Raw genomic sequence first — 56,664 nt, 5'->3', positions numbered from 1 at the left:
GTCAGACAGCGTATAGGCGGCCTTTTGGGTGACGGCGTGCTGGCGGTACGCATCAAAGATCGCGAACAACGAGACATAGCCCCAGAAAAGTACCGGCAGGATGAGGACTGTTTCGACAGCGATGGTGCCGTCCTCTTTCCGGCAAAAACCGTTGAGATAGTGGTACAGACGTTTCATGCTCCTGGCTCCTGTACGAATGCGGAGAGGGATATCATTCTGGCCATTCCGGAGCCATCTTTGGTGAATCCGTATCCGAGTCCGGTGGACGGGAAAATCGGGTCGAACTTGTAACAGGCACGCAGCAGCATCAGCTCATGTTCCGAGCCGTGTACAAAGACGCGGGACGGGGTCACAGGCTGCGACCGGTCGGTGCAATCCGCGGTTCCGGCGAAACCGGTAAAGGTGCGGGGCGATACGGGCGTCATCTCAAGCTTGAGGGACGTGTCGCAGTCATCAAGGAAGCCGGCATAGGTGCAGACCATCTGCTTGATATCGCTGTGCGAGTAATTCGCACCGGTGTTCAGGCGGACATTACGCACGGCCATATCCAGTCCACGGTCCAGAAAGCTCTGGCGAAGGGAATAGATGCCCATCTCGACCGAGGTCAGGAAGAGGGTAAAGACCAGTGGAACCGCGAGGGCGAATTCGATTGTCATGGACCCGTGGTCGTCGGCACGGAAACGGCGCAGGAAGCTTGTGAAGTTGCGTATCATTGTGTCAGCCTCAACTGGTTGATTTGTTTGGCAATGGCTTCGAAGGCTTCGCCGATCTCGACACCTTCCACTCGGAAGAAGTGGCTTGGCGAGGATGCGCAGTCTTCCATCACACCGGCGGCGTAGTTGGTGACTTCGAACCCGACGGACCAGACAACGATGCCTTGTTCCTTGGCGGCGTCACAGATCCGGCCCAGCATCGTGTCGGCCTGTCCGGATGTGTATTTGGTGTAGCGCCAGTCGTTCCAGCTGCCCCGCACATAGTTCTGGAGGTACCAGTACAGGGGGTAGCGCGACCAGTGCACATAGTGGCTTGGCTGGGCGTAGTACCATGGCTGGATGCGCACCGTGTCCACGTTTTCCCCGTCGGTCATCAGGATGATGGTCTTGAGGGTTTCCACGTCGTCATACGCGGCAGGGCGGGCGGCGAATTCACTGTCCACGCGGCTGTCGGCTGCCAGTTCCTGCGTGATCGGGCGGAAGCTGGGGTCAAGCAGGGCAACGCCCCATTTCATGCCCAGATGGATCGCCGTGTTGGCACGGGCACGGTACTGGCCGATGCGTGTCTTGAGGGCACTGGCGTTCTGGCTGAACGGCAGGATCTCTTCATAGCTTTGCTGTGGGCAGCCAGGATTGCCGATCGGGTTGTCATAGTAGTAACCCGCCTCGAAGTGCTGCATGTGTTCGTAGGTCTTGTCGTAATCCAGCGCGGTCACGTTGAAGTCGGACTGGTCGAAGTCGATGCAATACGAGAAATCGTGCAGGTGGTTGGTCTTCAGCTCGTCAAAGATTTTCTCACCGGCGTTCACTTGCGCGGTATAGGGGATCAGCGACAGCGAAATCAGGTCTTCGGTCTCTTCGCGGATAACGGTGTCAACAAAGGTTTTGGCCGCGTTTTGCAGGTTGGCCATCTTGTTGTTGCGCCCCATCGAACCCGAGATATCGAGAACCATCGAGATTTCAACGTTGGAAATCCGCTCTTCAGCCTGTCCGACGGCGGGGGCAGTCAATTCGCCGACGCCCATCATACGCATGAACTGCGTCGGTGATGTGGTGCGCGCCTTGGCCGTGACCGTGCGGTAGTTCAGCCCGTTGTCGACTTCGACCGAGGTAAGGAAATTGGCCATCCCCGCCTTGTCGAAATAGTCGTTCACGACGGCCTTGGGGTCCAGCGTCTGGTCAAGGTCGGCTGCGGCGAGAATGGCGCGGTCGAGCGTGCCTTGAAGCTTGGTGCGCTCCATCTCGTTGCGCATGAGGTCAACCCCGATCCCACCGACAAGAAGCATCATCATAAGGATCATAAGGGCGAAGATCGTCATCGTACCGGATTCATCCTGTACGAAGCGGGACACGTGGTTTTTGTACGTGGCCTGACGGGGCGGTTCTGCGGCTTTGTGCGTCTTCATGATACACCTTGTCTCTGGGCGGGGTTGGGGCATGAGTGCCTTTTTCTCCGACCGTGTTTATGCAGGGCGAATATGTCCTAAATCGGGCGCAAAACCGCGTTTCTAAGGGCTTTTGAGGCGCAAACGCGGCCATTCCGGCCATATTACACGTACTGTTTTCATTTGGTTGACCCAACAATCGCATGGGTTGAATCGGGGGAATCAACAAAATGCGCTACAAACTGTTGGCGGTTTGAATCGGAACCATCGTAGTCTGGCCGCAGTGTGAAGCGATCTTTGGACATATCGCACAACAAGGAGCCCCCGCATGAATACCCCGAACGAGCCGAGCTTTCGCGAAAGCGTGGACATTATGTTTAACCGCGCGGTTGCGCTGATGGACCTGACACCGGGGCTGGAAGAAAAGATACGTGTCTGCAATGCGACCTACACGGTGCGCTTTGGCGTGCGGCTGCGCGGACAGATCCAGACATTCACCGGTTACAGGTCCGTGCATTCCGAACATATGGAACCGGTCAAGGGCGGCATCCGCTATTCCCTTGGGGTGAACCAGAACGAGGTCGAAGCGCTTGCGGCCCTGATGACCTATAAATGCGCGCTGGTCGAAGCACCCTTTGGCGGATCGAAGGGCGGTCTGTGCATCGACCCGCGCCAATATGACGAACACGAGCTGGAACTGATCACGCGCCGTTTTGCATACGAGTTGATCAAACGTGACATGATCAACCCCGCGCAAAACGTTCCCGCCCCCGATATGGGCACCGGCGAGCGCGAGATGGCGTGGATCGCGGACCAGTACAAGCGGATGAACACCACCGACATCAACGGGACCGCCTGTGTAACGGGTAAGCCAACCAATGCAGGTGGCATACAGGGCCGTACGGAGGCGACGGGCCGTGGTGTGCAATATGCGCTTCAGGAATTCTTCCGCGACAGCGAGGGCCTGCGCAAAGCAGGTATGTCCGGCACCCTTGATGGCAAATCGGTCGTCGTGCAAGGGCTTGGCAATGTGGGCTATCACGCCGCCAAGTTCCTCAGCGAGGAAGACGGTTGCAAAATCGTGGGGATCATCGAACATGACGGCGCGCTGGTCGATGCCAAAGGGCTGGACGTCGAGGCGATCCGCAACTGGATTATGCGCCATGGTGGCGTCGCCGATTACCCGAGCGCCACGCATATCGAAGATGGCGCGACGGTACTGGAAACCGAATGTGACATCCTGATTCCGGCCGCCCTTGAGGGGGTGATCAACCTTGGCAATGCGGAGCGGATCAAAGCGCCCCTGATCATCGAGGCGGCCAACGGCCCCGTTACGGCGGGCGCGGACGAGGTGTTGCGCGGCAAAGGCACAGTGATCATTCCCGATATGTATGCCAACGCGGGCGGCGTGACCGTGTCCTATTTTGAGTGGGTCAAGAACCTGAGCCACATCCGCTTTGGCCGGATGCAGCGCCGTCAGGAAGAAGCGCGCCACCAGTTGATCATCGACGAGTTGGAACGCCTTAGCAGCGATACCGGCATCGGGTGGGAGCTGAGCCCGAACTTCAAACAGAAATACCTGCGCGGTGCTGGCGAGTTGGAGCTTGTCCGCTCGGGCCTCGATGACACGATGCGCACCGCCTATCAGTCGATGGCGTCAGTCTGGCACGAGCGGGGCGACGTGGATGACCTGCGCACGGCGGCCTATCTGGTTGCGATCAGCAAGGTCGCGGACAGTTATCGCGCCAAGGGGCTGTAGGTGCCTGTGGCCGCCCTTCGAGAATTGAGGCGCTGGCGCGCCACGTGATGTTTTGCCCCTGGCTCCGGCAGGGGCGTTTTTCGCTCCGCGGGGGATTTTTTTGAACAGAGAAGCAGGGGCCGTTGAGCTCTGCGAGAGGCATTTTGCCTTGCGGGTCGGGATTGCCTGCCTGCCTTAAACGGTGGCGCGATGGTCGTTGGCGTGCTGCGTGATGTCGAAAAGACGGCAGGGATCGCTGGCGTGGCTTGATACATCTGGCGGGATGATGATGGTATAGACCTTGTCGGAGCGCGGGAGATCACGATGCGGTTTTCAGGACTGAAGGTTCTTGCCGAGGGGCTGACGGGTAACAAGGGCTGGGGGCCGCACTGGCGCAGCCCTGCGCCCAAGTCCGAATATGACATTGTACTGATCGGGGGCGGCGGGCATGGCCTTGCGACCGCGCATTATCTTGCCAAGGAGCATGGTCTGACCAATGTGGCTGTCCTCGAAAAAGGGTATCTTGGTGGTGGGAATGTGGGGCGCAATACGACAATCGTGCGCGCCAACTATATGTTGCCGGGAAATTCCGAGTTCTATTCCCATTCGCTGAAGCTGTGGGAGGGGCTGGAAGAGGATCTTAACTACAACGTCATGCATTCGCAGCGGGGTATCATCAATCTGGTGCATTCGGACGGGCAGCGGGATGCGTTCGTGCGCCGTGGCAACATGATGGTCGGGCAGGGCGATGATGCCGAGATGCTGGACCCTGCCGGCGTGCGCAAGCTGTTGCCGATGATTGATTTTGAACAGACGCGGTTTCCGGTGTTTGGCGGTCTTTATCACCGCCGTGGCGGGACGGCGCGCCATGATGCGGTTGCGTGGGGCTTTGCGCGGTCGGCCAGTGATCGTGGCGTGGATCTGATCCAGCAATGCGAAGTCACTGGCATTGATGTCGAAAATGGTGCGGTGAAAGGGGTGCAAACCACCCGCGGGCCGATCCGTGCCAAGGTTGTCGGAATGGTCGCGGCGGGGCGCTCCGGTCAGGTGGCGGCGATGGCGGGCATGCGCCTGCCGATTGAGAGCCATGTGTTGCAGGCCTTTGTGACCGAGGGGTTGAAGCCCTGTCTGGATCATGTGGTGACCTACGGGATGGGGCATTTCTATATCAGCCAGTCGGATAAGGGCGGCCTCGTCTTTGGCGGGGATCTGGATATGTATGCCAGCTATGCCGCGCGCGGGAACCTGCCTTTGGTCGAGCATGTGGCCGAGGCGGCGATGACCCTGATGCCGCAGATCGGCAAGGCGCGGATGTTGCGCAGTTGGGGCGGGATCATGGATATGACGCCGGACGGGTCGTTCATCATGGATCGCACCGATATTGACGGTTTGTTTGTGAATGCGGGCTGGTGCTATGGCGGGTTCAAGGCGACGCCTGCGTCGGGGCATTGCTTTGCCCATCTGCTGGCCACTGGCAGGCCGCACCCTACCACCGTGCATCATCGGTTGGACCGGTTCCGCACCGGTTTCGGGCTAATGGACGAGGAGGCCACAGGTGCACAGCACAATCTGCATTAAAGGGTGGAGATGATGGATTTGCATATTTCCGGAACAATGATGCAGGGCGGTTGTGCCTTGCGGGGAGGGCGTTGATGCGAATGCCATGTCCGATCTGTGGTGCGCGGGATCTACGCGAGTTCTATTATCAGGGGGCGGCGGTTATGCTGGAGCGTCCGGCACCGGATGCCGGTGCGGCGGCGTGGGATGCGTATTTGCATTTGCGCGACAATCCGGCGGGCGATCATGCCGAGTTGTGGAGTCATGAGGCGGGCTGTGGCGCGTGGTTGAAAGTGGTGCGCAATACGCTGACCCATGAGGTGAGATCGGCGGCATTGGTGTCGGAGGCGGCGCAATGAGGGTGAGCGGGAAGGGCTTGATCGACCGGTCCGCGCCGGTGTCTTTCCGGTTTGATGGAACCACCTATCGCGGATTTGCGGGGGATACTGTCGCCTCTGCCCTATTGGCGAATGATGTGCGCATGGTGGCGCGGTCCTTCAAGTACCATCGCCCGCGCGGGGTTTTGACGGCGGGGTCGGAGGAGCCCAACGCGCTGGTCACGGTATATCGTGGGGGCGAGCAGGATCCCAATGTGCGCGCCACGGTACAGGAAGTTTATGACGGGCTGGAGGTGCGCAGCCAGAACAGGTGGCCCACCCTCGGGTGCGATCTGATGGCAGTGAACGATCTGGCGGCTCCGTTTCTGGGGGCTGGGTTCTATTACAAGACGTTCATGTGGCCGCGTGCATTTTGGGAACGGCTGTACGAACCTGTGATCCGCCGTGCCGCCGGTCTGGGGGCGTTGGGGACGCGCATGGATGCGCAACCTTACGAGAAGGCATTTGCGTTTTGTGATCTGCTGGTGATCGGGGCGGGACCTGCGGGATTGATGGCGGCGCTGGTGGCTGCGCAGTCGGGCGCGCAGGTCATTCTGGCGGATGAGGACAGCTTGCTCGGCGGGCGGTTGAATGCCGAGAGCTTGTCGGTGGACGGGATCGCAGGCGCGGAGTGGGCGGCGCAGGTGGTGGCGCAATTGTCGACCATGGACAATGTCCGCCTGATGCCGCGCACCACGGTGACGGGGGCCTATGACGGCGGCACCTATGGCGCGCTGGAACGGGTGGCGCAGCATTGCGGTGATCTGCCCGAAGGCGGTGTCAGGGAAACCTTCTGGCGCATTGTCGCGAAACGCGCGGTGCTGTCGGCGGGCGCGATCGAGCGGCATATCGCATTCCAGAACAACGACCGTCCGGGTGTGATGGCGGCAGGTGCCGTGCGCGCCTATCTCAACCGCTGGGGTGTCTCACCAGGACAGGCCGTCACGGTCTTTGCCAATAATGACGGGGCACATCAGACGGCACTTGATATGATCGAGGCGGGTGTGCATGTGGCCGCGGTGATCGACAGCCGCGCCGAGGCGAGGGCGCAGGGCGATTATCGTGTGATCGCGGGCGGTGTGGTGTCGAACTCGACGGGTCGCACGGGGTTGGATGCGATCACGGTGCGCACCGCCAGCGGAGAAGAAAAGATTGCAACCGACTGCCTTGCTGTTTCGGGCGGCTGGAACCCTACGGTGCATCTGACCTGTCACATGAACGGGCGGCCTAAATGGAATGCGGGCATCGCGAGCTTTGTCCCCACGGCGGGTGCCGTTCCGGGGTTGGAGGCGGCGGGGGCTTGCAATGGCCTGTTCGCCACGCAGGACTGTTTGGCCGATGGCGCGCGTGCGGCGCGTGTGAGTCTTAAGGCGATGGGTATGACAGTCGCGGACGTCGAGATGCCAGTGGCTGAGGATACACCTTACAACCTGACGCCCTTGTGGGCTGTGGCGGGCAAGGGGCGTGCATGGCTGGATTTCCAGAATGATGTGAGCGTGAAGGATATCAAGCAGGCTGCGGCGGAGAACTTTACCTCGGTCGAGCATATGAAACGCTATACCACGCAAGGGATGGCGACCGATCAGGGGAAATCATCAAATGTGACGGCCCTTGCGGTGCTGGCCGATGCGACGGGGCGTGGCATTCCCGAAACCGGCACGACGACCTTTCGCCCACCTTATACACCCGTGGCGCTGGCGGCCTTGGGTGCGGGCGCGCAGGGCAGCGGATTTGCCCCCGAGCGCAAGACGACAAGCCACACGGCCTCGGTCGGCATGGGCGCGCCGATGATCGCGGCGGGGCTGTGGTATCGCCCCTCGTACTTCCCGCTACATAACGAGAAATACTGGCGGCAATCCTGCGACCGCGAGGTCGGGTATGTGCGCAATGCGGTCGGGGTCTGCGATGTGTCGACGCTGGGCAAGATCGACATTCAGGGGCCGGATGCGGCGCAGTTGCTCGACTTTGTCTACACCAACCTGTTTTCCACGCTGGCCGTGGGGCGCGTGCGCTATGGGCTGATGCTGCGCGAGGACGGGCATGTCATGGATGACGGCACCACGGCGCGGCTGGGGCAGAACCACTATGTGATGACCACGACCACCGCCGCCGCTGGACAAGTGATGCGCCATCTGGAGTTTGTGACGCAGGCGCTGCACCCTGAATGGGACGTGCGCCTGATGTCGGTGACAGAGCAGTGGGCGCAATTCGCCGTTGCGGGGCCGCAGGCGCGGGAGTTGCTGAACGGTGTGTTGGATGAGCGGATCGACGATACCGCGTGGCCCTTCATGGCCTGCGGGCACGTGGCCGTGCAGGGGGTGGATGCCCGCCTGTTCCGCATCTCGTTTTCGGGCGAACATGCCTATGAGATCGCCGTGCCGTCGCGCTATGGCGATGCGCTGTTTCGGGTGCTGGTCGCACGGGCCGAAGCCTTGGGCGGCGGTGCCTACGGGATGGAGGCATTGAACGTCTTGCGCCTTGAAAAAGGGTTCATCACCCATGCGGAAATCCACGGACGTGTCACGGCGCAGGATATCGGCATGGACCGTATGCTGTCGCGCAAGAAAGATTTCATCGGCAAGACCGTGGCCCACCGTCCCGGCCTGATGGCCGAGGGCCGCGAGCAGTTGGTGGGGCTGAAACCTGTGGGGCCGGTCAAGCAACTGACGGCAGGCGCGCATATTTACAGTTCGGGCGCGGAACCGGTGCGCGCGCACGATCAGGGCTATATCACCTCGGCAGCGTTTTCACCGACTGTTAGGCATTTTCTGGCGCTGGCCTTTGTGCGCGACGGGCTGTCGCGGCATGGCGAAGTGCTGACCATGGTTGATCATCTGCGCGGTCTGCAAACGCAGGTGGAACTGTGTGATCCTGTTGTCTTTGATCCCGAAGGGGGGCGTGCCCGTGGCTGATTTGATTGCGAAAACCCCGCTGGACGGGGCTGCGCCGCGCACGATCGGCACCGTGACGATGGCCGAGGTGGATCTTGGCACGCTGACCTCCATCGCGCCGTATAAGGGGCAGGGCGACGCCGCCCGCGCCGCCTTCGAGATCGCGCAAGGTATGAATTGGCCCACGCCCCTGCGCGCTACTGCGCAGGCAGGCGCGCGCGCTTTCTGGTTTGGCCGCGAGGTGGTGATGCTGGCAGGCCCCGCGCCAGATCCTGTTCTGGCCGAACATGCGGCGCTGACTGATCAAAGCGATGCGTGGGCCTGTGTGCAACTGTCCGGCGCGGATGTCGAGGCAGTGCTGGCGCGCATTGTGCCGGTGGACGTGTCATTGACCGCCTTTCCCGAAGGACACAGTGCGCGCACCATGATCCAGCATATGAACGGATCAATGACGCGGATCGGAGCGGATGCGTTGCTTGTGCTTGTCTTTCGGTCCATGGCGGGCACGTTGGTTCACGATTTGGAAAGGGCCATGGCAAGCGTCGCCGCACGCGGATAAAACAACGCGGATGATTCTTGTTCATATACCGGAGCTTGCCATGACCCGTTTTGCCTTGATCCTGTCCGCCGTTGCCCTCGCGACACCCGCCGTGGCGCAGGACAAAAAGACCGACTGCGGCTATCAGGCGCAAGTCGTGGCCGCCGTTCAGGCCGCCCGTCAGGACCGCGTTGCCGAACGCGACGTGCAGGAACACATCCTTGCCCAATCGCCTGCATGGCCTGAGAAATACAACAACGCCATTCCGCTGGTTGCCCCGTGGATCTACGAACAAAAGCGCAAGGTGATCCGCGAGGAAGACCTGAGTGCCGCATGGAACGAGCTTTGCCTCCAGCAATAACGCGGGCGGTTTGCTCTCGACTCTGGCCCTGCGCATCCCAATATTAGCGCCATGAGCCTACCCCACGGATTTCTGGACGAATTGCGCTCCCGACTGTCGCTTGCACAGGTTGTCGGGCGCAAAGTTATGTGGGATGCGCGCAAGTCCAATCAGGGCAAGGGCGACATGTGGGCGCCATGCCCGTTCCATCACGAAAAAACGGCCAGTTTTCACGTCGATGACCAAAAGGGCTTCTATTACTGTTTCGGGTGCCACGCCAAAGGCGACGCGATCGGGTTTGTCTGCGAAACAGAAAACGTGAGTTTTATGGAGGCGGTCGAGATTCTAGCCGCTGAGGCGGGGATGCCGATGCCCGCCCGTGATCCGCGTGCGCAGGAAAAAACCGACCGTCGCACACGTTTGGCCGAGGTGATGGAACTGGCCGTTCAGCATTTCCGCCTACAACTCAAGACGGCACAGGCCACGCAGGCGCGGGATTATCTGTCGCGGCGCGGTCTGGATGTAGCGGCACAGGGCCGCTGGGAAATCGGTTTTGCGCCGGATGCGTGGCAGGGGCTTTGGGATGCTCTCAAGGCCAAGGGGGTCGAGGATGACTTGATCCTTGGCGCCGGACTGGCCAAGCCGAGCCAGAAGGGCGGCAAACCCTATGATACGTTCCGCGGGCGCATCATGTTCCCGATCCGCGATGCGCGCGGGCGCTGCACTGCTTTTGGCGGGCGCGCGATGGATCCAAATGACAACGCGAAATACCTGAACTCGCCCGAAACGGAATTGTTCGACAAGGGGCGCAGCCTGTACAACCACGGGCCTGCACGGACGGCGGCGGGCAAGGGCCAGCCCCTGATCGTGGCCGAAGGGTACATGGACGTGATCGCGCTGTCCGAACACGGGTTCGGCGCGGCTGTGGCACCGTTGGGTACGGCGATCACGGAAAACCAGTTGGCTTTGCTGTGGCGGATCGCGAATGAGCCTGTGATCGCGCTTGATGGTGACACTGCCGGTCTGCGCGCTGCCATGCGGCTGATCGACATTGCGCTCCCTGCGCTTGAGGCCGGTAAATCGCTGCGTTTCGCGCTAATGCCCGAGGGGCAGGATCCCGACGATCTGCTCAAGGCGCACGGGGCGGGGGCGCTGCAAAAGCTGTTGGATGACGCGATGCCCATGGTGCGCCTGCTGTGGCAACGCGAGACTGAGGGCAAGGTTTTCGACAGTCCCGAACGCAAGGCGGCGCTGGACAAAAGCCTGCGCGAGAAGATCAAGCTGATCAAGGATCCGTCAATCCGCGCCCATTATGGGCAAGAGATCAAGGAACTCCGCTGGGAGCTATTCCGCAACAAACGCCCGTCGACCCCGCGCATGGGCGGCGGACAGCGCAGCCCTCAACGTGGCGGCGCACGCGGATGGCAGGCTCCGCCGGTGCCGATGCCCACCACGAAATCCTCGGCCCTTGTGGCAGGGGGGGAACAGATCGCGGTGCATCTGCGTGAATCCGTCATTCTGGCCGTGCTGGTAAACACGCCGGAAGTGGCCGAAGAATTCGAAAGCGGGCTGGAAGGGCTGGTCTGTGAAGACCAAGATCACCGCGAGGTGCGAGACCTGATTCTTCGCCATGCGCACGCAGGAAAGGACGCGTTGCGCGAAAAGATTTTCGACGCACTTGGCCCCGAGGCCCTTGATAACCTGATGGGTTCGCGCCATGTGGCATTGGTACCTTGCATCCGCACACCCGGCGACGTTGATATGGCCCGCATGACCGTGGCCGAAGAACTCGCAAAACTCAGCGCGGCCAAGGGACTGGACGCAGAGATCGCCGACGCCATGCAAGACTTGGAAGGCGTCGCCGACGAGGGAGTGACGTGGCGATTGGGACAGGCCGCAGCCGCAGCCAACGATGCCACACGCACCGGACAAGAGGACAACGCAGAATACGACACAGGCGCCAACGGCGCCCGAATCAGCCGCAGTGAACGGAACGCGTTTGCAACGCTGATGGATCAGATAAGGTTCTCCAAACCAAAGCAGTGATGCGTTTTGGCCGCGATTCCTTAGGAAAATGACGCTAATAGGGTGGCCGAATCACCCAGACCACGAAATGATTCTTTTACGCGAATCAGTTAACCGATTCGCTTTTGAGCCCCGATAAAGGAGCCCAGCATGGCCGCGAAAGACACGAACGAAGACGCCAAGACGGAAGACCAGGACAACGGGCATTCGCTCGATATGAGCCAGGCCGCCGTCAAGAAGATGATCGGCGAGGCCCGCGAAAAGGGCTATATTACCTATGACCAGCTGAACACGGTTCTGCCGCCCGATCAGGTCAGCTCCGAACAGATCGAAGACGTGATGTCGATGCTGTCGGAAATGGGCATTAACATTATCGAGGACGAAGAGGCCGAAGAGGAAGAGCAAAAAGGCTCGACCGATGTGACCACGACCGAAGGCACTCGCGATCTGACGCTGGGTTCTACAGGTCAGGAAAAACTCGACCGGACGGACGACCCTGTGCGCATGTACCTGCGCGAAATGGGCAGCGTCGAACTGCTGAGCCGCGAGGGCGAGATCGCCATCGCCAAGCGGATCGAAGCCGGTCGCAACACCATGATTGCAGGGCTGTGCGAAAGCCCGCTGACCTTTCAGGCGATCACCATCTGGCGCGACGAACTTCTGACCGAAGAAATTCTGCTGCGCGATGTGATCGACCTTGAGGCGACATTCGGCAACCAGATGGGCGAAGAGGGCGAAGGCGTTTCCGAACCTGTTGTCGGGGCGGCCGCCACGTCGGACACGAAATCCGACAACGGCCCCGAACTGGACGCCGACGGTAACCCGATTGCCAAAGACGATGACGACGACGAGGACGAACAGGCCAACATGTCGCTTGCCGCGATGGAGGCCGCGCTGAAGCCACAGGTGCTTGAGGCGCTCGACATCATCGCCAACGACTACGCCATGCTGTCGGAAATGCAGGACAGCCGGATTTCCGCGACCCTGAACGAGGATGACTCTTTCTCTAAAGGGGACGAGGAAACCTATCAGAAGCTGCGCGCTGAAATCGTGTTGCTGGTGAACGAACTGCACCTGCACAACAACCGTATCGAAGCGCTGATTGACCAGCTCTATGGCATCAACCGCCGTATCATGCAGATCGACTCCGCCATCGTGAAACTGGCCGATCAGGCCCGCATCAACCGCAAGGAGTTCGTGGATTCCTATCGTGGCCGCGAACTCGATCCCGGCTGGCTGGAAGAAATGGGCGAAAAGTCCGGTCGTGGCTGGCAGATGTTCATCGAACGCTCGGCAGACAAGGTCGAAGAGTTGCGCAGCGACATGGCGCAGGTCGGCCAGTATGTCGGTCTGGATATCTCTGAATTCCGCCGCATCGTGCAGCAGGTCCAGAAGGGCGAGAAAGAAGCCCGTCAGGCGAAAAAGGAAATGGTCGAAGCCAACCTGCGCCTCGTCATCTCGATCGCCAAGAAATACACCAACCGGGGCCTGCAATTCCTTGACCTGATCCAAGAGGGCAACATCGGCCTGATGAAGGCCGTGGATAAGTTCGAATACCGCCGCGGTTACAAGTTCAGCACCTATGCGACGTGGTGGATCCGTCAGGCGATCACGCGGTCCATCGCTGATCAGGCGCGCACCATCCGTATCCCTGTGCACATGATCGAAACGATCAACAAACTGGTCCGCACAGGTCGCCAGATGCTGCACGAGATCGGTCGCGAGCCGACGCCGGAAGAACTGGCCGAAAAGCTGCAAATGCCGCTGGAAAAAGTGCGCAAGGTGATGAAAATCGCCAAAGAGCCGATCAGCCTCGAAACCCCCATCGGGGACGAGGAAGACAGCCAACTGGGCGATTTCATCGAGGACAAGAATGCCGTGCTGCCGCTGGACAGCGCCATTCAGGAAAACCTCAAGGAAACCACAACCCGCGTGCTGGCATCACTAACGCCGCGTGAGGAACGCGTGCTGCGTATGCGTTTTGGGATCGGCATGAACACCGATCACACACTCGAAGAAGTGGGCCAACAGTTCAGCGTGACCCGCGAACGTATCCGCCAGATCGAGGCGAAGGCGCTGCGCAAGCTCAAGCACCCGAGCCGGAGCCGCAAGCTGCGCTCCTTCCTCGACCAGTAAGAATTGAGAGAGCCTGTGCGGACCACGCGCAGGCTCTTTTTCATTTCCGCCGCTGCACGACCCGCGCCAGCGCCAACCTACCCACTGTTCCGATCCAATGAGGCCCTTTATGTCCTTCCTGAAAAAGCTGTTCGGCAGCGCCCCGACGCCGCCGCAGGACATGCCGAGCGAAGAGTACAAAGGGTTCAGCATCACCCCGACACCGCAGCAGGATGGCAATCAGTTCCGTCTATGCGCACGGATCGAGAAAGCGATCGACGGCGAGGTGAAAACCCACACCCTGATCCGCGCCGACACAATGGCAGACCGTGAAGAGGTCGCCGCCATCTCGCTGCAAAAGGCCAAGCAGGTGATCGACGAACAAGGCGACAAACTGTTCCGCACCCGTGGCTAGCCCATGAAGCAGACCTGCTTTTCCATCCAGACCCGTGGCCCCGGCCTGTACGAATTCACCCGCGATGTTGCGGCGTGGGCCTCTGGCAGCGGTCTGCTGACACTGTTTGTGCAGCACACATCTTGTTCGCTGCTTATTCAGGAAAACGCCGACCCCGAGGTGCAGACCGACCTTGCCGCCTTCTTCGCGCGCCTTGTGCCGCCGACCACCGATCCGTCGATGTCCTATCTGACCCATACCTATGAGGGGCCGGATGATATGCCCGCGCATATCAAGGCATCATTGTTGCCGGTCAGCTTGCAAATTCCCGTCACATCGGGGCGACTTGCCCTTGGCACGTGGCAGGGGATTTACCTGTTCGAACACCGCGACGCGCCAAAGACACGGCAGGTTGTCGCGCATCTGGCCTAAGAACGCGCAAAGTTTATTTCGCATCCCGCGTGCGGGGCGTTACCTGTATGGCGAACAGGAGAAACCTCATGACTTTTCGCATCCTGCCGTTGATCGCGGCCCTGAGCATGGCGTTGCCCACTTCGGTGCTGGCGCAACGTGCGTTTTACAAACAAACCTTCGAACTGCCCGTGCGGGCCATCGACGCCAACACGTTCGAAGTGGTCGAGGCCGATGGCGCTGGGGGCGCGCAAATCTGGTGCGCGGCGGGCAAGTTCACGCGGGACGAACTGGGCCAGCGCGGTGGCGATCTGACCGTAGTGCAAGCCCGCGGCCCTTCGGAGGTGTTTGCTGGACGCAAAAGCGTCATCTTTTCGACCGCGCAGGTGGCCGATCCGGTAACGTCCTATTCGGCCAGCATCCGCAAACCGGGGCTGAGCTTTTCCATGGCCCATGCCTATGCAATGTGCAAATCGCACCCCGATTATGCGATCAAATACCGTCTGGTAACGCCCTGACCCCGCTAGGCACCCGTTTTGCGTCTAGATAACGATACCGCCTATCTAGGGGTGTCATTTCTGCACTACCCAAAACCTAGTCGAGCCCCTATAGTTTCGTGTAAATGGGGGTAAACCCCACTACAGGCGGGATTTTCAGAGGGGGATGGGCGATGCGCTGTCCGTTTTGCGGGAATATAGACACTCAGGTCAAAGACAGTCGGCCAGCCGAGGATCATGTTTCGATCAGGCGGCGGCGGTTCTGTCCGGCTTGTGGCGGTCGGTTCACCACGTATGAACGGGTGCAATTGCGTGATCTCGTCGTCGTTAAGACCAACGGCAAACGCGAAGACTTTGATCGGGACAAGCTGGAGCGGTCGATCCGCATTTCCATGCAGAAACGCCCCATCGACCCCGAGCGTATCGACCAGATGATTTCCGGCATAGTGCGCCGACTTGAGTCCATGGGCGAGACGGACATCCCGTCCAAGACCATCGGCGAGATCGTGATGGAAGCGCTGCATCGGATCGACACGGTTGCCTATGTGCGCTTTGCTAGCGTGTACAAGAATTTCCAAGCGGCCGATGACTTCGATAAGTTCGTGCAGGAACTGCGGCCCGGCGCGTCCCCTGACGACGATTAAGCGTGGCTTCTGACACCCGTTACATGCGCCTTGCCCTGAGTTTGGGCAGGCGCGGACAGGGCAGTGCCGCGCCCAATCCTGCCGTGGGCTGTGTGATCGTGTACGACGACCGGATCATCGGGCGGGGCTGGACGCAGCCGGGCGGTCGCCCCCATGCCGAAACCGTGGCGCTTGCGCAGGCGGGCGCTCTGACACGCGGCGCGACGGCCTATGTCACCTTGGAACCCTGTGCCCATCACGGACAAACCCCGCCCTGCGCCGATGCGCTGGTCAAGGCGGGCATTGCCCGTGTGGTTGTCGCCGCCCAAGACCCCGATGCCCGTGTCGACGGCGCAGGGCTGAAGCGGCTACGCGATGCGGGGATCGAGGTTACGTTGGACGTATGCCGCGCCGAGGCGCAGGCGGACCTTGCTGGTTTTTTCCTGAACGTCGAACAGGGGCGTCCGCTGGTCACGTTGAAACTCGCGGGCAGCTTTGATGGCCGGATCGCGACCGGATCGGGCGAAAGCCAGTGGATCACAGGGCCGGATGCGCGTCGCCACGTACATGGAATGCGCGCGCGCCATGATGCGGTGATGGTCGGCGGCGGCACGGCGCGGCAGGACGATCCGTCCCTGACCGTGCGCGACCTCGGCATCGACAGGCAGCCCGCGCGCATTGTGATTTCGCGCCGTCTTGACCTGCCCCTGTTGGGTACGCTGGCGCGCACGGCCAAGGATGTGCCGGTTATCATCTGCCACGGGCGCGACGCCGATCCGATGCTTCAGGACACATGGCGCGACCTTGGCGCGACGCTGTTGACCTGCGCAGCGCGGGGCAGCCAGCTTGACCCGCGTGACGTGCTGCAACGCCTTGGTGCGCACGGGCTGACGCGGGTGTTCTGCGAAGGCGGCAGCGCCTTGGCCGCCGCCTTGATCGAAGCGGATCTGGTAGACCGGCTGGTTGGCTATACTGCGGGACTGGCCATCGGGGCCGAGGGTCTGCCGAATATCGGCGCGCTAGGTGTCGGCAAACTGGCCGAGGCGGCGCGGTTCGATCTGGCCTCGGTCGAGCGGATCGGCGCAGACATCTGCCACATCTGGCAGCGCGCCCTTTAGCGCCACAAATGGGCGCGGCTGGCCAGCAATCCTTGCAGCTTTGACAATGTGCGGTTGCCCCATCCGGGGTGCGGGACATCCCCGCTCGCAAGCCGTTCGACCACCACTTCGACGGGGCAGGGCAGGCCGGTTTTTGGATCGAAATAGCGCGGATAGTCGATCAGCGTCGCATGGACCAATCCCAGAAGGGAAATATCCTCGCGCCGTCGCGGCGGCACGTCCCCGCGATCATCGCTAAGCCCCCAACCCGCATAGAACGGGGCCCCTGTGGTGACCACGTGGACACCGCGCAACAGCGCCTCGAACCCAGCAAGCGAGGTCATCGTCCACAAGGTATCGACCGATTTGATCAGCGCGGTAATGTCGCTGCGGGTGGCGATCACGTCCGCGATGTCGCTGGCGTCAAAGGCGCCGCTGCGCAATCCGGCCTCGACGTCGGGATGGGGTTTGTAGATCAGCGTGGCGTCGGGATGCGCGGCGCGTGCGGCTTCCAAGAGCGCAAGGTTGGTTTTGATGCTGCTGGCACCGGTGAGGATCGACGCATCGTCCTCGACTTGCCCAACCACCAGAACACGCGGGCCGTCCGGCAGGTCCGGCAGCGTACCCACCAGATTGTACTTGCTGACGTCGGCGCGGGTCAGGGCAGTGATCAACGCCTCGGCCCGCAGCGCCTGATCGGGGCGCAAGTTGCGGCGGGACTGGATCAGCGCCTCCAGACGGCTGGGGCGGGACGGGTCGTAGTAGATGCCAAGGTCGTCCGTCACCAGTGACAGCGGCGGCACCAGTTCCGCCCCCAACCCGCGTGAGCGCAGGAAACCGTCCTCGACCCGCACGGCCATTTCATGCCCGACCTCTGCCTTGCCTGCCCAGACCATCCACGGCTTGCCGGTGGCACGGGCACGGGCAGGGTCATCTTCGAACACCATCGCCTTGTGACGGCCAAAGACCTTTTGCAGCGGCTTGCGCTTCCACATCCGCATCCCGCTTGCGACCCAGCCGCGATGATCGGCGCGCCACGCACGAGTGTCAGCAGCCAGCGTCTCAATCGCCGTTTCCACGCTGCACAGCCTGTCGCGAAACGGGTCGTACCACTTGGGGTACAGCATCATTGCGCCTGCAAATAACTGCGCGCGGGTCAGTTTGCGTTGGCGACGCTGGACGGGGAACTCATCGGAGCTGAGGCCCCAACCGGCATAGAAAGGCTGGCCGAAAACGCGGGGTTTATGCCCCGCGAGGATGGCCTCGAACCCCATGCCCGAAGACACGGTATAGACCGCAATCGCACCCTCCATCAGGGTCCAAGGGCTGACCGCCTGTTCGAACAGTTCGACGCGGTCATTGCAGTCGGCAGCGGTGAAATAGCCTTGCCGGAACCCCTGCGCGGTTTCGGGGTGGGTCTTGATGATAATGCGCGCGGCGGGGTGTTCCTCTTGCGCGACGAACAGCATTTCCAGAAACCTGTTACGGTCCGCGCCGGAGGCCCAAACTGATGCGTCCCCGCGTGTCTGGTCAATAACCAGCACATAGCCGGGATCGGGGACGGGGGCGTCGACCTCGAATGCGGTGTATTTGGTCAGGTGCGCCTCAACCATGCGGGCCATGGCACCGCGCGCGCGGTTCAGAAGGGCGGTGTCATCCAAGGGATGGTTGGCAAGGATATCCTCAAGCTCGCTCGGGCGGGTGGGATCGAAATGCGCGCCTTTGCGGTCAAGCAGCAGACCCAGAGGCGCGCCCCCCGCCGTGCCCGCCCGTCCGGGGAAGAGCGAGCGCAGGAAGGCATCCTCGACCCGCAGCACTGGCACTTTGCGCCGTTCGGCCACGGCCCGCCCGCGATGGGCGGTAGGCGAATTGCCCCAGATGCCCACCAGATCATCCGCCTGCGGCAGTCCAAGGGAAATGCGGTAGCCCGACAGCGCCAGAATGCGCCGCACACGGGTTTGGGTTAGGAAACCACCGTTGTAAACGTAAAGCCGCCGGTCCTTTTCAGGTCCGGCGGCATGATTGGGCAGGGAGGTCACGAGGTCTGCCCTTTTGTGGTTTAGTCGCTGCCTGACAAGCTGCTCAGCGAGCTGACCGATCCGGCCGCGCCTGTCAGGGCAGAGATGATCTTGATAAACTGTGTATATGGCGCTTCGGTCACATAGATTGTGTCGCCATCGCGGATCACGAAATCGCGGGCCTGAAACATGCCGTTGGGCTGTGTGAGGTCCAGCACATAGACCAGACGCTGCGCACCGCGCAGATCGTCACGGCCCAGTACCACATTGGCGACTTCGGACGGTTCGTTGCGGAACACGAAGATGCCGGTGGGGTCGGCTGTGGCCGATTGCAGGCCGCCGACTTGGGCAATCGCCTCAAGCGCGCTCAGGTTCTGGGATTCGAACGGCACGCGGGCCTGACCGCCAGTTGCGCCAAGGGCAGTGAAGGCACGTGTGTCTTCCTCGACCAGAATGCGGTCGCCGCCGCGCAGGGCGATATCAAGCTCGGGGTGTTCGTAGAGGTCTTGGAACCAGATGCGTCCGCGCATGGAGCCGCGAATAACGGTCACTTGGGCGATTTCCGGCACAATGGTCACACCGCCAGCACGGGCCAGCATGGTGGACAGGGTACGGGTTGGGCGTTCGATGGGATAGACGCCCTGACCGCCAACCGATCCGGTCAGCGACACGGTCGATCCGTCACCGGCCACGCGGCGCACCTGCACCTGTGGATCGGGCGTTTGTTCTTCGAGTTTTGTTGTGATGATGCGGCGGATGGCCTCGGGCGTGTTGCCCGCGGCGCGGATGCGGCCCGCATATGGCACAAAGATAAAGCCGGCACCGTCGACTTGCACTTCTTCGAGGATGGTGGAGTTCAAGCCCTCACCCGACAAAAGGCCGTCATCGACGTTTTCCCAGATCGTCAGGCCCAGAACATCGCCGGGGCGGATCGTATCGGACCCGACAACACCAGCGTTGATAAATTCCTGACTGAAGCCAAGCGCGGGCGTCACGGCGGTGGCGCGTGTCACGCGGTCATTGACCGACACGATGAACGCGTCGCCCTCTTTTTGAACCGAGCCTGCAAAGATTTCGCGTTTATTCGGACCGACTTGGGGCAAGCCACATGACGAAAGCGTAGCGATAAGGGCCAATAGCGCGCCTGTGCGCGCCCAGCGGAATGACTGGAAGATCACTGCTCGGTCTCCTCGACCTGTTTTTCTGCCTCGTGATGCGGGTTTGCCCACACCGATTATTCTGATCGCACCGGTTTTCCGACGCTGATTTGCATGCAAGTTACCGCACCCGCCCGACAAAATCTAGCCATAGGGGTTGTGTGTGTTAGGTGACGAGCCGCAACTGTTGCCTTGGGGCCGCGGTGCCAGAGGCCAGCGCGTCATAGGGATCTTCCTCGGCCAGCATCATATCCACGACCTGCCGCAGCAGCTGCCGCCGCCCGCGTGCGGAATAAAAACCGCCCGGCAACTGGCTGGTTTCCAGCAAATAGCGGCGGTAATCCTTGTAGGCCTTATTGTCGGGGCGGCTGGCACCGGCAAAGAATTCGGCGATGGGCTGGTCGCTGACAAATTCTGGTTTGGCAAAGACCGCGCGCCCGAACACCTTGAGCGGAATTCCGCGCCAGAGAACCTGTTGGGCGGCGGTGGAGTTCACTGTCACGGCGCTGCGCGCATCGTTGAGAAGCTGCGCCAGCTTGCCGCCGCGCACGTAGTGCACGCGTCCTTCAAGGCCCAATTCGCGCATCAACGTGCGGATGGTGCGCCGGATCGGGGCGCGCCCGTCTTCCAGCGGATGCGCCTTGATGACCAGATGGTGGTGCCCGGGCGCGCCGGTGGCAAAGCCGCGGATCACCGGTTCGAGGAATTCGGTCATGGAAGAGAAGGGCGAATGCTCCTGAAAGCTGCTGTCATGTTCAAGCTGCAACAGGGCGATGTGGTAGGGAAAACCGCCGTGTCGGATGCGGAACGTGGCCTGAAACCGGTCAATCGTGTGCACCGGCATCAGCAACAGCCGTTTGAGGTACAGCTTGAATTCGTTCACGACGGTCATGGCGCGGTGTGGTTGGAAGTTCCGGTAATCGCCGTTCCGGAACATCACGAACCAGTGGTACAGCGCGCCGTAGAACACGTGCTGGCGCATGTCGCCCCAATGGCCGGGGGGCAGGGGGGCTTCCATATCCGACAGGGCAAGCGCCTCTTGCATCTCGGTCACGCTCATCTCCATCAGGCGGGAGTTGCCATTGGTGCCGCCGCGCTCGTAGGTCACCCAATAGGGGCGCATATACCCTTCCTCGAACACATGTACGGTGATCCCGCGGCGCTTGGCCTCGGCCACGGCGCTGGCGTGGATGGGACGGACATCACCGTAAAGCACGATGTCGGTGACGCCTTTTTCCTCGACCAGTGCGGTGAATGTGTCGGCCCAATCCTCGGCCTTGCCGCGATAGGGGATGAAGCTGCGCGGATGGAACCAGAAGGCACGGTCGCCCGCGTTGAAGCCAACCCGCCAGACGGTCGCGCCCGCACGGCGCAACATCGCGCCGAGGCGGTTGAAAAACGGCCCGTGCGGTCCCTGAAGGAACAAAAAGACCCGTTTGTCTGGCGTCTGAAGTGTCATCTGACCTCGGATATGTGGCATGGATTTCCAAAAGATAAACAGATGATTGGGGCGACAGTATGGCCCGCGAATGGTGATTTCACAACGCCCGAGGGCCTTGCCAGTGGGCCCTGTCGCCGCTACCTGACAAGGGCAAAACGAAAGGCGCACGCATGTTCACTGGCATTATCACGGATATCGGCACTTTGATCGACCTCAAGCAGGAGGGCGATCTGCGGGCGCGCATCAAGACGGGCTACGACACATCCGGTATCGACATGGGCGCGTCCATCGCCTCGGACGGGGTGTGCCTGACGGTCGTGGACCTTGGCGCGGACTGGTATGACGTACAGATCAGCGCGGAAACCGTGTCAAAAACCAACCTTGCCGCATGGCAGGTGGGCAAGCGCGTGAACCTTGAGCGTGCCCTGCGCGTCGGGGACGAGTTGGGCGGGCATATTGTGTCGGGCCATGTGGACGGCGTGGCCGAGGTCGTGTCGGTCGAGGATGAGGGCGATAGCACCCGCGTGCGTCTGCGCGCGCCAGCCGATCTGGCACGCTTTATCGCGCCGAAAGGGTCGGTTGCACTGAACGGCACGTCACTGACGGTAAATGAGGTCGAGGGTAATGAGTTCGGCATCAACTTTATCCCCCACACCAAAGAGGTGACCACATGGGGCGATGTGCAGGTGGGCGACCGCATCAACCTCGAAATTGACACGCTGGCGCGCTATGTCGCGCGGCTCGCCGAAGCGGGCTGATCCAGCGGACAGCCCGGCGGCCTGACGACATGATTGCCGCGTGTTACGTTGGTTGGTGCATCAGGCTGTCGTGGCGCGTGCCGCCTATCGGCCCTCCGGGGGGGATTTTTAGAACAGAGAAGCCGCGCCGTCGCGTTCTGCTGGCATCAAGGCAGACCTTGGGATATGCCGCGAAATAACGGTTGCCAGAGGTGAAGCATGAGTTTTGAAACCCCCGGACAGGTTGAGGCGGAACTTGCCAATGCCATTTCTCCGATTGAAGAGATTATCGAGGATGCCCGTCAGGGCCGCATGTTCATTCTGGTTGATCACGAGGATCGCGAGAATGAAGGCGATCTGGTGATTCCGGCGAGCTTTGCCACGCCCGAGGCGGTGAATTTTATGGCCACCCACGGGCGCGGTTTGATCTGTGTCACGCTGACGGCGGAACGTGTTGCGGCCCTCGGCCTGCCGATGATGGCGATGCACAATTCGAGCCGTCACGAGACCGCCTTTACCGTGTCGGTCGAGGCGCGCGAGGGGGTGGAAACGGGGATTTCTGCGGCGGATCGTGCGTTGACGATTGCCACGTTGATTGATCCGAAGTCGAGCCCGTCCGATCTGGCCACACCGGGCCATGTGTTTCCGGTACGCGCCCGCGAGGGTGGCGTGCTGGTGCGGGCCGGTCATACTGAGGCGGGGTGCGACGTGTCGCGTCTGGCGGGGCATGACCCAAGCGCGATGATCTGCGAGATCATGAACGAGGACGGCACCATGGCGCGGCTGCCTGATCTGGTGGAGTATGCCAAGACGCATAACCTCAAGATCGGGACGATCAGCGATTTGATCGCCTATCGCCGTCGCTACGACAATCTGGTGGTCGAGACCGACAGCCGCATGGTGATGTCCCAGCATGGCGGCGAGTGGCACATGCGTATTTTCACCGACCAGACCCACGGGATCGAGCATGTGACCCTTTCCAAGGGCGATCTGACAAGCGATGAACCGGTTCTCGTGCGCACGCACGCACTCGCCGAGGTGACAGATATCCTTGGGCTGAGCGACAAGCCGGTGGGCGAACTGCCCCGCGCGATGGAGATCATTGCCGAAGAGGGGCGCGGGGTCGTGTGTCTGTTCCGCGAGCCGCGCAAGGAGCTGTTCGCGCAGGAAGAGGCAGGACCGCGCATTGTGAAGAACACCGGTCTAGGCGCGCAGATGCTGAGCAATATGGGCCTGACCCGTTTGATCTTGCTGACCGATAGTCCGCGCACCACCTATATGGGCATTGATGCTTACGGGTTGGAAATCGTCGGTACCCGTCCGATTTTGGGAGATTGAGACATGGCGTCTATTGAACATCACGTGCTGGAGCGCCCGAGCTTTGACCGCCCTGTAAAAGTGTTGATCGTGGTATCGCCTTACTACAAAGCGATTGCCGACAATATGCTGGCGGGCGCAAAGGCCGAGATCGAAGCCGCCGGCGCCACGTGGGACGTGGTCGAAATGCCCGGAGCGCTGGAAATTCCCACGGCCATCGGCATTTCGGAACGGATGTCGAACTTTGACGGCTATGTCGCGCTTGGCTGTGTGATCCGTGGCGAGACAACCCATTACGAGACCGTCTGCAACGACAGCAGCCGTGCGCTGCAACTGCTGGGTCTGCAGGGGCTGTGCATCGGAAACGGTATCCTTACGGTCGAGAATATCGCTCAAGCCGAGGTGCGCGCCGACCCCGAGGGGCAAAACAAAGGTGGCGGAGCGGCCGCTGCGGCCTTGCACCTGATCGCACTCGCCCGTAAGTGGGGCCGCCAGAGCAAGGGCGTCGGCTTCAAACCTGCGACCGACGAATATCAACTGGCTGGCAACACGAGGTCCACGACCACATGACCCTTTCGGGCAATCAGAAACGCAAGATGCGCTCCGCCGCGCGGCTTTATGCTGTGCAGGCGCTGTTCCAGATGGAGCAGACATCGCAGACCGTCGACCAGATCAAGGTCGAGTTCATGGACCACCGGTTCGGCGCGACCTATGACGGCGACGAGATGACCGAGGGCGATAGTGTTCACTTCGCCAAGGTGATGGATGACGCCGTGAACTATCAGGCGATCATCGACCAGATCACCGACCGTGCCTTGGTCGCCAAGTGGCCCATTGCGCGCATCGACCCGACCATTCGCGCCCTGTTCCGCGCAGCGGGGGCCGAATTGCGCGACACGAACACGCCGCCCAAAGTCGTGATCACCGAATATGTCGATGTGGCGCGCGCGTTTTTCCCCGAAGGGAAAGAACCAAGCTTTGTGAATGCGGTGCTTGACCATATGGCCCGCGAGGCGCGTCCCGAGGCGTTCTGAGCCACGCAGTTTTAGGAGCTGTCGCGCGCGGGATGTCGTGCGCGACCTGCCTTTTCCTTGTGCCCGATGCGGCGGTACGCCCTTCCATCATATCTGTCACATAACTGCGTTCCGCTAGACACTTGTTCTGGCGGGCAGGTTTGGGCCATGATGCTCGCAACAGCTTGGCCTAATGGCGCGCGCCTGTTGCGCATTGCAGGTCAGGCGCATGCGGGCTGATGCCCGTGTGATGTTGAGGAGGGGCGGCGATACTTCAGTTTTCGACCGAACAGATGGCCCTGTTTCACAGGACCAAACTGGACAAGGTGTGCCGTGATATTGCGCAGGATCTTACCGAATACCGCGCCGCCGGCGTTGACGATGCCGCCTTTGAGGCGTGGGTGCGCCGCCGCGTGGTCGCCTATTCTAGGAAGGCTGATGTCGTGCAAAAGCGCCATATCCACCTGCTGTGTTTCTGGGAAGCGAGCCTTGGCCCTGACGGGTTTGCCGACTTACGCGCCAACGGGTTGGAGGACACGCTGCGATCCGAGCTGAAAGAGGTGGAAAAGATGCGGCAGGCCATGAAGGTATTTCGCCGTTTCCTCGGGACGGATGCGGCATGAGGGGCCTTATCGGTTTCGCACTGTTGACCGCGCTGGCGGGCACGGCCGTTGCCATGGGCAGCGATCCTGAAAAACTGCGCCTGAATTACGAGGCCGAGGCCTATCGCGCTTGGCCGGTCATGTTCGGATTTACGGTCAACGGGGCCTCGAACGGTGCGCCGCAATCTGTGCGTTGCTGTACCGGCAAACAGGGCGTCCCCGGCAGTGGCAACGGCGCGGGTATCACCATTTTGTACGAAGGGGACCGGCCCGACCTGAGCCTTGATGTGCTGTGGTTCGAAGTGCACAGCGCGCGCGCCTATCGCGCGAACCTGACCTTTTCACCGGATGAGATCAAAGGTTGGAATGGTAACAGCGTCTATGTGACGTTTTCCTTCCTGCCCAATGGCGGGCTGGAACTGTATGCGGACGGACCGGAAGTGGCGGCAACGCGCACGCCCAAGGATGTGACCCTGCGCGATGGCGCGGATCTGGGTGCGATGTTGACCGCGCCAAGTCTGGGGCGTGCGCATACACGGGCGGATTATGTCGTGCTGCGACAGGTCTGTGGCACGGTGGAACCCGATCCGCCCGCGCCGTTCACATCGGCAGAGGCCGCCTTTGCCGCGCCTGTGTTGGAGCAGATCGAGCAGGACAAGGCGCTGCCACTGCCCGCCCCCCAATGCAAAGGTGCGCCATGAGCGAGTCCGACGCCGCCCTTCTGGAACGCAGCGAAGCGATTGCCGCAGACAGTTCTGCGGAGGGGCGTTCGTCGGTTGATGCGACGGCGCAATCCTGTCCTGACACGGCGGTGACGGTCGGGCTGTTCTTTGACGGGACATGGAACAACGCTCACAACGTGACCGACTTTCGCGACGAAGACGGGTCCGCCTTTGACGACGCGAGCTATGCCGGTTCCTATACCAATGTGCGTCGCCTGTGGGATTTGCATTTCGACAACGCCGAAAACGTGGACAGCGATTGTGGCCACCCGTCGGTCGCTTATGAAAAACAGTACATCGAAGGGATCGGCACCATCGCGGGGCAGGGCGATACCACCTATGGCGGTGCGGCGGCGGGCGGTGCATCCGGTATCGCGGCGCAATTAGATAAGGGCGCAGAAGCGCTGCGCCAAGCGGTAGCGCCATATGGGCGGTTTGACGATCTGCGCGAACTGACGGTCAATTGCTTTGGTTTTTCACGCGGTGCGGCGGCAGCGCGGGTGTTCTGCAACATGCTGGCCGACAGCGGCATTCCCAACCTCAAGATCGGGTTTCTGGGCCTGTTCGACACAGTCGGTTCGGTCGGCATTCCGGGCAATAACGTCCAGCGCGAACTGGGCGACGAACTGGCGGGCATGTATTGCAGCACCGTGGGGCAGTTCAACCCGTTTTGTCTGTTCCGCGCGGAAGGCCCGGTCTATGACCTGAACATCAAGTCCACGACCGCCGAACAGGTATTCCAGATCGTGGCCGGTGACGAATTCCGCGTGTTTTACCCGTCGTCCAGCGTGCTGCCCAGCCACGCCAAGGAAGTCTGGATGCCGGGGGCGCACGGGGATATCGGCGGGGCCGAGGCGGATGGCGTGGTCACGGAAGTCTATACCTCTCGCCCTGCGTTTCTGGACCGGCGCGGATGGTTTGACGAAGCGATCCGCGAGATCAGGATCGAAGGACGCGGCAACCGGCCCGACCATTATAACTACATCAAACACGTCCAGCCCAATATCGGCACCGCCAGCCTTCACGCGATGCACTATCACGCACGGGTCGGCCAAGTCCCGCTGCGCCCGATCGCAGAACAAAGTCTCGTCTATGCCAAGGAAATGTCATCGGTTCTGTCCAACGCGGCAGGGGTGATGAAAGCGGGGGCATCGGTGCCCAGCAACCTCGCTCGGGAAATCCGCGCGCGCTATGTGCATAAGAGCTTTAGCGGGATGACCGCAAACACGCGGATGCTGTTCACCGAACGGCGTGTCTATCCCAATCAGGGTTAACCGGCCGGAGAGGCAGGCACGGGATCATCGGGCGGATGGATGTCGAGGGTTTGCTTGGTCTCTTTGTCCTCGACCGTGAATTTCGCGATCCCTTTGAAAAAGGCGGTCGCCTGATCCTCGTCCACGATGTTGCGCATGAAATCCAGAAACACGACCGTGTCGAAATAGCGGAAGACATAGGTCTTGTCCGACCCTTCGACCTTGGAGTGATTGAACTTTTTGAAGTGGCGCAACAGCGTGGCAAAATCCTGATCCGAGTGGAACGTATAGCCCCAGTCCTTCCAACGCCCGTGTTTGTGCCACATCTTCAACACTTCGGGTGCGCGTTCGAGGTCAACCAGCCATGGACCCACCGCCAGCACATCGGCAAAGCCCTGTCGCCCCAACAGCGGCTCGCCCTTGGGCGCGTCATATCCGATCACCATGCTGCGCACGGGCACAGCGGTAGCAAGGTTAAGAATTCCGTAAAGCGCCATCTGCGGGTCGGTCAGACGCTGCTGCAAACTTCGCACAGGGGCGCGTTCGACCCTTGTGCTGCCAGAAGGGCCGCCGCCTGACGCGACATGCCCCCGACGGGTCCATGGGCGGGCGGGACGGGGCCGCCGCCCTTGTCGCCCACCAGCACGGTGGGAAAGCCCGAGACGACCTTGCCGCCATGGGCCAGACTTTCGGTGATGCGTGACGCAGGCGATTTGCCGATCAACACCGTCATCGACCCGCTGACCAACGCGTTGGGGATCGGGCCGCACATGGCGATGTCGGTGATCCGTGATGCGGGCATGCTGCCGACCAGTACGGTGGGGAACCCTGTCACGATGGCGCCACCGCCATGGATCGGACAAGCGTGGGTGTCGGAAATGCGGGCGGAAGGGAACCTCAAGACATACTCGCTACGGCTGATTTCCCGAAAACCGTAGCATTCCGTTTTACATCGCAAAAGTAGCAATGCACACAAGCGGCCGACATGGCACTAAAACGCAACTTTTGCTTCTGCGGCCTTGCATGCATGACGGTGGTGGAGCGCATAGAAGGTTTTTGTATCTCTCTGCCAATGCTGCAATATCCGCGTCCTTGATTTACACCGGTGAGGCTGTGATAGCGACCAAAAGGGTAGGGTCAGCCGACGATATGTGTGCGGTAAAATTCCGAGAACTGCGCCTGCGCGTATCCTGCATTCATGTGCAAATAATCCGTCAATTCCGCCGCTGTCTCGTCGGGTAAATCGCGTTGCCGCGCAAAATTCGGCTTGGTGAAGAACGGCACGTCGATCATCGCGTCCGATACGGGCAAAAGGGTCAGGCGCTGCTTGAAACACACCTCGGCCAGAATGGTTTGATACGCGTCGAACAGCGCATCGCGCGCGGGGTGGTGGAACAGGTTGTGCAACTCTGTGCTGTACTGCGTGGCCTCGCGCGAGGGGAAGGGGGCCTGCACCACGACAATCTGCGGCGCTTGCGGAAAGAACGTGCGCAGACGGTCGGCGTAGGTGCGGCACGTGGTCCTGATCATGTCGCGCGCGCAGGGCATGGAGATTAGCGGCTTGCCCGCGTCCGTTTCCGCAAAACCCAGCACATCAACGCCCGAAAAACCGGTCACGAAATGGCGTAGGTAAAACCCGTGCGAGGTCAGCAGCACAACATCGAATGTGTCGAGCGGAATGGGATAGGCGCCGTCGGGGTCGATCATCTGATCCGCCACCGTATCGACGGGCTGTACCACGTTCAGTGCAGCGCCGCCGGTCTGGGGGGATTTGAAAAACACCGGATTGGGCAGGCCGAAAAACTGTATCTGCACATCTGGATGCGCGGCCCTGATCCCGTCAGCAGCATCCTTGAACGCGGCCAGATGCGAGTTCCCGATACAAGCGATGCGGATCATTTTGCGAACGCATCCAGCAACATGTCTTCGCAGGCGACTTCCCAACTGTCGGTCTGAAATGGGTCCGCGTCGTCGAGGGCGGTGGTGACGGTCTGCCCGCCGGTATAGCTGTCCTCGAACACTTGCATCACGCGCGCGACGCCGGCATCCGACGGGTTGCGTTTGTTCGCCGCAAAGAACGGGCCACCGAGCACGGGCGTGGTGATAATCTCGTACGAGGGGAAATAATCCACGTCGTCGAACTGGCACAGCATTGCATCGCACGCGGTGCGCAGGATCGCCTTTGACGCGGTCGAAGCAACGGCGATATGCGAGGTCGTGCGCGTCGCTGTCAGGGGCACGGGGCTGACCGTCAGCAGGATTTTCATCTGCGGATTGATGTCCCGTAGCAAGGCACGCGCTTTGGTCAGATCGGCGAGCACTTCCTCGTATGAGAAGTTGACGAAATCGGCGGGGTTGTCGGCCATATTGCCCGCGACGGTTCCGGGTGCGGTGGGCAGGGCGCGGCCCGTGGCACGGTCGATCCAGGCCTCTGTCAGGCCGAGGGTAAAGATCACGCATTCCGCCGCGTGCAACGCGTCGCGCACCGCACGCAGATGGGCAGTGCGGGCTTGGGCAACCTCGTCCGGATGCGCCAGCCCTTTGGGTTCGACCGAGGGGCGCAACGCATCGACATAGCGGTCGTCCTTGGCCCAGAGGATCGGCGGGGGCGGCGCGTCGCTCGTCGCCTCTTGGATCAGTTCGACCCACTGGCGCGCCGTGTAGATGTTGCCATAACGCGCCGTATACTGCCCGAAGCCATAGCGCGCCGCGACGCGGTCGGGGACATGGCCGCTGACGTCTTCTTTGACGATCACGCCCCAGCCCATGCCGCGCAGCTTGCGGTGCAGATGCTGTTCGAAACAACTACCTGCGGTCATGATCGCGGTGTCCGGTGTCAGTGCGAAACGGGGTTGATGCAGCTTGGCCACCGCCTCGGGCTGCTGTTCGACCACGGCCGAGCGCCAGAAGGCATGCGCAGGCTGTGACGCATAGGGCGAAGCGGCTTCATCACGGGCCATGGGCAAAAGGCTCCATCGGGTCGACTCCGTCTGGTGCGCGCCTGTGGCCAGACCTGAAAAGCAATGATGCGGCGCAGGATTTTGCCGGAGTTTCCGGCACTTGCGAAATGCTAGGGGATGCAACCGAGGCGGGCAAGCCTAATTCCAAGGCCCGCGTTTATCCAAAGGACAGGCCGGTGATCAGTTGGCGCAGGCCAAAGGCGGCACCGGCAAAGATGCTGGCAAAGACAATCGGCGCATTCAGCGTCAGCAGCGAAAAGGCCGAGATGCCCTGACCAATGGTGCAGCCCATGGCGAGCACCGCGCCAAAGCCCATGAGGGTCGCGCCCAGCACCTGCCGTTTGAGTTCGCGCGGATCTTCGCAAGCTTCCCAGCGGAAATGCCCCTTGATTAGGCTGCCGACAAAGGCCCCCGCCAGCACGCCAAAGACCGACCCGACACCAAAATTGAGGCCGCCGCCGCTGGACGTCATCAGGAACAGGATCGTGTCGCCTAGTGGCGCGGTATAGGTGTGACTGAGGACGGCTGCGGTGCCGAACCCTGTTTGCGCAACCCATTGTGTTCCGGCCCAGCCACTGACGATGGCCAGTCCGACCAGCACTGCCCAGATCAGCGTGGCGGGGCGGCTGAGCAAGGCGCGGGACCACAGGGCCGCGATGGTGATGGCCGCGCTGATCGCAAGGCCGATAAGGACGGTGGAAACTCCGCTGAGTGCAGAGAGAACCTGCGAATAGCTGCGATATTGTGTGTCAACTTCGGTCATGGCCAAGGCGCTTAGCCGCAGCTGTGCCAAGGGACCGGACAGCGCGATATAGGCGCTGATGCCCATCACCAGTACGATGACGAAAGACCGCAAATCGCCCCCGCCGAACCGCGCCAAGGCCCCAAAGCCGCAATTGCCCGCAAGCGACATGCCATAGCCGAACAGCAACCCGCCCAAGATACCAAAGGCGGGCGACCACGGCGCAAGGTGATAGATGCTACGTGAGGGCTCAAGTGCGCCGATGCCAACCAGCGCAAAGGCCCCGAGGCCTGCGACGCCAATCGCCAACAGCCACATGCGCAGGCGTATGTCGCTGTCCTGATACAAGTAATCCTCGATCGCGCCCAAAGTGCAGAACCGCCCAAGACGTGCCGCCAGTCCCAAGATGATGCCGCCGAAAAAGCCAGCCAACGCAAGAACCCATGCCTCTGATAAGATGTTCAACATGGCCGTCCTCCGCTGTGCTGTGTTCTGTCAGGTCTTCTTGCAGAACAGGTCGTAGACCACCGCGAGAATCTCGATCGCGCGTTTGTCTGTCAGCCTGTAATAGATCACCTTGCCCTCGCGCCGTGGGGCTACCAGCCCTTCGGCACGCAGGCGCGAAAGCTGCTGGGACACCGCCGCCTGACGGGCGGACAGCAACTCTTCGAGTTCGGTCACGGATTTCTCGCCGGTGGACAGATGGCACAGGATCATCAACCGCCCTTCATGGCTGATCGCCTTGAGAAAGTTGGAGGCCGTGCAGGCGTTCTGCATCATCCGTTCGATTTCGACGTCGGACATATCTTTGTTGATCACTGGAAGCGACATTTCAGCTCGTGTGTCTCGCAAAGGTTCTGACCTCTTTTATTGCGTCCGCCTTAAAAGGCAATTTGCGTGTCGTGGCAGTCAACATTCCTTAGCCGTCACGAGTCTGTTTCGGTGACTTCGGGATGGGCATCCAGCAGCTTGGTCAGCAGGAACCAGAAAAATTCGTCCCCCGCATAGCCTTCGATGCGCCCGAGTTCCTGCCCGTCCTCGACCAGCACAAAGGTGGGCGTGAATACGGGCGGCGATGTAAAGGCGATGTCGTCGGGCAGGTCGCGCAGGTCCACGCGGCGCAAAGGCGCGCGCTGCCCCTCGTCAGTTTTGGGGTAGATATGCGCGATCTCGGCGTTCCAGCGGGCGCACCAATGGCATCCCGCCTGTTCGACCATCACAAGATCGGCTGCCAAGGCAGGCAACGGGGCAAGGGCCAGAAACAGGGCGGACAGGGTGCGGATCATCAGCGTTCCAATTGACGAATGCGGTAAACATACAATAACTTGAATATGTACCCTTCACAAGCGCCGAGGCAATTGCACATGTTTGACGTCACACTTGTCGGCGCGTTTCTGGGGGGACTGATCGTTTTCTTCTCGCCCTGCGTCCTGCCCATCGTGCCCTTTTACCTCAGCTATATGGCTGGTGCGTCCATGTCCGAAATCAGCGCAGGGGGCGAACTGGCCCCGGGCGTGCGCAGGCGCGCCTTCTTGGCGTCGGTGATGTTCTCGCTCGGGATTATCACGGTGTTTGTCCTGCTGGGCGCTGCGGCCTACGGGCTTAGCCAGACGTTCCGCAGTATGCAGACCGAGTTCCGGATAGTGGCGGCGCTGATCGTGTTGATCATGGGGCTGCATTTCCTTGGTGTGCTGCGCATCGGGTTTCTGAACCGCGTGTTCCAGATGGATGCGGGGGATACCAACAACTTGTCCATTCTGGGCGGCTACGTGGTCGGCTTCGCTTTTGCCGCCGGATGGACGCCTTGCGTTGGCGGCGTGCTGACCGCGGTGGTGTTTACCGCCAGTACCGAGGCGACGGCGGCACGCGGGCTGGTCCTATTGCTGGTATTCGGCGCGGCGATGACACTGCCCTTCGTAGTCGCGTCCCTGTTCATCGGGCCGTTCCTGAAATTCGCCGCACGGTTCCGCCGCCACCTGCCCAAGGTGGAAAAGGCCATGGGCCTGCTGCTGATCGCCTTTGCGATCCTGATCGCAACCGATAGCGTCAATTGTATAGCCCAGTGGATGTTGACCGCGTTCCCTGTGTTCCAGAACATATGAACCGCACCTTTTAGAAAGGACTTGCTGCCATGAAACGTCTGATCGCCCTTTTCTGCCTGATCGCACTGCCCGCCCTGTCTGCCGAGATCGGCGATGACGGGCTGCACAAAACCGACTGGATGCGTGACACGTTCAAGGATCTGTCCGAAGATCTGGCCGAGGCGAATGCCGAGGGCAAGCGTCTGGCCCTGATCGTCGAGCAGCGCGGCTGCATCTACTGCACAAAAATGCATGAAGAAGTCTTCCCCCGCGAGGAGATCGCCAGCTACATCAGCGAGAATTTCTTTGTGGTGCAGATCAACCTGCATGGCGACACCGAAGTGACCGATTTCGATGGCGAAGTGCTGAGCGAAAAGCAGGCCGCGCGCAAATGGGGGCTGTTGTTCACGCCCTCGATTCTGTTCCTGCCAAAAGAGGTCGAGGACGGTGCCACCGCACAAACTGCGGCTGTCGCGATGATGCCGGGGGCATTCGGGCCGGGCACGACGCTTGATATGTTCACATGGGTCAACGAAGAACGTTATGCGCTTGATTCCGAGGAGGATTTCCAGCGATACCACGCACGTCGCATACAGGAGCGTGCAGATGGATCGACTGATTGAGAGTGCCACAAATTCAAGTTTTCGAATTTGTCACTTGATCGGTCGCGACATTGTGTCCTACGGTATGCATAACCTTGAATGTGTTTGGGAGGACGCATGAAACGCACCTTTACTGCAATATTGGCCCTCGCGGCCTCAAGCTTTGCCCTGAACGCTGAAACGATCGCGCCCACGGCTGTGTCCTTTACCGATGGAAGTGTCGAACAATCCCTGACGGGTGTGCCGGGGGATGTTGCCTCGGGACGCGAGATCGTCGGGAACAAAGGACTGGGTAACTGCGTTGCCTGTCATCAGGTCAGTGATCTGGCCGACGTACCGTTCCAAGGCGAAATCGGCCCGATGCTGGACGGCGCTGGCGAACGCTGGAGCGAGGCGGAACTGCGCGGCATCGTCGCCAACGCCAAGATGATGTTCGAGGACAGCCTGATGCCGTCCTTTTACAAGACCGAAGGGTTCATTCGCCCCGGCAATGCCTATACCGGCAAGGCGGCGGACGACACATTCGGCCCGCTGTTGACGGCGCAGCAAATCGAAGATGTGGTGGCCTACCTGTCCACCCTCAAAGAGTAACGGCCCGAGACGGGTCAAGAGGAGGTTCATCTGATGGAACTGACACGACGTAATGCAATTCTGATGGGGGCGGGCGCGTTCCTTGTTGCCGGTCTGCCCATGCGTGCATCGGCCGCTGTGGATGACGCGATTGCAGCCTTCACCGGCGGTGCCGAGGTCGGCGCGGGCGACATCAAATTGACCGCACCCGAGATCGCGGAAAACGGGAACACGGTTCCGATCGAGGTGTCCTCGGACACGGCGGTGGAGATCATGGTGTTCGCCGCAGGCAACCCGACACCCGGTGTGGCCAAGTTCAAGTTTGGCAAGCTGGCTGCTTCGCGCGCTGCGTCGACACGTATCCGCCTTGCAGGCACACAGGACGTGATCGCCGTTGCCAAGCTGGAAGACGGGTCATTTGTTCAGGCCGCTTCGACGGTCAAAGTCACAATCGGCGGCTGCGGCGGCTAAGAGGGAGATAGAAACATGGCATCTGGTGTAAAACCCCGCGTGAAAGTCCCCAAAAGCGCTGCTGCTGGCGAGACGATCACAATCAAGACCCTGATCAGCCACAAGATGGAATCCGGCCAGCGTAAAGACGACGATGGCAATGCGATCCCGCGCTCGATCATCAACCGGTTCACCTGCGATTTCAACGGCGAGAACGTGATCGACGTCACGCTTGAACCCGCGATTTCGACTAACCCGTATTTCGAATTCGAAGCGATTGTGCCCGAGGCAGGCGAGTTTGCCTTCACGTGGTATGACGACGACGGATCGGTTTACGAAGAAACAAAAAGCATCGCAATCGGGTGATCTGATCGTCTTGGGAGGGACATCTATGAAAAAGCTGACTGGAGCATTGCTCGCCAGTGCAATGATCGCCACGCCACTGATGGCAGAGCCCGTGGATGACACGCTGGTGCTGAACGAAGAGGTCACAATGGTGACCCGCACGGCGGCCCCCGCGCACATTTCGGACGCAATGGACGAGGTTATGTCGGGCTGGCTGTTCCGTGGTACGGAAACCCGCGCCATGCAGGCCGATGATTTTGACAACCCCGGTATGATCTTTGTCGAACAGGCCGAAGAGGTCTGGAACACCGCCGAAGGCTCCGAAGGCAAGTCATGTGCAAGCTGCCATGGTGCGTCCGAAGAGATGGCTGGCGTGCGTCCGGTCTATCCCAAGTGGAACGAAGATGCGGGCGAAGTGCGCACCCTTGAGATGCAGATCAACGATTGCCGCGAAAACCAGATGGGCGCGGAAAAGTGGAAGTACACAGGCGGCGACATGGTCAACATGACGGCGCTGATCTCCTCTGTCTCGCGCGGTATGCCAGTCAATGTGGCAATTGACGGTCCTGCGCAATCCACGTGGGAAGCGGGCAAGGAACTTTACTATACCCGCACCGGACAGTTGGAACTGGCCTGCGCGTCCTGCCATGAACAGAACTATGGCAATATGATCCGCGCCGACCATCTAAGCCAAGGCCAGATCAACGGCTTTCCGGTCTATCGCCTCAAGAACACCAAGCTGAACGCGGTTCACGCCCGTTTCAAAGGCTGCGTGCGTGACACACGTGCCGAAACCTTTGAGCCCGGCAGTGACGAGTTCATCGCGCTCGAACTCTACGTCGCCTCGCGCGGCAACGGGCTGAGCGTGGAAGGACCGTCGGTCCGCAACTAACCTTTGATGGCCCCGCACGGCATCCGTGCGGGGTTTTCTTTACCTCATACATTCAGGATTTCGCATATGATTTCGCGGCGTGATTTTCTTCAGACCAGTATGGCGGCAAGCGCTCTTTTGGGGGCGTCCGGCTTTGGCAAGTGGAGCCGTCTGGCCGCGCAGCAGGCGCTGACCCAAGACCAGTTGTTGCAGTTCGACACGTTCGGCAATGTATCCCTGATCCACGTCACGGACATTCACGCGCAACTCAAGCCGATCTATTTCCGCGAACCGTCCGTGAATATCGGCGTGGGCGACAATCGCGGCAAGGTGCCCCACATCACCGGCGCGGATTTCCGGCGCAGATACGGGATCGACGACGGATCCTATTCCCATTACGCGCTGTCCTCGGGCGATTTTGCCGCGCTGGCGCAAGGCTATGGCCGTGTCGGCGGGCTGGACCGCGTGGCCACCGTAATCAACCAGATCCGTGCGGATCGCCCCGATGCGCTGCTGCTGGATGGCGGCGATACGTGGCACGGCAGCTACACCTGCTACCAGACGCAGGGGCAGGACATGGTCGACGTGATGAACGCGCTCAAGCCCGACGCGATGACATTCCACTGGGAATTCACGCTGGGGTCGGACCGTGTGACCGAAATCGTCGAAGGGTTGCCCTTTGCCGCCTTGGGCCAGAACATCTTTGATGCCGAATGGGACGAACCCGCCGAACTGTTCCCGCCCTACAAGTTCTTTGAACGCGGCGGCGTAAAGATCGCCGTGATCGGGCAGGCGTTCCCCTACATGCCCATCGCCAACCCCGGCTGGATGTTCCCTGAATACGCCTTTGGCATACGTGACGAAAACATGCAGGCCATGGTCGACGAAGTGCGCGCCCAAGGGGCCGAACTGGTCGTCTGCCTCAGCCATAACGGCTTTGACGTGGACAAGAAGATGGCCGGTATCGTCACCGGTATTGACGTGATCCTGTCGGGCCACACCCATGACGCGCTGCCCGAACCGGTGATTGTGGGTGACACGATGGTGGTTGCCTCCGGCTCGAACGGCAAGTTCGTGTCGCGTGTTGATCTGGACGTGCAAAACGGGCGCGTCATGGGCTTCCGCCACAAGCTGATCCCGATCTTTTCCGATGTCATCACACCGGACGCCGAGGTCGCGAATCTGATCGACAAGGTGCGCGCCCCGTTCCAACGCGAACTGACCGAAGTGATCGGGCAGACCGACAGCCTGCTGTACCGGCGCGGCAACTTCAACGGCACATGGGATGACCTGATCTGCGACGCCCTGATGTCCGAGCGCGAGGCCGAGATCGCCCTTAGCCCCGGCGTGCGGTGGGGGCCGACCCTGTTGCCCGGTCAGGACATCACCCGCGAAGATATCTGGAACGTCACCTCGATGACCTACGGGGAGGCCTACCGCACTGAAATGACTGGCGAATTCCTGCACGTGGTGCTAGAGGACGTGGCCGACAACCTGTTCAACCCCGACCCCTATTACCAACAGGGTGGCGACATGGTGCGCACGGGTGGCCTTGGCTATCGCATCGACATCACCAAGCCGCAGGGCAGTCGCATCACCGACCTCACGCTGCTGAAAACCGGCGAAAAGATTGACCCCGCCAAGACCTATCAGGTCGCGGGGTGGGCATCGGTGAACGAAGGCACCGAAGGCCCGCAGATCTGGGACGTGGTCGAAAACCACATCCGCAAACTGGGCACCGTAACCGTGGGCGCGAATACCAGCGTCGAGGTGATCGGCGCCTGACGCCAATCCCGATGGAGGGGGAACAGATGAAAAAACTGATCGCATCGCTGACACTGGCTGCGTCGCTGTCCGGCGCGGCGCTGGCCGAAGGTGTCACCCACCGCGTCGCAGTGCACGTCAACGACAATGACCCGCAGGTCATGAACATGGCGCTGAACAACGTCGCCAACATGACCAAGTATTACAACGATCAAGGCGACGATCTGATTGTCGAGGTGGTCACCTATGGCCCCGGTTTGCACATGCTGATTGACGGCAAAAGCCCCGTTGCCGACCGCATCGCCGCCATGTCCCTCGAGATGGAGAACCTGAGCTTTGCCGCCTGTGCCAACACTATGGCGGGCATGAAACGCAAGACAGGCAAGGACGTGATCCTGCTGGAGGAGGCGACGGTTGTGCCCTCCGGCGTGGTGCGGCTGATCTCCCTTCAGGAAGACGGTTACGCCTATATCCGGCCCTGAGGCCACCCATTCATCAGACCCCAAAACGGAGGCACCCATGGCAGATCGCACATCACGCCGCGCATTCTTGACCAAAGGCATGGCCGCAGGGGCCGCTGCGGGCCTGGCTGGCACCGCCAAGGCCGCAACCCCCGACCCCCTGATCACTGAAGTACAGCCTTGGGCATCCGGCCTTGGCGACGGGGTGGATGCAACGCCATACGGCCTGCCGATCAGCTATGAGGGGGATGTGATCCGCCGCAATGTCGAATGGCTGACCGCCGATACGATCAGTTCGATCAACTTCACCCCGATCCATGCGCTGGATGGCACGATCACGCCGCAGGGCTGCGCGTTCGAACGTCACCATTCCGGCGCGATCGAGCTGCGCAAAGAAGATTATCGCCTGATGATCAATGGTTTGGTGGATCGACCGCTGGTGTTCTCTTACGCCGATCTGGAACGGTTCCCGCGTGAAAACCACGTGTATTTCTGCGAATGCGCAGCGAATACGGGCATGGAATGGGCGGGCGCGCAGTTGAACGGCGCGCAGTTCACCCACGGCATGATCCACAACATGGAATATACCGGCGTGTCCCTGCGCACCCTGCTGGCCGAGGCCGGATTGGATGCGGCGGGTGATCTGTCGGACAAGTGGGTTTATGTGGAGGGGGCGGATGCGTCCTCCAACGGGCGGTCGATCCCGATGGAAAAGGCGCTGGACGATGTGCTGGTCGCATTCAAGGCCAACGGCGAGGCGCTGCGCAAGGAACACGGCTATCCCGTGCGCCTCGTTGTGCCCGGCTGGGAAGGCAACATGTGGGTCAAATGGATCCGCCGGATCGAGGTGATGGACGGCCCCGTGGAAAGCCGCGAGGAAACCAGCAAATACACGGACACGCTCGAAGACGGCACATCGCGCAAGTGGACATGGGCGATGGATGCGAAGTCGGTTGTGACCTCGCCCAGCCCGCAATCCCCGATCACCCATGGCAAGGGGCCGCTGGTCATCACCGGCCTTGCTTGGACAGGGCGCGGGGCAATCACCCGCGTGGATGTGTCAAAAGATGGCGGCAAGACGTGGGAAACCGCCCGCCTCGCCAAACCGGGAGAGAAGATGGCGCTGACGCGCTTCTACCTCGACACGGAATGGGACGGGCAGGACATGTTCCTGCAAAGCCGTGCCATGGATGAAACCGGATATGTACAGCCGACCAAGGCACAGCTGCGCGAAGTGCGCGGCGAAAACTCGGTCTATCACAACAACTGTATCCAGACATGGTGGGTGCGCCCGAACGGGGAGGCTGAAAATGTCGAAGTATCTTAAACTCTTTGCACCCTCGTTAGGCGGCACGGCACTGGTTCTGTCTTCGGCCTATATGCTGGCGGACCAGTTCATCGTGGACATTCCGTCGGTTGCGCCATCGTTGATCCGCAGCGCGCAGGCTGATGAAACGCCTGCCGTGGAAGCTGATGAACCGGCGGTGACGCCCGTACCTGTTGCCGTACTCGCTTCTGCCGCACCTGCCGACGCGGCCCCCGTGGTGCTGGCCAGCGCGACGCCGATGGGTCTGGGCCGCCCCGCCTTGCCCGAAGAGATCGCGGCGTGGGATTTGGATGTCAGCCCCGATGGCACCGGCTTGCCCGAAGGGTCCGGCGATGTGCTGCTGGGCGAAGAAGTGTTCGCCGACAAGTGCGCCGCCTGCCATGGCGATTTTGCAGAAGGCGTGGACAACTGGCCGAAACTTGCAGGCGGCTGGGGCACGCTGGCGGATAAGGATCCGCTGAAAACCGTGGGCAGCTACTGGCCCTACCTGTCAACCACGTGGGACTATGTGAACCGCTCCATGCCTTTTGGCGATGCGCAATCGCTTGAGCCGGACGAGGTCTATGCCATCGTCGCTTATATTCTGTATTCCAACGACCTCGTGGACGAGGATTTCGTCCTCTCGAAAGAGACATTCGCCTCTTTCGAATTGCCTAACAAGGACGGTTTCATCGTCGATGACCGGATCGAGTCTGAGTTCTCGAAATGGGTGGGTGAGCCGTGCATGGAGAACTGCAAAGACACGGTCGAGGTGACCATGCGTGCCCTCGTGCTTGACGTGACACCAGAGGAAGAAGGCACCGAGGTCGAAGAGGTCGCCGCGACTGCCCCCGTAGATGAACCAGTCGCCGAGGCGATGCCCGCCGCGGCGGAAACAGAGATAGAAACCGTAAGTGCCGATGCACCCGCTTCGGCCGCAGCCGACTCTGCGCTGGTCGCACACGGCGAAAAAGTGTTCAAGAAATGCAAATCCTGCCACCAGATCGGTGCAGGGGCCAAGAACCGCTCCGGCCCGATCCTGACGGGGGTCGTGGGACGTGCGGCGGGGGCTGTGGACGGGTTCAAATACTCCAAAGCGCTCACCGCGATGGCCGAGGACGGACTGGTCTGGGATGCAGAGTCGCTGGCGGCGTTTCTGGCCAAGCCCAAGGGTTTTATGAAGGGCACTAAAATGGCCTTCGCCGGTCTGAAGTCGGACGCGGACCTTGCCGCCATCACCGCCTATCTGGCCAGTGTGACCGAATGACCCCGCACCGTTCTGTCTTGCCCGCGGTCCTTGTCGCTCTGTGCGTTGCAGGGGCGGCCTTAGGCGACAGCGCGGGCGATGCGGCGGCGGGCGAAAAGGTGTTTTCCAAATGCAAAGGCTGTCACGAAGTCGGCAGCGGCGCACGCGACCGGATCGGCCCGCATCTGAACGGCATTTTCGGCAGCAAGGCGGCCCAGCACGACGGCTATGCCTATTCCAAGTCGATGCAGCGCGCGGGCGATGACGGGTTGGTCTGGACGGCGGAAACACTGGACGCCTACCTTGAGAACCCGCGCGCGCTGGTTTCCAAAACAAGGATGAGCTTTCGCGGCCTGAAAGACGCGCAGCACCGCGCCGATGTCCTCGCCTATTTACGGGGCTTTTCGGACAACCCCGCAGACGTCCCCGAGGCCGAGCCGACTGCACAAGCCACCGATCACGACCTTGATCCGGCGATCCTCGCGCTTCAAGGTGATCCTGAATATGGCGAGTACCTCGCCAGTGAATGCCTGACCTGCCACAAACAGGATGGCACGTCCGACGGCATTCCGGGCATCACACGCTGGCCGACCGAGGATTTCGTGGTCGCGATGCACGCCTATAAACGCAAACTGCGCCCGCATCCTGTGATGCAGATGATGGCCGGACGCCTGAGTGACGAGGAGATCGCGGCGCTCGCCGCATATTTCAAGGACCTCGAATAACGGGGCCTGTTTTCAGGGAGGAAACAACATGAAACTCAACAGACGCCTGTTTCTGGGCACGGGGGCCGCAGCGGCGGCCAGCTTGTCCGCACCCGCGTTGCTGGCCGAGGGGCACGGCAAACCAAGTGTGATCGTGGTCGGCGGCGGGGCCGGCGGGGCAACGGCAGCGCGCTATGTCGCCAAGGACAGCAAGGGCGCGATTGACGTCACCCTGATCGAACCCTCGCGCACCTATTTCACCTGCTTCTTTTCCAACCTCTATCTGGGCGGTTTCAAGGAAATCGACGATCTGGGCCACACTTATGGCACGCTGGCTGCTGAATACGGCGTCAATGTGGTGCATGACTGGGCCGTGGACGTGGACCGCGATGCCAAGACGGTCAGCCTCGCCGGTGGGGACACGCTTTCTTATGACAAACTGATCCTCAGCCCCGGTATCGACTTTGTCGACGGCGCTGTCGAAGGCTGGGATGTGAGCGCGCAAAACGCCATGCCGCATGCCTATAAGGGGGGATCGCAGACCGAGTTGCTGAAGGCCAAGATCGCCGCCATGCCCGAGGGCGGCACCTTTGCCATGGTCGCGCCGCCTAACCCCTATCGCTGCCCGCCCGGTCCTTACGAGCGTGTGTCGATGATCGCCCATAGCCTGAAAGAGACAAATCCGACGGCCAAGATCATCATTGCGGACCCGAAAGAAAAATTCTCGAAAATGGCGCTTTTTCAGGAAGGTTGGGCGAACCATTACGAGGGCATGATCGACTGGATCGGCGCGGACTTCGGCGGCGGCAACGTGTCGGTCGACCCCGCCGCCATGACCGTCACCATCGACGGTGAAGTGACCCAAGTTGACGCCTGCAACGTGATCCCCGCGATGAAAGCGGGCCGCATCGCGGAAATGGCGGGCGTGACGGAAGGCAACTGGGCCCCCGTGAACGCCGCCGATATGAGCAGTAAGGCCGATGCGGACGTCTATGTGCTGGGCGATGCGTCACAGCAGGGCGACATGCCCAAATCCGGCTTTTCCGCCAACAGTCAGGCCAAGGTCTGTGCCAACGCGGTGCGCGGCGCGCTGACAGGGTCCAAAGTGTTCCCTGCCAAATTCTCGAACACGTGCTGGTCGCTGATCGACACCAATGACGGGGTCAAGGTCGGCGCCACCTACGAGGCGACGGACGAAAAGATCGCCAAGGTCGACGGCTTTATCTCGGCCACGGGCGAAAGCAGCGATGTGCGCAAAGCCACTTACGAGGAGTCCGAAGGCTGGTATGCGGGCATCACGTCGGACATGTTCGGCTGAAAAACGGTGCCCGGGTCTGATCTGGATCAAGGTTCGGGCACCGTCGAAGATGTTAACACTTTGGCACTGGATTGGAGAACAGCGATGAAACAGTTTCTAGGCGCGGCCCTCATTTGCGTATGCAGCACAGCGGCGCATGCGGATCAGGCAGTCACATATCCGTTCGATGGCAGTTTCGAGGACGCCACCTTTGCCGTGGAAAACGCGATTGTCGGGCGCGGTCTGGTCATCGACTATGTCAGCCACACCGGCGAGATGCTGAACCGCACCGCGGCGGATGTCGGATCAGAGGTCAAGCTGTTCAACGAGGCGGATGTCTTCCTGTTCTGCTCGGCCCAGATTTCCCGCGCCGTGATGGAGGCGGACCCGATGAACATCGCGCACTGCCCCTACGGCATTTTTGTCGCGGATCAAGATGGCGAGGTCATCATCGGCTATCGCGAGTACCCCGAGGGCGAGATGCAGCAGGTGCAGGCACTGCTCGACGAAATTGTGCAAGAGGCGATGGAATAAGTGAACTACAACGACTTTTTTGCGGACAAGCTGGCCGCGCTAAAGGACGAGGGGAACTACCGCGTCTTTGCCGAACTCGAACGCCAATGCGGCGACTTCCCCCATGCGCGGGCGCACCGGAACGGGGACACGGATGAAGTGACCATCTGGTGCTCGAACGACTATCTGGGCATGGGTCAGCATCCCAAAGTGCTGGCCGCGATGCATGATGCGTTGGAACGCTGCGGCGCGGGGGCGGGCGGGACGCGCAATATCTCGGGCACCACCCATGACCATGTCATGCTTGAGGAAGAACTGGCCGACCTGCATGGCAAGGAAGACGCGCTGCTGTTCACTTCGGGCTATGTGTCGAACTGGGCCGCCCTTGGCACGCTGGCGGCGCGCATCCCTAACTGTGTGGTGTTGTCGGATGCGTTGAACCATGCGTCGATGATCGAGGGCATTCGCCATTCGCGGGCCAAATGCATCATCTGGAAACATAACGACCTGTCAGACCTAGAGGCGAAGCTGGCCGCGCTGCCCCACGAGGTGCCCAAGCTGATCGCCTTTGAATCCGTCTATTCGATGGATGGCGATATCGCCCCGATTGCCGCGATTTGCGATCTGGCCGACCGCTATAACGCGATGACCTATCTGGACGAGGTGCACGCCGTTGGCCTGTATGGTCCACGCGGAGGCGGCGTTGCCGAACAATTGGGCTTGATGGACCGGTTGACCGTGATCGAAGGGACGCTCGGCAAGGCATTCGGCGTCATGGGCGGTTATATCGGGGCCTCGCGGGATCTGTGTGATTTCGTGCGCAGCTTTGCCAGCGGTTTCATCTTTACCACGGCACTACCCCCTGCGGTGGCGGCAGGGGCGGCGGCGTCGATCCGGCACCTCAAGACCTCGCAGGTGGAACGCGCCGCGCACCAGTCCAAAGTGGCCGAGCTGCGCGCACGTCTTGATGCGCTTGGCATTCCGCACACGCCTAATCCCAGCCATATCATTCCGGTGATGGTCGGCTGTCCGGTGAAATGCAAATACATCTCTGATCTGCTGTTGTCTGATTACGGGATCTACATCCAGCCGATCAACTACCCCACTGTGCCCAAGGGGACCGAGCGGTTGCGCATCACGCCATCGCCCGTGCACAGCGCGGCGGATATGGATCACCTCGTGTCGGCCCTTGGCGCGTTGTGGACCCAGTGCGAACTGGCGCGCATGCCACTCGCGGCGCAATAGTCCGAAAATTTTACGCATCACAAACCGGCATCTTGATCTGCATCAACGATTCGCCGCGCCCGCCGCACTAATCCTTTGCCCATGGTGAGTGGGACCATCCATGGTGAGTGGAACGGCAGGCGATGGAGCATCTGATTGACCGGTTCGGAGAGGGAGCCGTTTTGGCAATCGCGGGACTGCAGGTCGGGGCGCTATTTGGCGCTTCGGCCCAGCATTCCCGATTTTGCCTCCGCGCCGCCACGGTCGAGGTTGCCGAAGGGCGTTTGAGTGGGCGCCTTTCCATATGGCTGCTGGCCTTTTGCTGTGCGGTCCTTGGTGTACAGGCGATGATCGCAGCAGGCGTGCTGGATGTGTCGCAGTCGCGCCAACTGGCCAGCACCGGCAGCCTGTCCGGTGCCATGCTGGGCGGGATCATGTTCGGGAGTGGCATGATCCTTGCCCGTGGCTGCGCCAGTCGATTGCTGGTCCTGTCGGCCACGGGCAACCTGCGCGCCATCGTAACGGGGCTTGTACTTACTCTTGTGGCGCAAGCCTCGTTACGCGGCGCACTGGCCCCCATGCGCGAAGGGCTGGCGGGGCTGTGGGTCGTTTCGGGCGGGCAGGCGCGTGACCTATCGGCGAGTTTGGGGATCAGTGCAGGATTGGCGGCCAGTGGCGCGCTAGGTGCTGTGGCGCTGGCAATCCTGCTGGCACGGCGGTCACAGGTCGGCTGGTCGCAGGTTGTTTCCGCGATGACTGTGGGTGCCGCCGTGGCCTTGGGCTGGTACGTCACCTATGCCATCGCCCAAGCCTCGTTCGAGGTTGTCGCGATATCCTCGGTCACGTTCACCGGGCCGTCCACCGACACGCTGATGGGGCTGATCAACAGCACGTCTTTGCCCTTTGGCTTTGGAGTCGGTCTGGTGCCGGGTGTCTGTGTGGGGGCAGGGGGCATGGCCCTTGCTCGGGGCGAGTGGCGTATCGAACGGTTCGGTTCCGACACCCCGATGGAGCGGTATTTGATCGGCGCGATCCTGATGGGGTTCGGCAGTATGTTGGCGGGGGGCTGCGCGGTGGGCGCGGGTGTGTCCGGCGGCGCGATCTTTGCGCTGACCGCGTGGGTGGCGGTGCTGTTCATGTGGCTGGGCGCGATGGCGACCCACCGTCTGCTACTGGCCGCACGCCCCGCAATGGCCTGAACGACCGTTTTGGCAGGACAGCGCCGGAACGCTGCCCCATTCTTTGATTAGGCGGTCACGCCCGACAGGCGCGGTGTGGTCACGCGGCTGGTGATCAAGCCGCCGACGATGATGCTTGCTAGGGCCAAAAGGGCCGCAATGCTCAACGTGGCACCCCCGCTTAGGCCCGCGCCGATGGTGCAGCCGCCCGCCAGAACGCCGCCGATGCCCATCAACACCGCCCCAGCGGCATAGCGTCCGAATTGCGGCACGGTCTCGAACCCTGCCCACGCCAGTTCACCGCGCAAAGTGGCGCTGACAAAGCTGCCCGCCAGAACGCCGCCGATCAGCCCTGTGCCAAAGCCCGCTGGCACAGCGGTCGAGGCGATGATCCAGAACAACGTTTCGGACCACGGCAGGGTGAAGGCCGCCGATTGCACCGGCAGCGGGTCGAATTCATCCAGCAGCAGAACACTTGTTCCCATCCAGCCAAGCACGGGGATCAGCCCGATGATCGCGCCAAAAAGAACCGTGTGCCACGCAGGGCGGAACCGCAGAACCATCGCCACAGCTGCAAGCGCAGCGGCAGCAACAGCGGCAAGGCCCAAAAGCGGCACATCGTTCAGGCTTCCAATCGGCAGGCTGACGGAAACCGACCCCAAGCCCGTGCGCAGCGGCGACAACACGCCTTTCAGCATGGCATGCGCTGCAATGGCAAACAGCATCAGGACCGTCACGGCCCGCAAGTTACCCGTCGCCCCCAGAACGGTCAGGCGCGACACGCAGCCCCGCGTCAGGATCATGCCCGCCCCGAATGCCAACCCGCCCAGAACAATTGCCAGAACCGGAAGATCGGGCGAAAGATAGCGGTGCGCGGACACGTCCACATAGCCCGCCGCCTGCGCAATCTGAAAACTGATCAGCGCAACGGCAAAGGCGGTGATCCACACGGCCCCCGCCTGTCCACGGTCGCTGGCGTCAAGGGACACGGCGCGGCGCAAACAGAAGCGCGAAATCTGGGCCGCAATGCCAAAGATCAGTCCGATCGCTAGCCCGTACAGGACTTGCAACATCCGTGGGTCCAGATCCCCGTCGTAATATTCCAGCAGCATCGACCGACTCCCAAGTAACGCACCCGCGGGATATCGGTCTATTTTTGCCAGAGTCAATGCGGTGTCAAAGAACGCTTGTTCTAGCTAGCTGCGTAAACGGTGGGTTGTATCCGGCGCAGCATACAAAACGGGCAGGATGTGCGCGCCCCTGCGGCGGCCCTCGGGAAACTGTCCCTATCTGCGCCATTCGGAAGCCATTTGATCGCGGTCGCGGCCTGCATACTTTGCCGCAAGCTCTTCATCTGTGTCGTGGAGGCGAGCAACAGGGTCGACGCGCACCGCGTCAGGCGTCCCCTGCGACAAAGCGGTAGGCGTCATTGCTCCGTTCGACCCGTCCCAGACCACCATCGGGCAGGTGAAAGCCCAGCAACATGATATCATCCGCGACCAGTTGGTCGAGCAAGCGGGTACGGGTCTGCACTCCTAGTTCGCGGTCCTGATCCGCTCCACTTGGCCAGTGGGGACGGGCAAAGGCGACGTGGTGATTGCCGATGGCATCGCCGCCCACCATAACCGCGCGCGTGCCTTCGCGGATTTCAAAAGACATGTGACCAGGGGTGTGGCCAGGGGTGCTGTGCGCCATAACGCCTGGCAGGACTTCGGCCCCGTCGGTGATAAAGGTCATCTGCTCCGCGACAGCCTCCAACCGCCGCGCTGCGCCGACGGCAAAGGCGGCGCGGGCCTCACCGATGGTGTTTACCGTGTCAGGGTCGGTCCAATAGTCCCATTCGGATTGACCCATCATCAGGGTCGCTTGGGGGAAGACCGGATCGTCGAAGTCGTCCAGAATGCCCCACAGATGATCGGGATGGCCGTGGGTAAAGACCACATGCGTGACGTCCTCGGGCGTGATGCCCGCCGCCTCAAGGCTGGCCAGCATATCGCCCGCGCTGGCCATGAACCCGGCACCGGCACCGGCATCAAACAGCACGGTCCGGTCGCCATCCTGCATCAGGGTCAGGTTGCAGGGCGGCTGCAACTGGTCGGGCGAGACATCATAGGCGGCAAGAACCTCGGCCACGTCCTGTTCGGGCAAACCATCAAAAAACAGTGCGCCGGGCAGGATCAGATTGCCATCGCTGATGCTGGTGATCTGGCAGGTGCCAAGGGTTACGGACTGTTTGGCAAAGGCCGACAGGGGCGCGCCGCACAGCGCCATGCCCCCCAAGCCTGCCAGAATATGTCGCCTGTTCACCTGCATGCCGCATCCCCCTTTGCTGCCTTCAAATTCACAGGTTTGAATGTGACGGGATTTGTGGGCGAAAGGCAAGCGTGAATTCCGGCAAAGCGGTCAGGACCGCGGGTCCCAGACCGACGGGACTTTTACACCGCGCGCGGGATGGTCAAGCGCGTCGATATAGCTTTCCATATTGTGGTTTAGCCCGCGCGTCGGGTTCGCATGGATCAGATCGGCCATTCGCCCCATGTGGTGAAAGCTGCTGGGCAGGAAGCAGACGATGTCGTCATTGCGGCAAATCGACAGGGACAGTTCGTCATAGACCACCTTGCCGCTGGCCTTGCGCGGGCGCGGCGCGGCGAAACCAATGGCAGGCGCGGCCCATGATTTCGACAGGATCTGTGCCGAGGCCGCCCCCAGCGAATGCCCGATGATCATCGTGGGCCAGTCGTCGGGGTTTTTGCCGATCCATTTATAGATTTTGTTGGCGTGGCGAAAAAAGCCCTGATGCCAGACCGTGCGCGAGAATCCCAATTGCGTGCTGGTGTCGACCTTTACCTTTTTAGCTTCCTCGCGAAAGCTCAGGCGGCGTTGGCCGATGTTCCAGACCCGCAGGTTGAAATGCAGGTAGTCCGCCAGCGAGTTGCTGCCCGGGATCAGCAGGCAGCGGTTGTTGAGCATATAGGCCTCGACACCGCGCTTGGTGCAGCGTTTGACTACATGTAGACCGTGGTCGTTTTCCAGTTTGGTATCGCCAGCGTTGCGCTTGTTCGGGCTGAGGGCATAAGCGATGGCCATCATGTGCGCAGCGGTCTTGACCTTCATCGCGGGGGCCAGACTTGCGCCGAACAGGGCGCGGAAGGTCTTGTTGCCGACGATACCGTCGGGCTTCAGCCGTCTGCTTCTCTGAAAGGCGCGTACCGCGGCGTCTGTTTTCGGACCGCGATCCCCATCCGCAGGGCCGGGATCAAAGCCCAGTTCGGCCAGTTTTCTCTGTATCCGCTTCCAGTCCAGAGCTGCCATGACAGTCCGCCTTTCGTGATGCGCCCTCAAACCCTAGGCGGAAAAACGATTTCTGGCAATGCAACGTGCGCGGGCACTGGCGCGCTGGCAAACGGTTCAAATCACGACGCTTTGCGAAGGTGTCCGGTCTACGCGCTTGCGTCATGGCCAGATCGCGGTCACGCTGGAGGGTAGGAAATGCCGGACATGTTCCGGCATCGGGGGACGGATATGCAGCGCAGTCTGGCGGCTGTCCTTGTGGCAGATGTCGCAGGGTATTCCGAACTGATGGGGCACAATGCCGAGGCGACGCTAAGCGCGCTGAAACGGCTGCGTACGGATGTGTTCCGCCCTGCCGTGGCCTCCCGCAGCGGGCGCGTCGTAAAAAGCATGGGGGACGGCTGGATCGTGCTGTTCGGGGCGGCGGCGGATGCGGCCACTTGCGCGCTGCACATACAGGAACGGTTGGCGCGCGATCTTGCGCAGGGCGATCCGCAAATGCGGCTGCGCCTTGGCGTGCATCTGGGCGATGTGATCGAGGACGAAGAAGACGTGTTCGGTGACGGTGTCAACGTTGCCGCGCGGCTCGAGGAGTTTGCCCAACCCGGGCGGATCGCGATCTCGGATGCGGTGTTCGGCTCGCTTGATGGCACGCTGCGCCCGTCCTTCGAGGACGCGGGCGAACGGGTGCTCAAGAACATCGCCAAGCCTGTGCGCGTGTGGACAGGGGGCAATGCCCCCGAAGACGGCTTTGGCCGTGCCGCACGGCCCGAACGGCCCCATGTGGTGGTGCAGCCGGTGCAAACCTCGGATACGCGGGTCGAGGTGATCGAACTGGCCGATGCGCTGACGGGTGATGTGCTGACCTTTCTCGGGGCGACACATTGGCTGGGCGTGACGACGGGGGCGGTGGATGACCGCGCCTATGTGCTGACGCAGCGGTTGCGGGCCAGCGGGGCGCGGCTGCGCCTTGAAATCCGCTTTTGCGGGCCGCGCGGGGTCGAGCTGTGGTCCACCAAGATCGACGGCGATATGGCTGACGCCTTTGACTGGCAGGACGCCGCAGCCGAAACGGTGGTGTCGCAGGCGCTGGCCTCGGTCTTTGACGCCGAACGCCGCGCGCTGGACAAGCTGACGCTGGAAGACATGAACGCCCACCAATGCGAGTTGCGCGGCCAACTGGCGCTGGATCATCTGGACCCGACCGCTTTTGATGCTGCGCTGGCGTTCTCGACCGCTGCCATCGACAAGGATCCCGAATTTGCGCCCGCCCGCGCACTGGCGCTGGTTTCCTATCTGTCGGCGGCAGTCATGGGCTATGACGCGGTGACGGCGCCCTATGCCCGTTCGGTGCCCAAGTGGTGTGCTGCTGCGGCGCCTATGGCCGCCGATCACGCCCATCTGAACCTTGCCCTTGGCGTGATCACCTATGCCGAGGACCGGCAGAGCGCGCCACTGCGCAAGATCATCGACAGCGCCCTGCGCCAGTCGCCGTCGGATTTCGTGACGCTGACATTCAGCGGTTGGGCCAATGTCTGGCTGAACGACCAGCGCGGCGCGTTGGAATGCCTGAACAAAGCGTGGATTTTCGGCAAGCAAAGCCCGTGGGCCCTCGCCATCAAGGGCGGGTTGGCCTTTGCCTCGTTGCAAATTGGGGATGACGAAACGGCAATCAAACATGCGGAGGAGGGGCTGGTCACAAGCCCCGAATACGCGACCCTGCATCGGATACTGGCCGCCGCCCACGCGCATCTGGGGAATGTGGATGATGCCCACACGGCCCTAAAGGCGGCGCTGGAGTGTGATCCGCAGGATTCAATCAAGGCCATTCGCGCGCGCAACCTGTTTGCAGGTGACGATCAGGGCAACCGGTACCTAGACGGGCTGCGATTGGCGGGAATGCCGGAATAGGGGGCACCGCGCATCCCGAAAGACGCGCGGTACCAAAGACTTAGCCCTGAAGCGACTTCACACCCACATCACCCTGCGCTTGTTCGCGGATTGCCAATGTGGCGGCATGCGAACCGGCTGCGGTCGTGAAATAGGGGATCTTGTCGTATAGCGCGATAGAGCGGATCGACTTGGAATCCTCGACCGCCTGCGCGCCTTCGGTGGTGTTCAGTACCAGTTGGATACGCCCGTCCTTCATCATGTCAGTGACATCTGGGCGCCCTTCATAGACCTTGTTGACCGTGGTGCAGGTCACGCCCTGATCTTCGTACCATTTGGCCGTGCCGCTGGTCGCCACGAGGGTAAAGCCGAGGTCGGTCAGGATTTGCGCGGCCTCCAGCATTTGCGGCGTCTTATCCGCGTCCTTGATCGAAATGAACGCACAACCCGAGTCGGGCAGAACCATGCCCGCGCCCATCTGCGCCTTCAGGAACGCCCGTGCAAAGGTCCGGTCCCAGCCCATCACTTCGCCGGTGCTGCGCATTTCGGGGCCAAGGATCGTGTCCACACCGGGGAAGCGGGCGAAAGGCAGCACCGCCTCTTTGACCGAGTACCAAGGCATGTTCGGGTTCGCCAGCGTCAGCGGATCGCCCAAGGGCAGCACATCGTCATACCCCGCATCGGCGTCATAAGGCGCACGCAGCGGGAAGTTGGACAGCGGCTCTCCGGCCATAATGCGGGCAGCGATCGATGCGATGGCACTGTCGGTCGCCTTGGCGACAAACGGCACGGTGCGCGACGCACGCGGGTTGACCTCGATCAGGAAGATATCATCGCCCTGTACCGCGAACTGGATGTTCATCAGGCCGACCACATTCAGTGCCAGCGCAAGAGCGCGGGTCTGAACCTCGACCTCTTTGATGATGTCTTGGGACAGGGAATAGGGGGGCAGGGAACAGGCGCTGTCGCCCGAGTGTACGCCCGCCTCTTCGATGTGCTGCATGATGCCCGCGACGTGCACGTCTTTGCCATCGCACAGCGCATCCACATCCAGTTCCACCGCGCCCGCCAGATAGCTGTCGAGCAGAACGGGGCTGTCACCGGAAACCACAACCGCCTCGGAAATATAGCGGCGCAGGCCTGCCATATCGCGCACGATCTCCATCGCGCGGCCGCCCAGGACGTAAGACGGGCGGATCACCAGCGGGAAGCCGATGTTTTCCGCGATCTCAAGCGCTTCGGCGTCGGAATGGGCGATGCCGTTCTTGGGCTGTTTCAGGCCCAGATCTTGCACCAGCTTCTGGAACCGCTCGCGGTCTTCGGCAAGGTCGATTGCGTCGGGTGTTGTGCCGAGGATCGGAATGCCCGCATCTTCCAGCGCGTTGGCCAGTTTCAGCGGGGTCTGACCGCCGAACTGCACGATCACACCGTGCAGCGTGCCGTTTTCCTGCTCGACCCGCATGATCTCCATCACGTGTTCAAAGGTCAGCGGCTCGAAATACAACCGGTCCGAGGTGTCATAGTCGGTCGACACGGTTTCGGGGTTACAGTTGATCATGATCGTTTCATAACCCGCATCCGTCAGCGCGAAGCAGGCGTGACAGCAGCAATAGTCGAACTCGATCCCCTGACCGATCCGGTTCGGGCCACCACCAAGGATCACAACCTTTTTGCGGTCCGTCGGGCGCGCTTCGCATTCCACGTCGCCAAAGACGGGCGTTTCATAGGTGGAATACATGTAGGGCGTCTGCGCCTCGAACTCGGCGGCACAGGTGTCAATGCGTTTGAACACCGCATGCACGTCCAGCTCGCGGCGCTGTGTACGCACGTCGGTCTCGGTCTTACCGGACAGCGCCGCAAGGCGCGCATCGGTAAAGCCCATCATCTTGAGGCCGCGCAGTGCGTCCGCATCTGTCGGAAGGCCGTTCACAACCACACCGGCCTCGGCCTGTACGATCTCGCGGATACGGGCAAGGAACCACGGGTCAAACATGGTGACGCCGTGGATTTCGTCATCGCTGAGGCCGTGGCGCATGGCTTGGGCAATCAAGCGCAAGCGGTCTGGCGTCTGGGTCGAGATCGCCTTGACCACAGCCGCCTTGTCGGGCGCGCCGGGAATGTCGATGTCATCAAGGCCGGTCAGGCCGGATTCCATGCTGGCCATCGCCTTTTGCAGCGACTCGTGGAAGGTCCGGCCCACGGCCATCACCTCACCCACGGATTTCATCGCGGTGGTCAGGGTTGCTTCTGAACCCGGGAATTTCTCGAACGCGAATTTCGGGATCTTGGTGACGACATAGTCGATTGTCGGCTCGAAAGAGGCGGGCGTGACCTTGGTGATGTCGTTGTCGAGTTCGTCCAGCGTATAGCCGACCGCCAGTTTCGCGGCGATCTTGGCAATCGGGAAACCCGTCGCTTTGGACGCCAGCGCCGAAGACCGCGACACGCGGGGGTTCATCTCGATCACTACCATGCGCCCGTCAACGGGGTTGATGGCCCACTGTACGTTCGATCCGCCGGTTTCCACGCCGATCTCGCGCAGGACGGCGATCGAGTGGTTGCGCATGATCTGGTATTCTTTGTCCGTCAGGGTCAGCGCAGGGGCAACGGTGATCGAATCACCGGTGTGCACGCCCATCGGGTCCACGTTTTCGATGGAACAGACGATGATGGCGTTGTCGGCCGTGTCGCGCACCACCTCCATCTCGTACTCTTTCCAGCCCAGCAGCGACTCGTCCACGAGGATCTGGCCGACGGGCGAAGCGTCCATGCCGGACCGGCAGATCGCCATATAGTCGTCGCGGTTATAGGCCACACCGCCGCCGGTACCGCCAAGGGTAAAGGCGGGTCGGATGATTGCGGGCAGGCCGATATCTTCAAGGGTTTCCAGCGCAATGGCGACACCTGCGTTCAGGTCTTTCTTGCCGTTGGCGTCCTTGGGGGCGGTCACGATGGTGGCGCGCGGGTTTTCGATGCCCAGACGGTCCATCGCGTCGCGGAAAAGTTTGCGATCTTCGGCCATTTCAATGGCTTCGCGCTTGGCCCCAATCATCTCGACGCCGAATTTCTCCAGCACGCCCATTTCTTCAAGCGCGAGAGAGGTGTTCAGACCCGTCTGGCCGCCCATCGTGGGCAACAGCGCGTCGGGGCGCTCTTTCTCGATGATCTTGGCGACGATTTCGGGTGTGATCGGTTCGATATAGGTCGCGTCCGCCAGACCGGGATCGGTCATGATCGTGGCAGGGTTCGAGTTGACGAGGATAACGCGGTAACCTTCCTCGCGCAGGGCCTTGCACGCCTGTGCACCGGAGTAATCGAACTCGCAGGCCTGACCAATCACGATGGGTCCAGCGCCGATGATCATGATCGACTGTATGTCGGTACGCTTTGGCATGGTCGAGCCCCCATATATGTGCAAATTGTCCTGCGTTATAGGCATGGGGCGGAAAGGTGCAAGGGGGGCAGGACGCTTTCCACAGGGGCCGGACGATATAGGGTCCGTGATGCGCAAAAGGGGCCTGTTATGGCCCCTTTATGTCACCATTTCAGGTGCTCGGTTTACCGTCCCATCATGCGCGACAGAAGCGAACGCGCCTTTTGTTCGGGCTGGGCCGCGGGCTGTGGGGCTGCCGAAACGGTGCCAAGATTCGTCCCGCACATATGCGGGGGGTGTTGCAGGCCCGACGCGCTGGCCCGTTTCTGCATCGGGCGCGGCGGCAATGTGGCGGCTTCGCTGGCGGGGACAAAGCTGCTTTTGTCCAGCAAATGCGCCTGTCCTTCTTCGGCCAGAATGTCGCGGACCGAACGCATGATAAAGGATGTGTGTTCGCTGACCTGTTCGCTGTCGGCGTCCTGACGTGGTCTATATTCCATGTGGCCGTCCTCCGTGCCGGATGGGCTGGGGCGGAAACCTTTCCGCATTTGATCATCCTGCACCGCGAGTTGGGCAATTCTGTGGTCAAAGCTTGGTTAATGATTGCCGGACGGGGAGGGGCGCTGTCAGGACGGGTCGCGGGGGGCTGCGTCGTAAAGATAGTCGCGTGTCAGGGGCACCGCGTCGCGCTTGTGCGCCAGTTGCAAATGATAAACGCCCTGCATCTGATGTTCGAAGGCAAGGATGCACACGGTCAGGTAATAGCGGAACATGCGCACGAACCGCGCATCGTACATCGCCTCGATCTCGGCGCTGTGCCCCTCGAACCGGTCCCGCCAGTGTCGGATCGTCTTCGCATAGTGCAGGCGCCAGACCTCGATATCGCACTGCCATAGGCCGGATGCCTCTAGGGCAGGGGCCAGTTCGGACAGCGACGGCACATAGCCACCGGGAAAGATGTATTTGTTGATCCAGCTCGAATGCGCCATCGGCGGCGCGGACCGCCCGATCGTGTGGATCAGGGCCACCCCGTCAAGGTCCAGAAGGTCTGCTACCTTGGCGAAATAGGTGCCAAAATTCGGCACACCCACATGTTCCAGCATCCCGACAGACACGATCCTGTCGAACGTGCCTGGGACATGCCGGTAATCTTGTAGGCGGAAGGTCACGCGATCCTCCATCCCCTCGGCTGCGGCACGGCGCTGTGCGGTCGCGCACTGGTTCTCGCTGAGCGTGATGCCAGTCACCTCGCAGCCGTAGTCGCGCGCCAGTGTCAGTGCCATGCCACCCCAGCCGCACCCGATGTCGAGCACGCGCATCCCGCGTTCCAGCCGCAGCTTGCCCGCGATATGCGCCTTCTTTGCCGCCTGCGCCTGTTCCAGCGTCATCGTGTCCTCGCGAAAATAGGCGCAGGAATATTGCATGTCCTCGTCCAGAAACAGGCGATAGAGGTCATCCGAAATATCATAGTGATGCGCCACATTGCGCCGTGCGGTGCGCGGCGCGTTGGCCTGAATGAACCGGCGGGCGTGGAAGCGCGCGCGGTTCGCCGTCAGCAGCCACGGCGGCAGGGTACCGGCAAAACGGTTACGGATGATGACGGTCATCACCTCGTCCAGCGTGCAGCCCTGCGGTGCGATCCGCCCGTTCATATACCCTTCGCCCAGTCCCAGATCGGGGTTCAGGATGATGCCGCGCACCGCCCCCATATCGGCAAAAGCCAGATGGGCGCGCTGGCCGCTGTCGGGACCATAATGGCGCACCGTCCCGTCGGGAAAGGTGATCGACAGGCGGTCCTGTACCATCATGCCTGTCAGGAAACGGTCAAGAAGTCTGGCCCACACCGGCTTGTCCTCCGCTCTTGTCGCGCGCCATAAATCTGGCGGAACAAGGCGGTTTCGGTCAAGCCTCGGGCGGGATTGCGCCCAGATAGGCGGCGACGGTCTGCTCAAATGCGCGCGGATTATCAGCATGCAGCCAGTGTCCCGCCTTGGGGATCTTGGCAAAACGCGCGTTGGGGAACAGGGTCTGAATTTGCGGGCGATAGGCGCGGTCGACATAGTCCGACGTGGCCCCCGACAGGAACAGCACCGGCCCGTCATAGCGCGCCTCGGTCTGCGGAAAGTCGAGGATCGCGGCCATATTGTCGGCCAGCGCATCCAGATTGAACCGCCAACGTTTGTCGGCAACGTCCAGCGACTGAGTCAGAAAACTGCACAGGGCCGGATCGACGCCCAGTTCGGCCAGTTGCGCATTCGCCTCGGATCGGCGCGTGACAGTGGACAGATCAACGCCGCGCATCGCCTCGATATATTGTATCTGGCTGTGGCTGTATCCGACCGGCGCGATATCCCCGACAATAAGTGCGCGCAGCGTATCGGGACGGGTCAGTGCCAGCATCATCGCGGCCTTGCCCCCCATCGAATGGCCCAGCACATCCATAGGTCCGCCCAGATGGTCGATCACCTCGGCCAGATCGGCCGCCATCGCGGGATAGCTGTGATCGTCCGACCAGAAGCTGTGCCCGTGATTGCGCATGTCCACGGTGATCACAGGGCGCGTTGCCGCCAGCCGTTTGGCGATTACGCCCCAGTTGCGCCCCGACCCATAAAGCCCGTGCGCGATCAACAGCGGTGTGCCCGTTGACGGGCCAAAAGTATCATATGCCAGCATGTCCCGATCCTTAGCCCCAAAGCCGCCCGCCGACCAGAGGGATTGCGGTGCCCGCCAAGGCCGGAGTAAAGCAGGAGGATGGAGACCGAAGACAGCATTAACGCCCGCAGCAAACGGGTGCAAAGCGCACTGGACGGTGCATTCGGTGTGCGCGCCAAAACG

Annotated in this window: 57 protein-coding genes (2 of these 57 only partly in view); 37 read left to right on the top strand and 20 right to left on the bottom strand. The window is 61.3% G+C overall.

Going from position 1 to position 56,664, the window contains the following annotated elements:
- The 3 genes in view from AC6GQJ_RS07400 to AC6GQJ_RS07390 are tightly spaced (each overlapping or abutting the next) and all read right to left on the bottom strand, a layout consistent with a single transcriptional unit that may run on beyond the window.
- Positions 1-177 carry the beginning of a TadE/TadG family type IV pilus assembly protein gene (locus tag AC6GQJ_RS07400; protein ID WP_500773287.1) on the bottom strand. 372 nt of this gene lie to the left of the window's left edge, so only the first 177 of its 549 coding nucleotides appear in the window; it begins with the start codon at positions 175-177; its stop codon lies beyond the left edge, outside the window.
- Complete coding sequence (locus AC6GQJ_RS07395) at positions 174-713, bottom strand: TadE/TadG family type IV pilus assembly protein (RefSeq protein ID WP_500773285.1); 540 nt, start codon at positions 711-713, stop codon at positions 174-176. The genes AC6GQJ_RS07400 and AC6GQJ_RS07395 overlap by 4 nt, the downstream gene beginning before the upstream one ends.
- Positions 710-2,119: a TadE/TadG family type IV pilus assembly protein gene (locus AC6GQJ_RS07390; protein ID WP_500773283.1), complete on the bottom strand. Its 1,410-nt coding sequence runs from the start codon at positions 2,117-2,119 to the stop codon at positions 710-712. Before AC6GQJ_RS07390 ends, AC6GQJ_RS07395 begins: the two co-directional genes overlap by 4 nt.
- A 307-nt stretch (positions 2,120-2,426) precedes the next feature.
- Between AC6GQJ_RS07390 and AC6GQJ_RS07385 the strand changes: the two genes are divergently transcribed.
- The 13 genes from AC6GQJ_RS07385 to ribD all read left to right on the top strand — a co-directional run bounded on the left by AC6GQJ_RS07385 (position 2,427) and on the right by ribD (position 16,722).
- Complete coding sequence (locus AC6GQJ_RS07385; RefSeq protein WP_500773281.1) at positions 2,427-3,857, top strand: Glu/Leu/Phe/Val family dehydrogenase; 1,431 nt, start codon at positions 2,427-2,429, stop codon at positions 3,855-3,857.
- 303 nt (positions 3,858-4,160) lie between these two features.
- Entirely contained in the window at positions 4,161-5,414 is a 1,254-nt protein-coding gene (locus tag AC6GQJ_RS07380) for a sarcosine oxidase subunit beta family protein (protein WP_500773279.1), read from the top strand.
- 74 nt (positions 5,415-5,488) lie between these two features.
- Positions 5,489-5,752 carry a sarcosine oxidase subunit delta gene (locus tag AC6GQJ_RS07375; protein ID WP_500773277.1) on the top strand — a complete coding sequence of 88 codons (264 nt, stop codon included), beginning with the start codon at positions 5,489-5,491 and terminating at the stop codon, positions 5,750-5,752.
- On the top strand, positions 5,749-8,682 hold the full coding sequence (locus AC6GQJ_RS07370; RefSeq protein WP_500773275.1) for a sarcosine oxidase subunit alpha family protein: 2,934 nt from the start codon (positions 5,749-5,751) through the stop codon (positions 8,680-8,682). Before AC6GQJ_RS07375 ends, AC6GQJ_RS07370 begins: the two co-directional genes overlap by 4 nt.
- On the top strand, positions 8,675-9,220 hold the full coding sequence (locus AC6GQJ_RS07365) for a sarcosine oxidase subunit gamma (protein ID WP_500773273.1): 546 nt from the start codon (positions 8,675-8,677) through the stop codon (positions 9,218-9,220). The genes AC6GQJ_RS07370 and AC6GQJ_RS07365 overlap by 8 nt, the downstream gene beginning before the upstream one ends.
- A gap of 40 nt (positions 9,221-9,260) precedes the next feature.
- On the top strand, positions 9,261-9,560 hold the full coding sequence (locus AC6GQJ_RS07360) for a hypothetical protein (protein ID WP_500773271.1): 300 nt from the start codon (positions 9,261-9,263) through the stop codon (positions 9,558-9,560).
- A 51-nt stretch (positions 9,561-9,611) separates the two neighbouring features.
- A complete protein-coding gene (dnaG, locus tag AC6GQJ_RS07355; RefSeq protein WP_500773269.1) occupies positions 9,612-11,585 on the top strand; it encodes a DNA primase in 1,974 nt (657 codons plus the stop codon).
- A gap of 129 nt (positions 11,586-11,714) precedes the next feature.
- Positions 11,715-13,700: an RNA polymerase sigma factor RpoD gene (gene rpoD, locus AC6GQJ_RS07350; RefSeq protein WP_500773268.1), complete on the top strand. Its 1,986-nt coding sequence runs from the start codon at positions 11,715-11,717 to the stop codon at positions 13,698-13,700.
- Between the two features lie 109 nt (positions 13,701-13,809).
- Positions 13,810-14,094, top strand: a complete 285-nt coding sequence (locus tag AC6GQJ_RS07345) for an HlyU family transcriptional regulator (protein WP_500773266.1) — start codon at positions 13,810-13,812, stop codon at positions 14,092-14,094.
- Positions 14,095-14,097: 3 nt separating this feature from the next.
- Positions 14,098-14,505 (top strand): secondary thiamine-phosphate synthase enzyme YjbQ, encoded by a 408-nt coding sequence (locus tag AC6GQJ_RS07340; RefSeq protein ID WP_500773264.1) that lies wholly within the window; start codon positions 14,098-14,100, stop codon positions 14,503-14,505.
- Between the two features lie 68 nt (positions 14,506-14,573).
- On the top strand, positions 14,574-15,002 hold the full coding sequence (locus tag AC6GQJ_RS07335) for a hypothetical protein (protein ID WP_500773262.1): 429 nt from the start codon (positions 14,574-14,576) through the stop codon (positions 15,000-15,002).
- A gap of 152 nt (positions 15,003-15,154) precedes the next feature.
- Positions 15,155-15,625, top strand: a complete 471-nt coding sequence (gene nrdR, locus AC6GQJ_RS07330) for a transcriptional regulator NrdR (protein WP_500773260.1) — start codon at positions 15,155-15,157, stop codon at positions 15,623-15,625.
- Positions 15,626-15,627: 2 nt separating this feature from the next.
- Positions 15,628-16,722 (top strand): bifunctional diaminohydroxyphosphoribosylaminopyrimidine deaminase/5-amino-6-(5-phosphoribosylamino)uracil reductase RibD, encoded by a 1,095-nt coding sequence (ribD, locus tag AC6GQJ_RS07325; RefSeq protein ID WP_500773258.1) that lies wholly within the window; start codon positions 15,628-15,630, stop codon positions 16,720-16,722.
- Here ribD and AC6GQJ_RS07320 read toward each other — a convergent pair.
- The 3 genes from AC6GQJ_RS07320 to AC6GQJ_RS07310 form a co-directional block, all read right to left on the bottom strand.
- Positions 16,719-18,740, bottom strand: coding sequence for a capsule polysaccharide biogenesis protein (locus AC6GQJ_RS07320; protein WP_500773256.1), 2,022 nt, complete (start codon positions 18,738-18,740; stop codon positions 16,719-16,721). The two genes, ribD and AC6GQJ_RS07320, sit on opposite strands and share 4 nt — an antisense overlap.
- A gap of 20 nt (positions 18,741-18,760) precedes the next feature.
- Complete coding sequence (locus AC6GQJ_RS07315) at positions 18,761-19,897, bottom strand: polysaccharide biosynthesis/export family protein (RefSeq protein WP_500773253.1); 1,137 nt, start codon at positions 19,895-19,897, stop codon at positions 18,761-18,763.
- A gap of 145 nt (positions 19,898-20,042) precedes the next feature.
- Positions 20,043-21,335: a capsule polysaccharide biogenesis protein gene (locus tag AC6GQJ_RS07310; protein ID WP_500773251.1), complete on the bottom strand. Its 1,293-nt coding sequence runs from the start codon at positions 21,333-21,335 to the stop codon at positions 20,043-20,045.
- A 152-nt stretch (positions 21,336-21,487) separates the two neighbouring features.
- Between AC6GQJ_RS07310 and AC6GQJ_RS07305 the strand changes: the two genes are divergently transcribed.
- The 7 genes from AC6GQJ_RS07305 to AC6GQJ_RS07275 all read left to right on the top strand — a co-directional run bounded on the left by AC6GQJ_RS07305 (position 21,488) and on the right by AC6GQJ_RS07275 (position 26,982).
- Entirely contained in the window at positions 21,488-22,075 is a 588-nt protein-coding gene (locus tag AC6GQJ_RS07305) for a riboflavin synthase (RefSeq protein ID WP_500773249.1), read from the top strand.
- A 198-nt stretch (positions 22,076-22,273) separates the two neighbouring features.
- A complete protein-coding gene (gene ribB / locus AC6GQJ_RS07300) occupies positions 22,274-23,392 on the top strand; it encodes a 3,4-dihydroxy-2-butanone-4-phosphate synthase (RefSeq protein WP_500773247.1) in 1,119 nt (372 codons plus the stop codon).
- 3 nt (positions 23,393-23,395) lie between these two features.
- The gene (locus tag AC6GQJ_RS07295) at positions 23,396-23,941 is read left to right on the top strand and encodes a 6,7-dimethyl-8-ribityllumazine synthase (protein ID WP_500773244.1); all 546 of its coding nucleotides are present in this window, start codon (positions 23,396-23,398) and stop codon (positions 23,939-23,941) included.
- Positions 23,938-24,405 (top strand): transcription antitermination factor NusB, encoded by a 468-nt coding sequence (nusB, locus tag AC6GQJ_RS07290; protein ID WP_500773242.1) that lies wholly within the window; start codon positions 23,938-23,940, stop codon positions 24,403-24,405. The genes AC6GQJ_RS07295 and nusB overlap by 4 nt, the downstream gene beginning before the upstream one ends.
- 305 nt (positions 24,406-24,710) lie before the next feature.
- Positions 24,711-25,007, top strand: coding sequence for a hypothetical protein (locus AC6GQJ_RS07285; protein WP_500773240.1), 297 nt, complete (start codon positions 24,711-24,713; stop codon positions 25,005-25,007).
- Positions 25,004-25,687 (top strand): hypothetical protein, encoded by a 684-nt coding sequence (locus tag AC6GQJ_RS07280; RefSeq protein WP_500773238.1) that lies wholly within the window; start codon positions 25,004-25,006, stop codon positions 25,685-25,687. The genes AC6GQJ_RS07285 and AC6GQJ_RS07280 overlap by 4 nt, the downstream gene beginning before the upstream one ends.
- Positions 25,684-26,982, top strand: coding sequence for a T6SS phospholipase effector Tle1-like catalytic domain-containing protein (locus AC6GQJ_RS07275; RefSeq protein WP_500773236.1), 1,299 nt, complete (start codon positions 25,684-25,686; stop codon positions 26,980-26,982). The genes AC6GQJ_RS07280 and AC6GQJ_RS07275 overlap by 4 nt, the downstream gene beginning before the upstream one ends.
- On the opposite strand, the gene AC6GQJ_RS07270 is transcribed toward AC6GQJ_RS07275, so the two are convergent.
- The 7 genes from AC6GQJ_RS07270 to AC6GQJ_RS07240 form a co-directional block, all read right to left on the bottom strand.
- Positions 26,979-27,494 (bottom strand): DUF4123 domain-containing protein, encoded by a 516-nt coding sequence (locus AC6GQJ_RS07270; RefSeq protein ID WP_500773234.1) that lies wholly within the window; start codon positions 27,492-27,494, stop codon positions 26,979-26,981. The genes AC6GQJ_RS07275 and AC6GQJ_RS07270 overlap by 4 nt on opposite strands.
- Complete coding sequence (locus AC6GQJ_RS07265) at positions 27,470-27,862, bottom strand: PAAR domain-containing protein (protein WP_500773233.1); 393 nt, start codon at positions 27,860-27,862, stop codon at positions 27,470-27,472. The genes AC6GQJ_RS07270 and AC6GQJ_RS07265 overlap by 25 nt, the downstream gene beginning before the upstream one ends.
- 236 nt (positions 27,863-28,098) lie before the next feature.
- A complete protein-coding gene (locus AC6GQJ_RS07260) occupies positions 28,099-28,860 on the bottom strand; it encodes an SGNH/GDSL hydrolase family protein (RefSeq protein WP_500773231.1) in 762 nt (253 codons plus the stop codon).
- Positions 28,857-29,921: a GSCFA domain-containing protein gene (locus AC6GQJ_RS07255; protein ID WP_500773229.1), complete on the bottom strand. Its 1,065-nt coding sequence runs from the start codon at positions 29,919-29,921 to the stop codon at positions 28,857-28,859. Before AC6GQJ_RS07255 ends, AC6GQJ_RS07260 begins: the two co-directional genes overlap by 4 nt.
- Before the next feature lie 157 nt (positions 29,922-30,078).
- Complete coding sequence (locus AC6GQJ_RS07250) at positions 30,079-31,131, bottom strand: YeeE/YedE family protein (RefSeq protein WP_500773227.1); 1,053 nt, start codon at positions 31,129-31,131, stop codon at positions 30,079-30,081.
- Between the two features lie 27 nt (positions 31,132-31,158).
- Positions 31,159-31,494 (bottom strand): ArsR/SmtB family transcription factor, encoded by a 336-nt coding sequence (locus tag AC6GQJ_RS07245; RefSeq protein ID WP_500773225.1) that lies wholly within the window; start codon positions 31,492-31,494, stop codon positions 31,159-31,161.
- A gap of 95 nt (positions 31,495-31,589) precedes the next feature.
- Positions 31,590-31,949, bottom strand: a complete 360-nt coding sequence (locus AC6GQJ_RS07240; RefSeq protein WP_500773223.1) for a hypothetical protein — start codon at positions 31,947-31,949, stop codon at positions 31,590-31,592.
- Positions 31,950-32,027: 78 nt separating this feature from the next.
- Between AC6GQJ_RS07240 and AC6GQJ_RS07235 the strand changes: the two genes are divergently transcribed.
- From AC6GQJ_RS07235 to AC6GQJ_RS07165, 15 genes are all read left to right on the top strand, one after another.
- Positions 32,028-32,765, top strand: a complete 738-nt coding sequence (locus AC6GQJ_RS07235; RefSeq protein ID WP_500773221.1) for a cytochrome c biogenesis CcdA family protein — start codon at positions 32,028-32,030, stop codon at positions 32,763-32,765.
- A 29-nt stretch (positions 32,766-32,794) separates the two neighbouring features.
- A complete protein-coding gene (locus AC6GQJ_RS07230) occupies positions 32,795-33,367 on the top strand; it encodes a thioredoxin family protein (protein WP_500773219.1) in 573 nt (190 codons plus the stop codon).
- Between the two features lie 96 nt (positions 33,368-33,463).
- The gene (soxX, locus tag AC6GQJ_RS07225) at positions 33,464-33,937 is read left to right on the top strand and encodes a sulfur oxidation c-type cytochrome SoxX (protein WP_500773217.1); all 474 of its coding nucleotides are present in this window, start codon (positions 33,464-33,466) and stop codon (positions 33,935-33,937) included.
- A 33-nt stretch (positions 33,938-33,970) separates the two neighbouring features.
- Positions 33,971-34,387 carry a thiosulfate oxidation carrier protein SoxY gene (gene soxY, locus AC6GQJ_RS07220; RefSeq protein WP_500773215.1) on the top strand — a complete coding sequence of 139 codons (417 nt, stop codon included), beginning with the start codon at positions 33,971-33,973 and terminating at the stop codon, positions 34,385-34,387.
- 15 nt (positions 34,388-34,402) lie between these two features.
- On the top strand, positions 34,403-34,732 hold the full coding sequence (soxZ, locus tag AC6GQJ_RS07215; RefSeq protein ID WP_500773214.1) for a thiosulfate oxidation carrier complex protein SoxZ: 330 nt from the start codon (positions 34,403-34,405) through the stop codon (positions 34,730-34,732).
- Between the two features lie 25 nt (positions 34,733-34,757).
- The gene (gene soxA / locus AC6GQJ_RS07210; RefSeq protein ID WP_500773212.1) at positions 34,758-35,603 is read left to right on the top strand and encodes a sulfur oxidation c-type cytochrome SoxA; all 846 of its coding nucleotides are present in this window, start codon (positions 34,758-34,760) and stop codon (positions 35,601-35,603) included.
- Between the two features lie 66 nt (positions 35,604-35,669).
- On the top strand, positions 35,670-37,367 hold the full coding sequence (soxB, locus tag AC6GQJ_RS07205) for a thiosulfohydrolase SoxB (RefSeq protein ID WP_500773210.1): 1,698 nt from the start codon (positions 35,670-35,672) through the stop codon (positions 37,365-37,367).
- A gap of 26 nt (positions 37,368-37,393) precedes the next feature.
- Positions 37,394-37,828 (top strand): DsrE family protein, encoded by a 435-nt coding sequence (locus AC6GQJ_RS07200; protein WP_500773208.1) that lies wholly within the window; start codon positions 37,394-37,396, stop codon positions 37,826-37,828.
- A gap of 37 nt (positions 37,829-37,865) precedes the next feature.
- Positions 37,866-39,134: a sulfite dehydrogenase gene (soxC, locus tag AC6GQJ_RS07195; protein WP_500773206.1), complete on the top strand. Its 1,269-nt coding sequence runs from the start codon at positions 37,866-37,868 to the stop codon at positions 39,132-39,134.
- The gene (locus AC6GQJ_RS07190; protein ID WP_500773204.1) at positions 39,118-40,380 is read left to right on the top strand and encodes a c-type cytochrome; all 1,263 of its coding nucleotides are present in this window, start codon (positions 39,118-39,120) and stop codon (positions 40,378-40,380) included. Before soxC ends, AC6GQJ_RS07190 begins: the two co-directional genes overlap by 17 nt.
- The gene (locus AC6GQJ_RS07185) at positions 40,377-41,084 is read left to right on the top strand and encodes a c-type cytochrome (RefSeq protein ID WP_500773202.1); all 708 of its coding nucleotides are present in this window, start codon (positions 40,377-40,379) and stop codon (positions 41,082-41,084) included. The genes AC6GQJ_RS07190 and AC6GQJ_RS07185 overlap by 4 nt, the downstream gene beginning before the upstream one ends.
- Positions 41,085-41,112: 28 nt before the next feature.
- Positions 41,113-42,381 (top strand): FCSD flavin-binding domain-containing protein, encoded by a 1,269-nt coding sequence (locus tag AC6GQJ_RS07180; RefSeq protein WP_500773200.1) that lies wholly within the window; start codon positions 41,113-41,115, stop codon positions 42,379-42,381.
- 84 nt (positions 42,382-42,465) lie between these two features.
- Positions 42,466-42,894, top strand: a complete 429-nt coding sequence (locus AC6GQJ_RS07175) for a DUF302 domain-containing protein (protein WP_500773198.1) — start codon at positions 42,466-42,468, stop codon at positions 42,892-42,894.
- A complete protein-coding gene (gene hemA, locus AC6GQJ_RS07170; RefSeq protein ID WP_500773196.1) occupies positions 42,895-44,118 on the top strand; it encodes a 5-aminolevulinate synthase in 1,224 nt (407 codons plus the stop codon).
- 122 nt (positions 44,119-44,240) lie between these two features.
- Positions 44,241-45,296, top strand: coding sequence for a YeeE/YedE family protein (locus AC6GQJ_RS07165; protein WP_500773194.1), 1,056 nt, complete (start codon positions 44,241-44,243; stop codon positions 45,294-45,296).
- 47 nt (positions 45,297-45,343) lie between these two features.
- On the opposite strand, the gene AC6GQJ_RS07160 is transcribed toward AC6GQJ_RS07165, so the two are convergent.
- The 3 genes from AC6GQJ_RS07160 to AC6GQJ_RS07150 form a co-directional block, all read right to left on the bottom strand.
- The gene (locus AC6GQJ_RS07160; RefSeq protein ID WP_500773192.1) at positions 45,344-46,387 is read right to left on the bottom strand and encodes a YeeE/YedE family protein; all 1,044 of its coding nucleotides are present in this window, start codon (positions 46,385-46,387) and stop codon (positions 45,344-45,346) included.
- 283 nt (positions 46,388-46,670) lie between these two features.
- Positions 46,671-47,588 carry an MBL fold metallo-hydrolase gene (locus AC6GQJ_RS07155; protein ID WP_500773190.1) on the bottom strand — a complete coding sequence of 306 codons (918 nt, stop codon included), beginning with the start codon at positions 47,586-47,588 and terminating at the stop codon, positions 46,671-46,673.
- A gap of 90 nt (positions 47,589-47,678) precedes the next feature.
- Positions 47,679-48,587: a peptidoglycan-binding protein gene (locus tag AC6GQJ_RS07150; RefSeq protein ID WP_500773188.1), complete on the bottom strand. Its 909-nt coding sequence runs from the start codon at positions 48,585-48,587 to the stop codon at positions 47,679-47,681.
- Between the two features lie 210 nt (positions 48,588-48,797).
- Between AC6GQJ_RS07150 and AC6GQJ_RS07145 the strand changes: the two genes are divergently transcribed.
- Positions 48,798-50,477, top strand: a complete 1,680-nt coding sequence (locus tag AC6GQJ_RS07145; RefSeq protein WP_500773186.1) for an adenylate/guanylate cyclase domain-containing protein — start codon at positions 48,798-48,800, stop codon at positions 50,475-50,477.
- 40 nt (positions 50,478-50,517) lie between these two features.
- On the opposite strand, the gene carB is transcribed toward AC6GQJ_RS07145, so the two are convergent.
- The 4 genes from carB to AC6GQJ_RS07125 form a co-directional block, all read right to left on the bottom strand.
- A complete protein-coding gene (gene carB, locus AC6GQJ_RS07140) occupies positions 50,518-53,850 on the bottom strand; it encodes a carbamoyl-phosphate synthase large subunit (protein ID WP_500773184.1) in 3,333 nt (1,110 codons plus the stop codon).
- Between the two features lie 164 nt (positions 53,851-54,014).
- Positions 54,015-54,329 (bottom strand): hypothetical protein, encoded by a 315-nt coding sequence (locus tag AC6GQJ_RS07135; RefSeq protein ID WP_500773182.1) that lies wholly within the window; start codon positions 54,327-54,329, stop codon positions 54,015-54,017.
- 126 nt (positions 54,330-54,455) lie between these two features.
- Entirely contained in the window at positions 54,456-55,673 is a 1,218-nt protein-coding gene (locus AC6GQJ_RS07130) for a class I SAM-dependent methyltransferase (protein WP_500773180.1), read from the bottom strand.
- A gap of 58 nt (positions 55,674-55,731) precedes the next feature.
- A complete protein-coding gene (locus tag AC6GQJ_RS07125) occupies positions 55,732-56,502 on the bottom strand; it encodes an alpha/beta fold hydrolase (protein ID WP_500773178.1) in 771 nt (256 codons plus the stop codon).
- A gap of 78 nt (positions 56,503-56,580) precedes the next feature.
- On the opposite strand from AC6GQJ_RS07125, the gene AC6GQJ_RS07120 reads away from it, so the two are divergent.
- Positions 56,581-56,664, top strand: the start of a protein-coding gene (locus AC6GQJ_RS07120; protein ID WP_500773175.1) for a hypothetical protein. The gene runs 291 nt beyond the window's last position; 84 of the gene's 375 nt are visible here — the first part of the coding sequence; its start codon is at positions 56,581-56,583; its stop codon lies off the right edge, out of view.

Source organism: Tateyamaria sp. 7Alg 36 (assembly GCF_059882455.1).
The sequence above is the reverse complement of the archived record's forward strand: the minus strand, read 5'-3'. Positions and strand labels throughout refer to the sequence as shown.

Excerpts from the sequence above, each read along its gene's own strand:
- AC6GQJ_RS07395 (WP_500773285.1), bottom strand. The coding sequence starts at position 713 with ATGATACGCAACTTCACAAGCTTCCTGCGCCGTTTCCGTGCCGACGAC.
- AC6GQJ_RS07390 (WP_500773283.1), bottom strand. The coding sequence starts at position 2,119 with ATGAAGACGCACAAAGCCGCAGAACCGCCCCGTCAGGCCACGTACAAA.
- AC6GQJ_RS07385 (WP_500773281.1), top strand. The coding sequence starts at position 2,427 with ATGAATACCCCGAACGAGCCGAGCTTTCGCGAAAGCGTGGACATTATG.
- AC6GQJ_RS07380 (WP_500773279.1), top strand. The coding sequence starts at position 4,161 with ATGCGGTTTTCAGGACTGAAGGTTCTTGCCGAGGGGCTGACGGGTAAC.
- AC6GQJ_RS07375 (WP_500773277.1), top strand. The coding sequence starts at position 5,489 with ATGCGAATGCCATGTCCGATCTGTGGTGCGCGGGATCTACGCGAGTTC.
- AC6GQJ_RS07370 (WP_500773275.1), top strand. The coding sequence starts at position 5,749 with ATGAGGGTGAGCGGGAAGGGCTTGATCGACCGGTCCGCGCCGGTGTCT.
- AC6GQJ_RS07360 (WP_500773271.1), top strand. The coding sequence starts at position 9,261 with ATGACCCGTTTTGCCTTGATCCTGTCCGCCGTTGCCCTCGCGACACCC.
- dnaG (WP_500773269.1), top strand. The coding sequence starts at position 9,612 with ATGAGCCTACCCCACGGATTTCTGGACGAATTGCGCTCCCGACTGTCG.
- rpoD (WP_500773268.1), top strand. The coding sequence starts at position 11,715 with ATGGCCGCGAAAGACACGAACGAAGACGCCAAGACGGAAGACCAGGAC.
- AC6GQJ_RS07345 (WP_500773266.1), top strand. The coding sequence starts at position 13,810 with ATGTCCTTCCTGAAAAAGCTGTTCGGCAGCGCCCCGACGCCGCCGCAG.
- AC6GQJ_RS07340 (WP_500773264.1), top strand. The coding sequence starts at position 14,098 with ATGAAGCAGACCTGCTTTTCCATCCAGACCCGTGGCCCCGGCCTGTAC.
- AC6GQJ_RS07335 (WP_500773262.1), top strand. The coding sequence starts at position 14,574 with ATGACTTTTCGCATCCTGCCGTTGATCGCGGCCCTGAGCATGGCGTTG.
- nrdR (WP_500773260.1), top strand. The coding sequence starts at position 15,155 with ATGCGCTGTCCGTTTTGCGGGAATATAGACACTCAGGTCAAAGACAGT.
- AC6GQJ_RS07310 (WP_500773251.1), bottom strand. The coding sequence starts at position 21,335 with ATGACACTTCAGACGCCAGACAAACGGGTCTTTTTGTTCCTTCAGGGA.
- AC6GQJ_RS07305 (WP_500773249.1), top strand. The coding sequence starts at position 21,488 with ATGTTCACTGGCATTATCACGGATATCGGCACTTTGATCGACCTCAAG.
- ribB (WP_500773247.1), top strand. The coding sequence starts at position 22,274 with ATGAGTTTTGAAACCCCCGGACAGGTTGAGGCGGAACTTGCCAATGCC.
- AC6GQJ_RS07295 (WP_500773244.1), top strand. The coding sequence starts at position 23,396 with ATGGCGTCTATTGAACATCACGTGCTGGAGCGCCCGAGCTTTGACCGC.
- nusB (WP_500773242.1), top strand. The coding sequence starts at position 23,938 with ATGACCCTTTCGGGCAATCAGAAACGCAAGATGCGCTCCGCCGCGCGG.
- AC6GQJ_RS07280 (WP_500773238.1), top strand. The coding sequence starts at position 25,004 with ATGAGGGGCCTTATCGGTTTCGCACTGTTGACCGCGCTGGCGGGCACG.
- AC6GQJ_RS07275 (WP_500773236.1), top strand. The coding sequence starts at position 25,684 with ATGAGCGAGTCCGACGCCGCCCTTCTGGAACGCAGCGAAGCGATTGCC.
- AC6GQJ_RS07260 (WP_500773231.1), bottom strand. The coding sequence starts at position 28,860 with ATGATCCGCATCGCTTGTATCGGGAACTCGCATCTGGCCGCGTTCAAG.
- AC6GQJ_RS07255 (WP_500773229.1), bottom strand. The coding sequence starts at position 29,921 with ATGGCCCGTGATGAAGCCGCTTCGCCCTATGCGTCACAGCCTGCGCAT.
- AC6GQJ_RS07250 (WP_500773227.1), bottom strand. The coding sequence starts at position 31,131 with ATGTTGAACATCTTATCAGAGGCATGGGTTCTTGCGTTGGCTGGCTTT.
- AC6GQJ_RS07245 (WP_500773225.1), bottom strand. The coding sequence starts at position 31,494 with ATGTCGCTTCCAGTGATCAACAAAGATATGTCCGACGTCGAAATCGAA.
- AC6GQJ_RS07240 (WP_500773223.1), bottom strand. The coding sequence starts at position 31,949 with ATGATCCGCACCCTGTCCGCCCTGTTTCTGGCCCTTGCCCCGTTGCCT.
- AC6GQJ_RS07235 (WP_500773221.1), top strand. The coding sequence starts at position 32,028 with ATGTTTGACGTCACACTTGTCGGCGCGTTTCTGGGGGGACTGATCGTT.
- AC6GQJ_RS07230 (WP_500773219.1), top strand. The coding sequence starts at position 32,795 with ATGAAACGTCTGATCGCCCTTTTCTGCCTGATCGCACTGCCCGCCCTG.
- soxX (WP_500773217.1), top strand. The coding sequence starts at position 33,464 with ATGAAACGCACCTTTACTGCAATATTGGCCCTCGCGGCCTCAAGCTTT.
- soxY (WP_500773215.1), top strand. The coding sequence starts at position 33,971 with ATGGAACTGACACGACGTAATGCAATTCTGATGGGGGCGGGCGCGTTC.
- soxZ (WP_500773214.1), top strand. The coding sequence starts at position 34,403 with ATGGCATCTGGTGTAAAACCCCGCGTGAAAGTCCCCAAAAGCGCTGCT.
- soxA (WP_500773212.1), top strand. The coding sequence starts at position 34,758 with ATGAAAAAGCTGACTGGAGCATTGCTCGCCAGTGCAATGATCGCCACG.
- soxB (WP_500773210.1), top strand. The coding sequence starts at position 35,670 with ATGATTTCGCGGCGTGATTTTCTTCAGACCAGTATGGCGGCAAGCGCT.
- AC6GQJ_RS07200 (WP_500773208.1), top strand. The coding sequence starts at position 37,394 with ATGAAAAAACTGATCGCATCGCTGACACTGGCTGCGTCGCTGTCCGGC.
- soxC (WP_500773206.1), top strand. The coding sequence starts at position 37,866 with ATGGCAGATCGCACATCACGCCGCGCATTCTTGACCAAAGGCATGGCC.
- AC6GQJ_RS07190 (WP_500773204.1), top strand. The coding sequence starts at position 39,118 with ATGTCGAAGTATCTTAAACTCTTTGCACCCTCGTTAGGCGGCACGGCA.
- AC6GQJ_RS07185 (WP_500773202.1), top strand. The coding sequence starts at position 40,377 with ATGACCCCGCACCGTTCTGTCTTGCCCGCGGTCCTTGTCGCTCTGTGC.
- AC6GQJ_RS07180 (WP_500773200.1), top strand. The coding sequence starts at position 41,113 with ATGAAACTCAACAGACGCCTGTTTCTGGGCACGGGGGCCGCAGCGGCG.
- AC6GQJ_RS07175 (WP_500773198.1), top strand. The coding sequence starts at position 42,466 with ATGAAACAGTTTCTAGGCGCGGCCCTCATTTGCGTATGCAGCACAGCG.
- AC6GQJ_RS07165 (WP_500773194.1), top strand. The coding sequence starts at position 44,241 with ATGGAGCATCTGATTGACCGGTTCGGAGAGGGAGCCGTTTTGGCAATC.
- AC6GQJ_RS07160 (WP_500773192.1), bottom strand. The coding sequence starts at position 46,387 with ATGCTGCTGGAATATTACGACGGGGATCTGGACCCACGGATGTTGCAA.
- AC6GQJ_RS07155 (WP_500773190.1), bottom strand. The coding sequence starts at position 47,588 with ATGCAGGTGAACAGGCGACATATTCTGGCAGGCTTGGGGGGCATGGCG.
- AC6GQJ_RS07150 (WP_500773188.1), bottom strand. The coding sequence starts at position 48,587 with ATGGCAGCTCTGGACTGGAAGCGGATACAGAGAAAACTGGCCGAACTG.
- AC6GQJ_RS07145 (WP_500773186.1), top strand. The coding sequence starts at position 48,798 with ATGCAGCGCAGTCTGGCGGCTGTCCTTGTGGCAGATGTCGCAGGGTAT.
- carB (WP_500773184.1), bottom strand. The coding sequence starts at position 53,850 with ATGCCAAAGCGTACCGACATACAGTCGATCATGATCATCGGCGCTGGA.
- AC6GQJ_RS07135 (WP_500773182.1), bottom strand. The coding sequence starts at position 54,329 with ATGGAATATAGACCACGTCAGGACGCCGACAGCGAACAGGTCAGCGAA.
- AC6GQJ_RS07125 (WP_500773178.1), bottom strand. The coding sequence starts at position 56,502 with ATGCTGGCATATGATACTTTTGGCCCGTCAACGGGCACACCGCTGTTG.